46 protein-coding genes and 7 tRNA genes are annotated in these 49,533 nt (G+C 72.7%); 34 read left to right on the top strand and 19 right to left on the bottom strand.

What is annotated here, in order from left to right; translation table 11 throughout:
• Nucleotides 1-178 precede the first annotated feature (178 nt).
• Nucleotides 179-697: an HAD domain-containing protein gene (locus ACZ6JT_RS27045; RefSeq protein WP_469213618.1), complete on the bottom strand. Its 519-nt coding sequence runs from the start codon at nt 695-697 to the stop codon at nt 179-181.
• Nucleotides 698-786: 89 nt separating this feature from the next.
• Between ACZ6JT_RS27045 and ACZ6JT_RS27040 the strand changes: the two genes are divergently transcribed.
• The 3 genes from ACZ6JT_RS27040 (at nt 787) to ACZ6JT_RS27030 (ending at nt 4,424) form a co-directional block, all read left to right on the top strand.
• Nucleotides 787-1,338 carry a TetR/AcrR family transcriptional regulator gene (locus ACZ6JT_RS27040; RefSeq protein WP_469213617.1) on the top strand — a complete coding sequence of 184 codons (552 nt, stop codon included), beginning with the start codon at nt 787-789 and terminating at the stop codon, nt 1,336-1,338.
• Nucleotides 1,335-2,879 (top strand): MFS transporter, encoded by a 1,545-nt coding sequence (locus tag ACZ6JT_RS27035; protein WP_469213615.1) that lies wholly within the window; start codon nt 1,335-1,337, stop codon nt 2,877-2,879. The genes ACZ6JT_RS27040 and ACZ6JT_RS27035 overlap by 4 nt, the downstream gene beginning before the upstream one ends.
• A 69-nt stretch (nt 2,880-2,948) precedes the next feature.
• Nucleotides 2,949-4,424 carry a membrane-associated oxidoreductase gene (locus ACZ6JT_RS27030; RefSeq protein ID WP_469213614.1) on the top strand — a complete coding sequence of 492 codons (1,476 nt, stop codon included), beginning with the start codon at nt 2,949-2,951 and terminating at the stop codon, nt 4,422-4,424.
• 3 nt (nt 4,425-4,427) lie between these two features.
• Here ACZ6JT_RS27030 and ACZ6JT_RS27025 read toward each other — a convergent pair whose 3' ends face one another.
• A complete protein-coding gene (locus ACZ6JT_RS27025; RefSeq protein ID WP_037805411.1) occupies nt 4,428-5,057 on the bottom strand; it encodes a lysophospholipid acyltransferase family protein in 630 nt (209 codons plus the stop codon).
• Between the two features lie 326 nt (nt 5,058-5,383).
• Here ACZ6JT_RS27025 and ACZ6JT_RS27020 point away from each other — a divergent pair, with 326 nt between their 5' ends.
• The 3 genes from ACZ6JT_RS27020 (at nt 5,384) to ACZ6JT_RS27010 (ending at nt 7,755) form a co-directional block, all read left to right on the top strand.
• Complete coding sequence (locus tag ACZ6JT_RS27020; protein WP_469213612.1) at nt 5,384-6,547, top strand: glycerophosphodiester phosphodiesterase; 1,164 nt, start codon at nt 5,384-5,386, stop codon at nt 6,545-6,547.
• 73 nt (nt 6,548-6,620) lie between these two features.
• Nucleotides 6,621-7,211, top strand: coding sequence for an RNA polymerase sigma factor (locus tag ACZ6JT_RS27015; RefSeq protein WP_469213610.1), 591 nt, complete (start codon nt 6,621-6,623; stop codon nt 7,209-7,211).
• A 37-nt stretch (nt 7,212-7,248) separates the two neighbouring features.
• Complete coding sequence (locus tag ACZ6JT_RS27010; protein WP_469213608.1) at nt 7,249-7,755, top strand: GNAT family N-acetyltransferase; 507 nt, start codon at nt 7,249-7,251, stop codon at nt 7,753-7,755.
• Nucleotides 7,756-7,759: 4 nt separating this feature from the next.
• On the opposite strand, the gene ACZ6JT_RS27005 is transcribed toward ACZ6JT_RS27010, so the two are convergent.
• Both ACZ6JT_RS27005 and ACZ6JT_RS27000 read right to left on the bottom strand, forming a co-directional pair.
• Entirely contained in the window at nt 7,760-8,182 is a 423-nt protein-coding gene (locus ACZ6JT_RS27005) for a hypothetical protein (RefSeq protein WP_469213606.1), read from the bottom strand.
• Complete coding sequence (locus tag ACZ6JT_RS27000) at nt 8,175-8,543, bottom strand: hypothetical protein (RefSeq protein WP_362857958.1); 369 nt, start codon at nt 8,541-8,543, stop codon at nt 8,175-8,177. The genes ACZ6JT_RS27005 and ACZ6JT_RS27000 overlap by 8 nt, the downstream gene beginning before the upstream one ends.
• 577 nt (nt 8,544-9,120) lie before the next feature.
• Between ACZ6JT_RS27000 and ACZ6JT_RS26995 the strand changes: the two genes are divergently transcribed.
• The 8 genes from ACZ6JT_RS26995 (at nt 9,121) to ACZ6JT_RS26960 (ending at nt 20,768) form a co-directional block, all read left to right on the top strand.
• Nucleotides 9,121-10,185, top strand: a complete 1,065-nt coding sequence (locus tag ACZ6JT_RS26995) for a methionine ABC transporter ATP-binding protein (protein ID WP_469213604.1) — start codon at nt 9,121-9,123, stop codon at nt 10,183-10,185.
• Entirely contained in the window at nt 10,182-10,850 is a 669-nt protein-coding gene (locus ACZ6JT_RS26990; RefSeq protein WP_469213602.1) for a methionine ABC transporter permease, read from the top strand. The genes ACZ6JT_RS26995 and ACZ6JT_RS26990 overlap by 4 nt, the downstream gene beginning before the upstream one ends.
• A gap of 109 nt (nt 10,851-10,959) precedes the next feature.
• Nucleotides 10,960-11,823 (top strand): MetQ/NlpA family ABC transporter substrate-binding protein, encoded by an 864-nt coding sequence (locus ACZ6JT_RS26985; protein ID WP_469213600.1) that lies wholly within the window; start codon nt 10,960-10,962, stop codon nt 11,821-11,823.
• Nucleotides 11,824-12,064: 241 nt separating this feature from the next.
• Nucleotides 12,065-12,757 (top strand): GNAT family N-acetyltransferase, encoded by a 693-nt coding sequence (locus ACZ6JT_RS26980; RefSeq protein WP_469213598.1) that lies wholly within the window; start codon nt 12,065-12,067, stop codon nt 12,755-12,757.
• Nucleotides 12,758-12,835: 78 nt separating this feature from the next.
• Nucleotides 12,836-14,038 (top strand): precorrin-6y C5,15-methyltransferase (decarboxylating) subunit CbiE, encoded by a 1,203-nt coding sequence (cbiE, locus tag ACZ6JT_RS26975; RefSeq protein WP_469213596.1) that lies wholly within the window; start codon nt 12,836-12,838, stop codon nt 14,036-14,038.
• Between the two features lie 274 nt (nt 14,039-14,312).
• Nucleotides 14,313-17,489: a nicotinate-nucleotide--dimethylbenzimidazole phosphoribosyltransferase gene (gene cobT, locus ACZ6JT_RS26970; protein WP_469213594.1), complete on the top strand. Its 3,177-nt coding sequence runs from the start codon at nt 14,313-14,315 to the stop codon at nt 17,487-17,489.
• 1,155 nt (nt 17,490-18,644) lie between these two features.
• Nucleotides 18,645-19,907 carry a uroporphyrinogen-III C-methyltransferase gene (gene cobA, locus ACZ6JT_RS26965; RefSeq protein ID WP_469213592.1) on the top strand — a complete coding sequence of 421 codons (1,263 nt, stop codon included), beginning with the start codon at nt 18,645-18,647 and terminating at the stop codon, nt 19,905-19,907.
• A 42-nt stretch (nt 19,908-19,949) separates the two neighbouring features.
• Nucleotides 19,950-20,768 carry a TrmH family RNA methyltransferase gene (locus ACZ6JT_RS26960; protein ID WP_469213590.1) on the top strand — a complete coding sequence of 273 codons (819 nt, stop codon included), beginning with the start codon at nt 19,950-19,952 and terminating at the stop codon, nt 20,766-20,768.
• A gap of 90 nt (nt 20,769-20,858) precedes the next feature.
• Here the strand turns inward: ACZ6JT_RS26960 and ACZ6JT_RS26955 are convergent, their stop codons facing one another.
• Complete coding sequence (locus tag ACZ6JT_RS26955) at nt 20,859-22,049, bottom strand: serine/threonine-protein kinase (RefSeq protein WP_469213588.1); 1,191 nt, start codon at nt 22,047-22,049, stop codon at nt 20,859-20,861.
• Between the two features lie 551 nt (nt 22,050-22,600).
• On the opposite strand from ACZ6JT_RS26955, the gene ACZ6JT_RS26950 reads away from it, so the two are divergent.
• Nucleotides 22,601-22,786 carry a hypothetical protein gene (locus ACZ6JT_RS26950; RefSeq protein ID WP_327412946.1) on the top strand — a complete coding sequence of 62 codons (186 nt, stop codon included), beginning with the start codon at nt 22,601-22,603 and terminating at the stop codon, nt 22,784-22,786.
• A 238-nt stretch (nt 22,787-23,024) separates the two neighbouring features.
• Here the strand turns inward: ACZ6JT_RS26950 and ACZ6JT_RS26945 are convergent.
• The 5 genes from ACZ6JT_RS26945 to ACZ6JT_RS26925 all read right to left on the bottom strand — a co-directional run bounded on the left by ACZ6JT_RS26945 (nt 23,025) and on the right by ACZ6JT_RS26925 (nt 23,498).
• Nucleotides 23,025-23,096 (bottom strand) — tRNA-Val (locus ACZ6JT_RS26945).
• A 52-nt stretch (nt 23,097-23,148) separates the two neighbouring features.
• Nucleotides 23,149-23,220 (bottom strand) — tRNA-Val (locus ACZ6JT_RS26940).
• Between the two features lie 19 nt (nt 23,221-23,239).
• Nucleotides 23,240-23,311 (bottom strand) — tRNA-Val (locus tag ACZ6JT_RS26935).
• Nucleotide 23,312: 1 nt separating this feature from the next.
• A tRNA-Cys gene (locus ACZ6JT_RS26930) sits at nt 23,313-23,386 on the bottom strand.
• A 39-nt stretch (nt 23,387-23,425) separates the two neighbouring features.
• Nucleotides 23,426-23,498, bottom strand: a tRNA-Gly gene (locus tag ACZ6JT_RS26925).
• A 180-nt stretch (nt 23,499-23,678) separates the two neighbouring features.
• Here ACZ6JT_RS26925 and ACZ6JT_RS26920 point away from each other — a divergent pair.
• Genes ACZ6JT_RS26920 through ACZ6JT_RS26910 form a run of 3 tightly spaced genes read left to right on the top strand, consistent with a single transcriptional unit; the run spans nt 23,679 to nt 26,465 of the window.
• Nucleotides 23,679-24,761, top strand: coding sequence for a chorismate-binding protein (locus ACZ6JT_RS26920; RefSeq protein WP_469213586.1), 1,083 nt, complete (start codon nt 23,679-23,681; stop codon nt 24,759-24,761).
• Nucleotides 24,758-25,579: an aminotransferase class IV gene (locus ACZ6JT_RS26915; protein WP_469213584.1), complete on the top strand. Its 822-nt coding sequence runs from the start codon at nt 24,758-24,760 to the stop codon at nt 25,577-25,579. The genes ACZ6JT_RS26920 and ACZ6JT_RS26915 overlap by 4 nt, the downstream gene beginning before the upstream one ends.
• Before the next feature lie 43 nt (nt 25,580-25,622).
• Entirely contained in the window at nt 25,623-26,465 is an 843-nt protein-coding gene (locus ACZ6JT_RS26910; protein WP_469213582.1) for a GNAT family N-acetyltransferase, read from the top strand.
• Here the strand turns inward: ACZ6JT_RS26910 and ACZ6JT_RS26905 are convergent.
• Nucleotides 26,462-26,965, bottom strand: a complete 504-nt coding sequence (locus ACZ6JT_RS26905; RefSeq protein WP_469213580.1) for a DsbA family protein — start codon at nt 26,963-26,965, stop codon at nt 26,462-26,464. The genes ACZ6JT_RS26910 and ACZ6JT_RS26905 overlap by 4 nt on opposite strands.
• A 176-nt stretch (nt 26,966-27,141) precedes the next feature.
• Between ACZ6JT_RS26905 and ACZ6JT_RS26900 the strand changes: the two genes are divergently transcribed.
• Complete coding sequence (locus tag ACZ6JT_RS26900; RefSeq protein ID WP_469213578.1) at nt 27,142-27,603, top strand: hypothetical protein; 462 nt, start codon at nt 27,142-27,144, stop codon at nt 27,601-27,603.
• Nucleotides 27,604-27,748: 145 nt separating this feature from the next.
• On the top strand, nt 27,749-27,922 hold the full coding sequence (locus ACZ6JT_RS26895) for a hypothetical protein (RefSeq protein WP_365477588.1): 174 nt from the start codon (nt 27,749-27,751) through the stop codon (nt 27,920-27,922).
• On the opposite strand, the gene ACZ6JT_RS26890 is transcribed toward ACZ6JT_RS26895, so the two are convergent.
• Complete coding sequence (locus tag ACZ6JT_RS26890) at nt 27,863-28,483, bottom strand: CGNR zinc finger domain-containing protein (RefSeq protein ID WP_469213576.1); 621 nt, start codon at nt 28,481-28,483, stop codon at nt 27,863-27,865. The genes ACZ6JT_RS26895 and ACZ6JT_RS26890 overlap by 60 nt on opposite strands.
• Before the next feature lie 199 nt (nt 28,484-28,682).
• Nucleotides 28,683-29,096, bottom strand: coding sequence for an SsgA family sporulation/cell division regulator (locus ACZ6JT_RS26885; protein WP_030011909.1), 414 nt, complete (start codon nt 29,094-29,096; stop codon nt 28,683-28,685).
• A gap of 177 nt (nt 29,097-29,273) precedes the next feature.
• Between ACZ6JT_RS26885 and ACZ6JT_RS26880 the strand changes: the two genes are divergently transcribed.
• Together ACZ6JT_RS26880 and ACZ6JT_RS26875 are read left to right on the top strand one after the other, a co-directional pair.
• The gene (locus tag ACZ6JT_RS26880; RefSeq protein ID WP_469213574.1) at nt 29,274-29,801 is read left to right on the top strand and encodes a TIGR02611 family protein; all 528 of its coding nucleotides are present in this window, start codon (nt 29,274-29,276) and stop codon (nt 29,799-29,801) included.
• 46 nt (nt 29,802-29,847) lie between these two features.
• Nucleotides 29,848-29,919 (top strand) — tRNA-Val (locus ACZ6JT_RS26875).
• A gap of 47 nt (nt 29,920-29,966) precedes the next feature.
• On the opposite strand, the gene ACZ6JT_RS26870 is transcribed toward ACZ6JT_RS26875, so the two are convergent.
• Nucleotides 29,967-32,303, bottom strand: a complete 2,337-nt coding sequence (locus ACZ6JT_RS26870; protein WP_469213572.1) for an SCO7613 C-terminal domain-containing membrane protein — start codon at nt 32,301-32,303, stop codon at nt 29,967-29,969.
• A gap of 128 nt (nt 32,304-32,431) precedes the next feature.
• On the opposite strand from ACZ6JT_RS26870, the gene ACZ6JT_RS26865 reads away from it, so the two are divergent.
• Nucleotides 32,432-32,503 (top strand) — tRNA-Val (locus tag ACZ6JT_RS26865).
• 64 nt (nt 32,504-32,567) lie between these two features.
• Here the strand turns inward: ACZ6JT_RS26865 and ACZ6JT_RS26860 are convergent.
• Nucleotides 32,568-33,293: an exonuclease domain-containing protein gene (locus ACZ6JT_RS26860; protein WP_469213570.1), complete on the bottom strand. Its 726-nt coding sequence runs from the start codon at nt 33,291-33,293 to the stop codon at nt 32,568-32,570.
• Nucleotides 33,294-33,502: 209 nt separating this feature from the next.
• Between ACZ6JT_RS26860 and ACZ6JT_RS26855 the strand changes: the two genes are divergently transcribed.
• Together ACZ6JT_RS26855 and ACZ6JT_RS26850 are read left to right on the top strand one after the other, a co-directional pair.
• Nucleotides 33,503-34,105, top strand: a complete 603-nt coding sequence (locus ACZ6JT_RS26855; RefSeq protein ID WP_469213568.1) for a DUF4365 domain-containing protein — start codon at nt 33,503-33,505, stop codon at nt 34,103-34,105.
• Entirely contained in the window at nt 34,105-35,346 is a 1,242-nt protein-coding gene (locus ACZ6JT_RS26850) for a hypothetical protein (RefSeq protein ID WP_469213567.1), read from the top strand. Before ACZ6JT_RS26855 ends, ACZ6JT_RS26850 begins: the two co-directional genes overlap by 1 nt.
• 64 nt (nt 35,347-35,410) lie before the next feature.
• Here the strand turns inward: ACZ6JT_RS26850 and ACZ6JT_RS26845 are convergent, their stop codons facing one another.
• Nucleotides 35,411-35,887: a GNAT family N-acetyltransferase gene (locus ACZ6JT_RS26845; protein WP_469213565.1), complete on the bottom strand. Its 477-nt coding sequence runs from the start codon at nt 35,885-35,887 to the stop codon at nt 35,411-35,413.
• Between the two features lie 132 nt (nt 35,888-36,019).
• Between ACZ6JT_RS26845 and thrS the strand changes: the two genes are divergently transcribed.
• Both thrS and ACZ6JT_RS26835 read left to right on the top strand, forming a co-directional pair.
• The gene (gene thrS, locus ACZ6JT_RS26840; protein ID WP_469213563.1) at nt 36,020-37,996 is read left to right on the top strand and encodes a threonine--tRNA ligase; all 1,977 of its coding nucleotides are present in this window, start codon (nt 36,020-36,022) and stop codon (nt 37,994-37,996) included.
• A gap of 83 nt (nt 37,997-38,079) precedes the next feature.
• Entirely contained in the window at nt 38,080-38,640 is a 561-nt protein-coding gene (locus ACZ6JT_RS26835) for an HIT family protein (RefSeq protein ID WP_469213562.1), read from the top strand.
• Nucleotides 38,641-38,649: 9 nt separating this feature from the next.
• Here ACZ6JT_RS26835 and ACZ6JT_RS26830 read toward each other — a convergent pair whose 3' ends face one another.
• From ACZ6JT_RS26830 to ACZ6JT_RS26820, 3 genes are all read right to left on the bottom strand, one after another.
• Nucleotides 38,650-39,081 carry a DnaJ family domain-containing protein gene (locus ACZ6JT_RS26830; RefSeq protein ID WP_469213561.1) on the bottom strand — a complete coding sequence of 144 codons (432 nt, stop codon included), beginning with the start codon at nt 39,079-39,081 and terminating at the stop codon, nt 38,650-38,652.
• 41 nt (nt 39,082-39,122) lie between these two features.
• Nucleotides 39,123-40,784 carry a hypothetical protein gene (locus ACZ6JT_RS26825; protein WP_469213559.1) on the bottom strand — a complete coding sequence of 554 codons (1,662 nt, stop codon included), beginning with the start codon at nt 40,782-40,784 and terminating at the stop codon, nt 39,123-39,125.
• A 141-nt stretch (nt 40,785-40,925) separates the two neighbouring features.
• A complete protein-coding gene (locus tag ACZ6JT_RS26820; RefSeq protein WP_469213558.1) occupies nt 40,926-43,121 on the bottom strand; it encodes an elongation factor G-like protein EF-G2 in 2,196 nt (731 codons plus the stop codon).
• A 357-nt stretch (nt 43,122-43,478) separates the two neighbouring features.
• Between ACZ6JT_RS26820 and pgsA the strand changes: the two genes are divergently transcribed.
• From pgsA to ACZ6JT_RS26785, 7 genes are all read left to right on the top strand, one after another.
• Entirely contained in the window at nt 43,479-44,144 is a 666-nt protein-coding gene (gene pgsA, locus ACZ6JT_RS26815) for a phosphatidylinositol phosphate synthase (protein ID WP_376615485.1), read from the top strand.
• Nucleotides 44,144-45,046, top strand: coding sequence for a phosphatidylinositol mannoside acyltransferase (locus tag ACZ6JT_RS26810; protein WP_469213556.1), 903 nt, complete (start codon nt 44,144-44,146; stop codon nt 45,044-45,046). The genes pgsA and ACZ6JT_RS26810 overlap by 1 nt, the downstream gene beginning before the upstream one ends.
• Nucleotides 45,046-46,221: a glycosyltransferase family 4 protein gene (locus ACZ6JT_RS26805; protein WP_469213554.1), complete on the top strand. Its 1,176-nt coding sequence runs from the start codon at nt 45,046-45,048 to the stop codon at nt 46,219-46,221. Before ACZ6JT_RS26810 ends, ACZ6JT_RS26805 begins: the two co-directional genes overlap by 1 nt.
• A gap of 167 nt (nt 46,222-46,388) precedes the next feature.
• A complete protein-coding gene (locus ACZ6JT_RS26800; RefSeq protein ID WP_365477560.1) occupies nt 46,389-46,931 on the top strand; it encodes a LemA family protein in 543 nt (180 codons plus the stop codon).
• 128 nt (nt 46,932-47,059) lie between these two features.
• Nucleotides 47,060-47,977 carry a pyridoxal 5'-phosphate synthase lyase subunit PdxS gene (pdxS, locus tag ACZ6JT_RS26795; protein WP_030706266.1) on the top strand — a complete coding sequence of 306 codons (918 nt, stop codon included), beginning with the start codon at nt 47,060-47,062 and terminating at the stop codon, nt 47,975-47,977.
• Between the two features lie 8 nt (nt 47,978-47,985).
• Entirely contained in the window at nt 47,986-48,576 is a 591-nt protein-coding gene (gene pdxT / locus ACZ6JT_RS26790; RefSeq protein ID WP_351289659.1) for a pyridoxal 5'-phosphate synthase glutaminase subunit PdxT, read from the top strand.
• A gap of 57 nt (nt 48,577-48,633) precedes the next feature.
• A complete protein-coding gene (locus ACZ6JT_RS26785) occupies nt 48,634-49,386 on the top strand; it encodes a YebC/PmpR family DNA-binding transcriptional regulator (protein WP_469213552.1) in 753 nt (250 codons plus the stop codon).
• The last annotated feature ends 147 nt before the right edge of the window (nt 49,387-49,533 follow it).

Raw genomic sequence — 49,533 nt, 5'->3', positions numbered from 1 at the left:
TCTCTCCCCCCAAAAAACGCAAGCGGAGGTACCCCCCCCTAGAAGCGCACGCCCGAACGAACAAAAAGAAGACACAACCGTGCCCCAAAAAACGGGGGGGGGGCCCCCCCCCCCCCCCCCCCCCTCCGGCATGCCGGGGTGGCAGCGGATGGCGTCGATCGAGAACGGCCCGTCGCTGTCACGGCCGCGATGCCGCCCACGCGGCCAGAGTGCCGAAGTCCGCACGGACCAGGCCGATCTGCTCGTCGATCCGCAGCAGCAGCGCGTGCGCCGGATGGCGCTGCTCGACGTACTCCCGGTCCATCGCCGTGATGTCGTCGTCGACCCACGCGAAGGGCCGCCCGCCCGCGTATGCGAGGACGTACTGCGTCTTCCAGAAGGTGCCGCGCGGCGCCCGGCCGTGCATCGACGGCCAGTCGATGAACGGCAGCCGGGGCAGGCCGAGGCGGGGGCCTATCCAGTCGTTCGCCTCGTCCTTCCAGGTCGTGGCCCACACCAGCTCGTACGCGTCCGCCAGCGCGAGCAGCTCCTCCCCGTGGGCGGGATTGAGCCAGACCCGCAACGGCTTCGCGCTCTCCGCCTCCCGCCAGCCCGTCGGCCGCATCCGGTGGGTGGTGTAGCCCTCCGGGCGGCGATGGGCCTTGGCCGCGTAGGGGTTCAGCGGTCCGTCGACGTCGATCAGCAGCAGTGGCTTCATCAAGGCAGGATTCCGTTCCGGCCGCCCTCGGGCAGCTCATTTTCGAGCCGAATGAGACAGTGGCGTCTCATTCGGGGTATGCTTGTCTCATGGCCATGGATCGTGACCAGGTGCTCCGCGACGCGGCCGCCCTGCTCTCCCGCAAATCGACCGCCACGATGGACGAGGTCGCCCGCGCCGCCGGAATCGGGCGCGCGACCCTCCACCGGCACTTCGCCGGGCGGGACGCCCTCGTACGAGCCCTCGAAGAGCTCGGCATCCGGGAGTTCGAGGTGGCGTTCGACCGCGCCCGCCTCGACGAGGGCACCGCCGTGGAGGCGCTCAGACGCCTCGTCGCCGAGACCGAGCCCAATGCCGAACTGCTGGCCTTCCTCGTCACCGAGAACCAGCTCTTCGAAGGCGACCAGATCAACGAGGGATGGTCCCGGCTCGACGCCCGCGTCACCGCCCTGTTCCGGCGCGGCCAGGAAGAGGGCGACATCCGGATCGACCTGAGCCCCGCATGGCTCACCGAGGCCCTCTACGGCCTCATCGGCAGCTGCGCCTGGGCCGTCATGGACGGCCGGGTCGCCGCCAAGGACTTTCAGTACATGATCACCGAGCTGCTGCTCGGTGGCGCCCGACGGAGTGTGGAGAAATGAGCCGTACCGAACAGCTGAGCAGGCAGACGGGAACGGAGGGGAAGAGCAGGGGGCGCTGGCTCGCGCTCTCCGTGCTCGTCCTTGCCGTGCTGCTGGTCGCGGTGGACGCCACCGTACTCGGCCTCGCCACCCCCTCCCTCAGCGAGGACCTCAAGCCGTCCGGCACCCAGCTGCTGTGGATCGGCGACATCTACTCCTTCGTCATCGCCGGACTGCTGGTGTCGATGGGCAGCCTCGGCGACCGCATCGGCCGAAAGAAGCTGCTCCTCGTCGGCGCCACCGCCTTCGGCGCCGTCTCGGTCCTGGGCGCCTACGCCACCAGCCCCGAGATGATGATCGTCGCCCGGGCCCTGCTCGGCGTGGCCGGCGCCACCCTGATGCCGTCCACCCTCGCGCTGATCCGCAACATCTTCCACGATCCCAAGGAGCGCAGCCTCGCCATCGGCATCTGGGGGGCCACCGCCTCGGCCGGCGCGGCCGTCGGCCCCGTCGTCGGCGGAGCCCTGCTCCAGCACTTCTGGTGGGGCTCGGTCTTCCTCATCAACCTGCCCGTGATGCTCGCCCTGGTCCTCGTCGGCATCAAGCTGCTGCCCGAGTCCAAGAACCCGGTCGCCGGCCCCTGGGACCTCGTCAGCGTCGCTCTCTCCCTCGTCGGCGTCATCAGCGTGGTCTACGCCGTCAAGGAAGTCGCCACCCACGGCCTGACCTGGGAGGTCGCGGCCACCGCCGGGCTCGGCGCGGGCGCCCTGTACGCCTTCGTCCGCCGCCAGTTCACCCTGCCGTCCCCGCTGCTCGACATGCGGCTCTTCCAGCACCGCGGCTTCTCCGGCGCGGTCCTCGCCGACCTGCTCACCGTCTTCGGCCTCTCCGGACTGGTCTTCTTCCTCTCGCAATTCCTCCAGCTCGTACAGGGCCGCGGCCCGCTGGAGGCAGGCCTCGCCGAACTGCCCGCCGCCGTCGGCGCGGTGGTCACCGGCCTGATCGCGGGCAGGTACGCCCGCAGGTACTCCGTACGGTCCATCGTGACCGGCGGCCTCGCCGCCATCGGCCTGGCCCTGGCCGTCCTGACCGTGATCCACAAGGAGAGCGGCTACCCGGTGCTCGGCGCCGCCCTGCTCGTCGTCGGCCTCGGCGCGGGCTTCTCCTTCACCGTCACCGCCGACGTCATCCTCTCCAGCGTGCCCAAGGAGCAGGCCGGTTCGGCCTCCGCCGTCTCCGAGACCGCGTACGAACTCGGCGCCGCCCTCGGCATCGCCCTGCTCGGCTCCGTCGTCACCGGCGTCTACCAGGGCTTCACCGCCCCGGCCGGCGCCGCGGGGCCGGTGGCCGACGCCGCGCACGCATCCCTCGGCGGGGCCGTCGAAGCCGCCAGGTCACTGGACCCGGCCACCGCCACGCAGATGGTGGACGCCGCCCAGGACGCCTTCGTCGACGGCCTGCGCCTCGCCTCCGGCGTCGGTGCCGCCGTCCTGCTGGCCACCGCCGCGGCCGCCTGGTTCCTGCTGAAGGGCCAGCGGCTCCAGGACGGCATCGAGCACTGACGCTCCGCCACCGGGTGGTGGCCCGGCCGAAGTTGACAGCCCGTCGAACCTCGGGACACCATCCCGCCGATGGAGATCAACGACCTGACCCCGGCCGAGCGCCGCATATGGGACGCCTTCCCGCGCGGCGAGGGCGTCGACTTCCGCGCACAGCCCGACGACAGCTCCGTGGACGGAGCCGGCTGGGGGCCGGACCGGACCGTCCGCGCCGAGGTGCTGCGCGCCCTGCTGCTGGGCGCCGGCCGCGCCGAGGAGGGCCGGGTCGCCGGCCTCAAGGTCAAGGGCGCGAAGATCGTCGGGAAGCTCGACCTCCGGTACGCCGTCGTCGACCATCCCATCCGGTTGCGCGACTGCTGGTTCGAGCGCAAACCCCTGCTGTACGGGGCCCAGTTGCGCGCCCTCGTGCTCGGCTACTCCACCCTCCCCGGCCTCACCGCGGCCACCCTGCGCGTCGACGTGGTCCTGCGGCTCTCCTGCTGCCGGATCACGGGCCCCGTCCGCCTGCAGGGTGCCAGGATCACCGGCGGACTGTTCCTCCAGGGGGCCGTGATCGGCCCCTCGGCCGGTGAGGAGGCGGACGAGCCGGCGCTCCAGCTCAACCACGTCGACATCGGCACCGACATCATCGCCAATGACCTCACCGTCCACGGCCAGACGCGCATGAACGGCGCCACCGTCGGCGGCCAGGTCAACCTCAACGAGTCCCGCCTGCTCGCCCCCGGCGGCACCGCCCTGCACGCCGAGAACCTCAGCGTCGGCGGCGACCTGCGGGGCCACGGGCTGGAGGCCCACGGCCTGGTCAACCTCACGGGCTCGCGGATACCGGGCCAGCTCAACCTCAGCCGTGCCGTCCTCGACAACCCCGACGGGTTCGCCCTGCGCGCCTCCAGCTGTGCCGTCGGCGAGGTGTGGCTGAGGCACTGCGAGACCCTTCGGGGCGGGGTCAACCTGCGGCGCTCCCAGTTCGACATGCTGCACATCCCGCCCGAAACCTGGCCGGAAACGATCCGCATCGACGGGCTCACCTACCGCACGCTCGCCCCGCACCTGCCCGCGGAGGAGCGGCTGCCCGCACTGGAGCGCGAGGAGTCGGGGTACGTCCCGTACGCCTACGAACAGCTCGCCGCGGCCTACCGGACGGCGGGCGACGAGCCGGCCGCCCGCACGGTGCTGCTCGCCAAGCTGCGCCGGCACCGCCGCACCCTGCCCCGGCCCGCCCAGCTGTGGGGCCTGCTCCAGGACGTCACCGTCGGCTACGGCTTCCGGCCGCTGCGCGCGGCGGGCTGGCTGCTGGCGCTGCTGCTGACCGGGACGATCGCCTACTGGCTCACCCCGCCCCGCCCGCTCAAGCAGGGCGAGGCGCCGGACTTCAACGCGGTCTTCTACACGATCGACCTGATGCTGCCGATCATCGGCTTCGGGCAGGAGTCCGCCTACGCGCCGAGCGGCTGGTACCAGTGGTTGTCGTACCTGCTGATCGTGACCGGCTGGGTCCTCGCCACCACCACGGCGGCGGGCGTCAGCCGGTCCCTGCGCAGGCAGTGACCGCTACGCGGCCTTCGCCTTCGTCGCGTACATGTCCACGTACTCCTGGCCCGAGAGCCGCATCACCTCGGCCATTACCGAGTCGGTGACGGCGCGCAGCACGTAGCGGTCGCGGTCCATGCCCTCGTAGCGGGAGAACTCCATCGGCTCGCCGAAGCGGACGGTCACCCGGCCCGGGCGCGGCATGCCGGCGCCGCCGGGCTGGAGCTTGTCGGTGCCGATCATCGCGAACGGCACCACGGGGGCCCCGGTCATCAGGGTCAGGCGGGCGATGCCGGTGCGGCCGCGGTAGAGCCGGCCGTCGGGGGAGCGGGTGCCCTCCGGGTAGATGCCGAAGATCTTGCCCTCTTCGAGGATCCGGCGGCCGGTCATCAGGGCCGCGACCCCGCCGTTGGCGCCGTCACGGTCGACGGGGATCATGCCGGAGCCGGTGAAGAACCAGGCCATGGCGCGACCCTTGATGCCCTTGCCCGTCACGTACTCGTCCTTGCCGATGAAGTGGACCGTACGGTCGCACACCAGCGGAAGGATCATGGAGTCGATGAAGGTGAGGTGGTTGCCCGCCAGGATCACCGGGCCGTCGCCGGGGATGTTCTCGATGCCCTCCACACGGGTGCGGAACATCATGCGCATGACGGGTCCGACAGTGGCTTTGATGAGGCGCGTACGGAACAACGTGGGCCCTCCGGCATCGAAAAGCGGTTCTGGCACCCACCACACGTCGGTGGTGCAGGTGAGGACGATACTCGCGGGTCATGTCCTCGCGCACATCGGGTTCACGTGTCGGATACGGAGTGTTGACACACGTTTCCGCCAAGTTCCCCGGATGTGCCGTCGCCGCACCCCCTCCGGCCACCGCGTTTTGCCTACCATCGGCACGCCGATCACGGGCCGCGAAAGGCCGAGACACCGGAGATCCCGGGAGCGCGGGCCCGTCACGACGACGAGGAGTGGCACTCATGACACAGGGTGGGGCAGCGCGGCGCACGGTTCTGGGGGCGGCCGTCCTGGCGGCCGGGGGCGGCATGACCGGACTCGCGGCGGGACCCGCGTCCGCCACGAGCGGCGGGCACGGCGACGGAGGGTACCGGGACCTCCCCTACCCCACGGTCATCGGCCACCGCGGTGCCAGCGGCTACCGGCCGGAGCACACGCTCGGCTCCTACCAGCTGGCACTCGACCTGGGCGCCGACGTCGTGGAGCAGGACCTGGTCCCGACGAAGGACGGGCACCTGGTGTGCCGGCACGAGAACGAGATCGGCGGCACCACCGACGTCGCCGACCACCCCGGGTTCGCCGCCCGGCGCACCACCAAGTCGGTCGACGGGGTCTCGGTCACCGGCTGGTTCACCGAGGACTTCACCCTCGCCGAGCTGAAGACCCTGCGCGCGAAGGAACGCATCCCCGCCGTCCGCCAGCGCAACACCCTCTACGACGGCCAGTGGGCCGTGCCCACCTTCGAGGAGGTGCTGCGCTGGGCCGACCGCGAGGGCAAGCGGCGCGGCAGGCGGGTCTGGCTGCACGTCGAGACCAAGCACCCCAGCTACTTCCGCGGCCTCGGCCTCGGCCTGGAGGAGCCGCTCGCCAAGCTGCTGCGCCGCTACGGGCGCGACGGGCGGGGCGCGGCCCTCTTCCTCCAGTCCTTCGAGCCCTCCAGCATCCAGCGGCTCTCCCGGCTGGTCTCCGCACCCCGCGTGGTGCTGCTCTCCGCGGCGAACACCCGTCCCTGGGACTTCGAACAGGCCGAGGACCCGCGGACGGTCGCCGACCTGGTCAAGCCCGAGGGCCTGAAGTGGATCTCCGGCTTCGCCCAGGGCATCGGGCCCACCATGGACCTGATCCTGCCGCGCACGGCGGACGGCCGGCTCGGGACCCCGACCACCCTGGTGAGGGACGCGCACGCCCACGGGCTGGTGCTGCACCCCTACACCGCGCGCAACGAGAACAGCTTCCTGCCGGCCGAGTACCGCAAGGGCGCGGATCCGGCCGCCTACGGCGATGCCCTCGCCGCCCTCCGGACCTACTTCGAACAGGGCATCGACGGGATCTTCACCGACAACCCGGACACCGGACTGCTCGCGGCGGAGGCCTTCCGCCCCGGCCGACGCCCCGTCAACCGCTGAGCGGGGCTTCCCGAACGAGTGGGCCGGGCCCGGTGCGGAAACCGCCGGACCCGGCCCACTCGTCCCGCCCGGCATGGACCTGCTGAAGGCTGACCTCTTTGAGAAGCTCGGCCCGCTGCTCTCCGCGGAGGCGGCGGCGGAGGCCGCGGGCACCGGGGTGGACGCGGCCGACCTGGAACAAGCCGTCTGGGTCAGGCTGCTGGAGAGCGGCCGGCGCGCCCCCGATCCGGCCGAGCCGGCGGAGCCGGCGCGCTGGCTGCGCCGCGCGGTACGGGCGGAGGCCCGCCTGGCCCGGCGCCGGGCCAGGCGGGAGATCCCGTACGACGGGCCGCCGGCGGGCGACAGCGCGGGAGGCGAACCGGCCGCCGGGCGCGAACCGGCGGTCGGGCGCGAACCGGCCGCCGGGGCCGAACCGGAAGAGGCCCTTCTGGACCGGGAGGTGAACCGCGCACTCCGATCGGCGGTCGCCCGGTTGCCCGGACGCTGTCCCGAGCTGATGAAGGCACTTCTTTCGCCCAGAGACCTCACCTACCGTGAAATCGCAGGAGAGTTGGGTATCTCACAAGGAAGTTTGGGGCCCGTCCGTTCCCGTTGCCTGGGATGTCTGCGCAGAATGCTGGCTGCAGAGGTTGCGGCTCCTGGCCTTCGGGGAAAGGAGCGGTAGACCAACGGGCTACCAGGTGAGCTGGAGGCATGCGCACATGGGCATGAGCGTGACCATTTCGGCGGCGGCTGCCGAGGACGCTGAGCAGATCTTCAAACTGCAGTACCTGGCCTTCCAGCGCGAGGCCGAGCTGTACGGCAACTACCTCATCCAGCCGCTCACCCAGTCCCTGGACTCCCTCAAGGGGGAGCTCGCCACGGACACCGTCCTGGTGGCCCGGCTCGGCGACGAGATCGTCGGCACCGTGCGCGGCAGCGTGGACGAGGACGGCACCGGCAAGATCGCCAAGCTGTGCGTCCACCCGCGCCTGCAGGGCCACGGCCTCGGCGCGCGCCTGCTGCGCGCGGTGGAGGAGGCCCTCGCGAGCCCCGGCACCACCACCCGCTTCCGTCTGCACACCGGCCACAAGAGCGAGTCCAACCTGCGCCTCTACCGCAAGGCCGGCTACGTGAAGGTCGGCGGCCGCACGGCTTCCGACGGGGTCCAGCTGGTGATCCTGGAGAAGGAGGCCAAGGACCCGACCGACTTCGCGGTCAGCGCGTAGCCGTTCAGCGCTTGGTGCGCAGCCAGAGCATCCCGGTGACCGGCAGGATCACCGGGATGAACAGGTAGCCCATCCCGAAGGCCGACCACACGGTCGTGTCGGGGAAGGCGTCGGGGTTCACCAGGGTCCAGGTGCCCACGGCCAGTACGCCGGCGAGCTCGGCGGCGCAGCAGACCAGCGCCGCCCTGCGGGCCGTCTCCCCGCCGCGCACCAGCGAGTACGTGATGAAGGCGTAGGCCAGCGCCGCCACCGCGGACAGCGAGTAGGCGAGCGGTGCCTTGTCGAACTCGGTGGAGATCTGGAAGGCCGAGCGCGAGACCGCGCCCACCACCATCACCCCGTAGAGCCACACCAGCAGCAGTCCGGGCCCGGACACCAGCCGCTTGCGCCCGGCGGGAGTGACGTTCTTCGTCTCAGCGTCAGGCACCGGTGGTTCCCCAGATGTCGTAGAGCCGTACTTCGAGGACGGCGAGGACGACCGCGCCCGCGGCCACCGTCACCGATCCCCACCTGGTCCGCTCGGTCAGCGAGAGCATGCCGGCCGCCGGCACCGCCGCGAAGGCGCCCAGCAGGTACGACACGAAGATCACCGTGCCCTCGTCGGGCTTCTCGCCCTGCGCCAGCTTGACCAGGCCGATCACCAGCTGGGCCAGGACCAGCACGGTCACGACGGCCATGCCGATGAAATGCCAGTCCTTGGTCGGCTGGTCCCGCCATGCGGCGTGGCCGCACCAGGCGGCGAGGGCGAGTGCGGCCACGCCGATGGCGACCGTCAGGGCGTCGAGCATGCAGCGAGGGTATTACGGGCCGAAAGATCCGATGCGCGCGCCCCTTCCGGCCGGCCCCGCGCTCCAGCGTGCGTGCGGTGCGCGGACCGTGGTCTTGACCACAACGCCCGCGCTCGCCGGATCGCGGACCGGTGCTCCCTCGCGTGGTCCGGGGGCTGTGTCGACGCAGGTCAGGGGGGCCGCGCCGGGGGCGGGCAGGGTCCGAAGCCGTCCGGTATGCGGGCGGAAGTCGTCCGCTATCCGGACAGCGTTGATCGGTCAGGGGAGACGTCTGCTTTACTTGGGCCCATGACCACGACGAGCAACCGCACCCCTGCGACCGAGGCGACGATGACGCCCGGTGCTCGTTGTATGTGTCGAATGTGCGCCTTCTGAGGGCCCCTTCCTGAGCCTCGCGCCCCGAAGCGAGACCAGCCGCGCCACCGCGTCACCCGCTGACGAACAGCACGGCTCACTCCTGCCCCGCGCATACGCCCAAGCCACCGTTTTCTGACGGTTCGTCCCGTATCGCGTCCCCAGATGTTCGCCCCGTGCCGGCACCCCGCTGCGCCGTGCACACGACAGCGACGGAAATCCTGTGATCACCACATCGGGCCTCACGAAGGTCTACCAGTCCCGTGGCCGTGAGGTCACCGCCCTGGACGGCGTCGATCTCCACGTCCGCGAGGGCGAGGTCTACGGAGTCATCGGCCAGAGCGGCGCCGGCAAGTCCTCCCTGATCCGCTGCGTGAACCTGCTGGAGCGCCCCACCACCGGCACCGTGAGCGTCGACGGAGTCGACCTCACCGCGCTCGCCGGCCGCGGCCGCCGCGCCGGCAAGGAGCTCCGCGAGGCCCGCAGCCGCATCGGCATGGTCTTCCAGCACTTCAACCTGCTGTCCTCGCGCACCGTCCAGGGCAACATCGAACTGCCCCTGGAGATCCTCGGCGTCTCCGGCCGCGAACGCTCCCGCAAGGCCCTCGAACTCCTCGACCTGGTCGGCCTCGCCGACAAGGCCAAGGCCTACCCCACCCAGCTCTCCGGCGGCCAGAAGCAGCGCGTCGGCATCGCCCGCGCCCTGGCCGGCGACCCCAAGGTGCTGCTCTCCGACGAGGCCACCAGCGCCCTGGACCCCGAGACCACCCGCTCCATCCTGGGGCTGCTGCGCGACCTCAACCGCCAACTCGGCCTCACCGTGCTGCTCATCACGCACGAGATGGACGTCGTCAAGACCGTCTGCGACTCGGCCGCCCTGATGAAGAACGGCCGCGTCGTCGAATCCGGCACGGTCGCCGAACTGCTCGCCACCCCCGGCTCCGAGCTCGCCGGCGAGCTCTTCCCGGTCACCGGCGCCGCCAGCGGCCCCGACCGCACGGTCGTCGACGTCACCTTCCACGGCGAGGCCGCCGCCCAGCCGGTCATCTCGCAGCTCTCGCGCACCTACAACATCGACATCTCGATCCTCGGCGCCGCGATGGACACCGTCGCCGGCCGCCTGATCGGCCGCATGCGCATCGAACTGCCCGGCCGCTACGAGGACAACGTCGTCCCGGTGGGCTTCCTGCGCGAGCAGGGCCTCCAGGTCGACGTGATCGACGAGGCCCGGCAGACCGACGAGATCGACGACGAACTGGCCGCGCTGGTCAAGGATGGTGCGAAGTGACCTGGTCCGAGATGCAGCCCCTGCTCGCCCAGGGCACCTACGACACCCTCTACATGGTGCTGTGGTCCACCCTGGTGACCGTGCTCGGCGGACTGCCCATCGGCATCCTGCTGGTGCTCACCGACAAGGGCGGCCTGCTGCAGAACCAGCCGCTCAACAAGGTCCTCGGCGTGATCGTGAACATAGGCCGCTCGCTGCCGTTCATCATCCTGCTGATCTTCCTGATCCCGGTCACCACCGCGGTCGTCGGCACCTTCATCGGCCCCACCGCCATGATCGTCCCGCTCGCCATCGGCGCCGTCCCCTTCTTCGCCCGGCTCGTCGAGACGGCCGTCCGCGAGGTGGACCACGGCCTGATCGAGGCCGTCGAGTCCATGGGCGGCGGAGTCCCCACCCTCGTCGGCAAGGTGCTCCTGCCGCAGGCCCTGCCCTCGCTGGTCGCCGCCGTCACCACCACCGTCATCACCCTCGTCGGCTACTCCGCCATGGCGGGAGCCGTCGGCGGCGAAGGACTCGGCTCCAAGGCCATCACGTACGGCTTCCAGCGCTTCGAGACCGGCTTCATGTTCGCCACCGTCGCGGTCCTGATCGTCCTCGTCACGGTGATCCAGCTGATCGGCGACGGCGTGGTCCGCCTCCTGGCCCGCCGCGGCCGCACCGCCTGACCGGCCCCCGGGCCGCCCCGAGTTTCCCACCCCACAGAGCCCGCACTTGTCGTGCTTGGGCCACCACCAGCAAGTCCTCGGTACTTGTTCAGCAAGAAAGGCACTCTTCGTGCGCAAGAACATCAAGCTCACCGCCCTCGCCGCCACGGCCACCGCGCTCACCCTCGGCCTCACCGCCTGCGGCAGCTCCTCGGACCCGTCCTCCACCAAGGCCGACGGCGGCAAGGTCGACGAGAGCAAGCCGCTCGTCATCGCGGCCTCCCCGAGCCCGCACGCCGACATCCTGAACTTCGTCAAGGACAACCTCGCGGCGAAGGAAGGCCTGAAGCTCGACGTCAAGGAGTTCACGGACTACGTCCTGCCGAACACCGCGACCGAGCAGGGCCAGGTCAACGGCAACTTCTTCCAGCACAAGCCGTACCTCGACGACTTCAACAAGAAGAACGGCACGCACATCGTGCCCGTCGTGAACGTGCACCTGGAGCCCCTCGGCCTCTACTCCAAGAAGGCCAAGGCGATCTCCGACATCAAGGCCGGCCAGACCATAGCCGTCCCCAACGACACCACCAACGAGGGCCGCGCGCTCCAGCTGCTCGCCGCGAACAACCTGATCACCCTCAAGGAGGGCGTCGGCACCAGCGCCAAGCTGTCCGACATCACCGACAAGAAGGGCCTGGAGTTCAAGGAGCTGGAGGCCGCCACGGTCCCGCGCGCCCTGAACGACGTGGACGCCGCCGTCATCAACGGCAACTACGCCCTCGAGGCCAAGCTGTCGCCCGCCAAGGACGCGCTGATCCTGGAGAAGGCCGAGAACAACCCCTACGCCAACTTCCTCGCGGTCAAGGACGGCAACCAGAACGACCCGCGGATCCAGAAGCTCGCCAAGCTCCTGAACTCCGACGAGGTCAAGAAGTTCATCGAGGAGAAGTACCAGGGCTCGGTCATCCCGGCCTTCGGCACCCCGGCCTCCTGAGCCGGCGGCCCGGCAGCCCCCGGGCCGCCGGCCCCACGGTCAGGAATCTCGGCCCCGCACGCCCCTGACGGCGCGCGGGGCCGAGCTCTGCCCGCTTCCGGGCAACCCGGCCCTGCACATCCCCCGGTCGATGCTGCATGCTGTGGCCTACGACCCGTAGAGGCGGTCCCGCATGAACGGTCCCTCACCACGGTCGCATCGCACCACGGTCGCACCACGTTTCTCAGGCATGGAGCTGCGCATGACTACCACCTTCCCGGACGTCACCATCAGCACGGACCGGCTGGTGCTGCGCCCCTTCGAGGAAGAGGACGTCACCGCGCTCACCGAGATGATGAACGACGAGCAGGTCACCGCCTGGACCACCGCGGCCCACCCCTACACCCGCGCCGACGCGCACCGCTGGGCCACCCGGGACTCCCACGCCGAACGCACCGAGGGCCGCGGCATCGTCTTCGCCGTCACCGAGTTCCTCACCCAGCGCCTCGTCGGCGTCGTCCACCTCCAGAACACCAACTGGCGGACCCGCGCCACCGAGGCCGGTTACGTCACCGCCCCCTGGGCCCGCGGAGAGGGCTACGCCAGCGAGTCCGTCCTGGCCGTCGCCCAATGGCTCTTCCGCGACCAGGGGTTCGAGCGCCTCGAACTGCGCACCCCCGCCGACAACACCGCCTCCCAGCAGGTGGCCCAGAAGATCGGCTGCATCAGCGAAGGCGTCCTGCGCAACGCGTGGATAGTGCGCACGCAGACCCCCGACGGCGACTGGACCGACACCCGCACCGACCTCATCGTCTGGAGCCTCGTCCCCGAGGACCTCGACGACGACGGCGACGGCTACGAGGGCTACGACTCCTACGACGGGTACGCGGGCAGCACCGCCTTCGGGCAGCGGGCCGACGCGCACGGCCGCACCGTCGGCGCCGACTGGAAATGACCCTATGACCGGGTAGTCTCACCGTGCCCGCCCCCCCCGACGAAGCTTCGCCCCACCCCCACCAGGAGACTGACGACGATGGCCGACCGGGTCACGGTGATCGGCTGGGACGGTTCGCCCCTGACCGCGGCCGCCCGGTCCGCGCTCTCCGCCGCCACCCTCGTGGCCGGCGCCGCGCACCACCTCGCGCTCCCCGAGGTCCCGCCCACCGCCGAACGCATCCGCCTCGGCAGCCTCGGCCTCGCCGCCGGCCGCATCGCCGGCCACCGCGGCACCGTGGTCGTCCTCGCCGACGGGGACCCCGGTTTCTTCGGCGTCGTACGCACCCTGCGCGCCCCGGAGCACGGCCTGGAGGTCGAGGTGGTCCCCGCCGTCTCCTCCGTCGCCGCCGCCTTCGCCCGCGCCGGCATGCCCTGGGACGACGCCCAGGTCGTCGTCGCCCACCCGCGCACCCTGCGCCGAGCCGTCAACGTGTGCCGCGCCCACGCCAAGGTCGCCGTCCTCACCTCGCCGGGCGCCGGCCCCGCCGAACTCGCACTGCTCCTCGACGGAGTCCACCGCACCTTCGTCGTCTGCGAGGAACTCGGCACGGACCGGGAGCAGGTGAGCGTCCTCACCTCCGACAAGGCCGCCGACCACAGCTGGCGCGACCCGAACGTCGTCATCGTCATCGGCGGCGCGGGACAGGCCCCGGCCGCCGAACCGGGCTGGCTGCTCGGCCAGGGCGCCGCCCACTCCGCCGACCGCGGCTGGGCCCGCCCGCAGCCCGGCACGGGGGAAGGGGAGTCGGCGCAGCTCCGCGCCGCCCAGCTCGCCCGGCTCGGCCCGCGCACCGGCGACCTCGTCTGGGACATCGGCGCCGGCTCCGGCGGCGTGGCCGTGGACGCCGCCGCCCTCGGCGCCGCCGTCATCGCCGTCGACGCCGACCCGCGCGCCTGCGAACGCACAACTGCCGCCGCCCGCAAGCGCGGAGTGCAGCTCCAGGTCGTCGCCGGGCGCGCACCGCACGCACTGGAGAGCCTGCCCGAGCCCGACGTCGTCCGCGTCGGCGGCGGCGGGGCCGAGGTCGTCGCGGCCGTCGCCGACCGCCGCCCCGAACGGATCGTCAGCCACGCCTCCACTCGCGACGAGGCGGAGGCCATCGGCCGCAGCCTCACCGAACACGGGTACGCCGTCGAGTGCGCGCTGCTCCAGTCCGTCGCCCTGGACCCCCGCACCTGGGCCGAACAGGACCGTTCCGTGGTCTTCCTCCTGTCGGCAGAACGCCCTGTGACCCGCTGAGACGAGGGCCGGGGTAGGCTGGCCGATCGTCGTACTGCCCCGACGTTTCGGGCATCGCGACACCGCCGGAACGCGCGACGTGGCGCAGTCCACAGAGGACCACGGCGGTTATGGCCGTCACGATGGCTAACGGGCGCGACAATGCTTAGTGGTTGTCGTGCAGGCGGATGTGAGACGGACCCGTCGCACGCCGGCCCCGCACGGCAACTCCGCACGGAGGCCTCGTGGGCGACCGGGCGACCGACGAGGCAGAACCGATGGGCGAGGGGTAAGCATGACTGACACCGGCCAGGTACCGGGCGAGGGTCTCCCGGACAGCGCGGGCATGGTGGATCAGCAGGGCGTCCCCGCTCCGGTCCGGACCCCGGCGCCGATCCCCGGCGGCTACGCCTTCCAGGACCTCATGGACAACCCGGCCGAGCCGGAGGACGAGGAACTGCTGCTGATGCCGAGCGGCCAGGGCGCGTGGAGCGACCCGCAGGTCGTCCCGCCGGCCCCCGTCTTCCCCGTGGACCCCGAGCTCCCCGAGCCGCCGGTGTACACCGACGCCTCCCACGGCGCCGGCCCCGGCTACCCCGAGGCCCCGGCGTACACCGAGCAGGCCGGGTACCCCGAGCCCGCCGCGTACCCCGGCTTCCCCCAGTCCTCCTTCCCCGACACCGGCTACAGCGCGGGCGCGCACGAGGCGGGCGGCCGTGACTCCGGCGCGCTCGACCTCGGCGGCCTCGTCGTCCCGCCGCCCGCGGCCCCCGCCGCTCCGGTGGCCCCCGCGGCCCCCGCCCGGCGCCCGCTGCACATGGGCCCGCCCGTGCCCGAGGCCACCGGCGGAGTCGTACGTTCCCTCGCGGACCGCGGCCCGGCCGCGGCGCCCGCTCCGGCCCCCACGGCCACCGTGCCGAGCGGCCCGGCGGTCCCCGCGCCGATCCGCCAGGCGGGGCCCCCGACCACGGGCCCCGAATACCTCGACGTCCCGCGCGCGGAGTCCGTCGCGTCCCCCGCCCCGCAGCCGGGCGAGATCCCGCCGCAGGCCGGGGCCCCCTGGGCCGCGGAGCCGGTGGTCGCGCCGGAGCCGGTCGAGGCCGCGCCCGAGCCGGAGCCGCAGGCCGCGCCCGTACAGGCCGTCGAGCCGGCGCAGTCGCCCGTCGAGCCCGAGCCGCTCGCGGGACCCGCAGAAACGGTGGTTCAGCCCGAGCAGCAGCCCGAGGCCGTCGTGGCCGTGGCGGCGCCCGCGGCAGCCGAGCCCGGCCGGCCGGAGCCCGTCGTGGCCGACGAGCCCGTCGTGCCCGTCGCGACGCCGGAGTCGGCCGAGGCCGCGCCGGAGCCCGCCGCCCCGGCCGAGTTCGTCGCCCCGGCCGAGGCCGTCGTCGCGGAGCCGGGCCGGCCGGAGCCCGCCGAGGCCCAGCCCGAGCCGGGCGCCCCGGCCGAGGTCGTCCCGGCCGAGCCCGTCGAGGCCGCCGAGCCGGTCGCGCCGGAGCCGGTCGAGGTCGGGCCGGAGCCCGTCGCCCCCGCCCTGGCCGTCGTCGCCGAGCCGGTCCAGCCGGAGCCCGTCGCCCCGGCCGAGCCCGCGGAGCCGGAGCTGATCGAGGTCGCGCCGGCCGAGGCCGTCGCCCCCGAACCGGTCCGGCCGGAGCCCGCCGAGGCCCAGCCCGAGCCGGTCGCCCCCGCCGGGGCCCAGCCCGAAGCCCAGCCCGAGGCAGTCGCCCCGGCCGAGCACGCGGGCGATCCGGCGCCCCCCTACGACGACGCCGAGCGCGAGGCCGTCCTGCGCGTCATGCGCGAGCGCCGCGACATCCGCAAGGGCTTCCGTACCGACCCGATCCCGCACGAGGTGCTGCTCCGCGTTCTGGAAGCGGCCCACACCGCGCCCAGCGTCGGCCACTCCCAGCCCTGGGACTTCGTCGTCATCAAGTCCGCCGAGACCCGCCGGACGATGCACGAGCTCGCCCAGCGCCAGCGCGAGGCCTACGCGAAGTCGCTGCCCAAGGGCCGGGCCAAGCAGTTCAAGGAACTCAAGATCGAGGCCATCCTCGACACCCCGGTGAACATCGTCGTCACCGCCGACCCCACCCGCGGCGGCCGCCACACCCTCGGCCGGCACACCCAGCCGCAGATGGCCCCGTACTCCTCGGCCCTCGCCGTCGAGAACCTCTGGCTCGCCGCGCGCGCCGAGGGCCTCGGCGTCGGCTGGGTCAGCTTCTTCGACGAGCGCGAGATGGTCCGCGAGCTCGGCCTGCCGGAGCACCTGGAGGTCGTCGCCTACCTGTGCGTCGGGTACGTCGACGAGTTCCCGGAGGAGCCCGAGCTGGCCCAGGCCGGCTGGTCCCGGCGCCGGCCCCTCTCGTGGGTCGTCCACGAGGAGACGTACGGGCGCCGCGCGCTGCCCGGCGAGGAGCCGCACGACCTGCTCTCGGAGACGGTCGCCAGCATCCGCCCGCTCGACGCGAAGGCGCTCGGCGAGGCCTGGGAGCGGCAGAAGCGCATGACGAAGCCCGCCGGGGCCCTGGGCATGCTGGAGATCATCTCCGCGCAGCTGGCCGGCCTCTCCCGGGTCTGCCCGCCGCCGATCCCGGAGCCGGCCGCCGTGGCGATCTTCGCCGGCGACCACGGCGTGCACGCCCAGGGCGTCACGCCCTGGCCCCAGGAGGTCACCACGCAGATGGTGGCCAACTTCCTGGGCGGCGGCGCGGTGTGCAACGCGTTCGCGAACCAGGTGGGCGCCGAGGTGTGCGTGATCGACGTCGGCGTCGCCGGAGACCTCCCGGCCACGCCGGGCCTGCTCCCGCGCAAGGTCCGTCCGGGCACGGCCGACCTCTCGGTCGGCCCGGCGATGACCCGCGAGGAGGCCGTCGCGGCCATCGAGGTGGGCATCGAGACGGCCCGCGACCTGGTGGCGGCGGGCAACAAGGCCCTCCTCACCGGCGAGATGGGCATCGCGAACACCACGGTCTCCGCCGCCCTCATCTCGGTCTTCACGGGCGTCGACCCGGCGGAGGTCACCGGCCGCGGCACCGGCATCAACGACGAGACGCACGCCCGCAAGGTCGACGTCGTGCGCCGCGCCCTGGAACTCCACCAGCCGGACCCGGCGGACCCGATCGGCGTCCTGGCGGCCATCGGCGGCCTGGAGCACGCGGCGATCGTCGGCCTGCTCCTGGGCGGAGCCTCCCTGCGCACCCCGGTCATCCTGGACGGCGTCAGCGCCGGCGCGGCCGCCCTGGTGGCCCGGGCCATCGCCCCGGAGTCCCTCTCGGCGTGCATCGCGGGCCACCGCAGCGCGGAGCCGGGGCACGTGGCGGCCCTGAACAAGCTCGGCCTGCGCCCCCTGGTCGACCTGGACCTCCGCCTCGGCGAGGGCACGGGCGCGCTGCTGGCCCTCCCGCTGGTCCAGAGCGCGGCTCGCGCGATGCACGAGGTGGCCACCTTCGACTCGGCGGGCGTCACAGAAAAGTAACCCCCGCCGCCGACGCCCCCCCTGGCTCCGCTTCAGCCCCCCCGCCTCAATCGCCGGCGGGGCTGGATTGGTCGGGCGGGGCGTCTGTGGGATGTGCGGGTGCAGCTCACGAACCGGGGCTCCGCCCCGACCCCCGCGCCTCAATCGCCGGCGGGGCTGGATTGGTCGGGCGGGGCGGTTGTGGGATGGGCGGGTGCGGCTCACTAACCGGGGCTCCGCCCCGACCCCCGCGCCTCAATCGCCGGCGGGGCTGGATTGGTCGGGCGGGGCGGCTGTGGGATGGGCGGGTGCGGCTCACTAACCGGGGCTCCGCCCCGGACCCCGCGCCTCAAACGCCGGCGAGGCTGGATTGGCCGCCCCCCTGCACTGTGCGCGGCGGCACCGTTCCGGGAGCGGCAGTCCGGATGGTGCCTGGAGGGTGCGCAGCGCGGAACCCAGGATGGTGGCGAGTGGGTTGGCCGTGGGGTGGGGACACGCAGGGGCGTCCCCGCAGGTCGAGCGAACCCAACGCCGGGCAACGGGCCGGTCAGGCTCAGGGTTCGCGAGCCGAGGAGACGTCCCGGAGGGGCACCGCCCCACCTCGAAGCCGCCCCCCTGGCTCCGGCTTCAGGGCCGAGACCCCGATCAAGGCGCAGAACCGCCCCGGGCCAAGGCATCACCCCCCGAGGCCAGGCCCGTACCCCCTCGGAGCCGCCCCCTGGCCCGGGCTCCCGCCCGAGCTCCCGGGTCAGCTGCGCAGCCCGGCCGGAGGCTCGCCCCCGCGGCCAGGCCCGTACGCCGCCCCCTGGCCCGGGCTCACGGCCGAGCCCCCGCGGGCCGCCGAGGCCCGGCAAGGTGTCGGGCAGGGGTGCCGCCCCCGCGTGGAGCCGCCCATGGCGCCGCAGGCCCGCGGCGAGGCCCCGGGTGAGGTGCCGAACCGGCCGGGTCGACCCCGGCAGGGGGGCGGCGTGCGTGACCCGGCCCCGTCGGCGGTTGGGGCGCGGGTGTTGGGCATGTCCCCGAGGGGGTTTGGCGTGGGACCCGTCCGCGCTGCGGGACGGGCCGCGCCGTATGGTGGACCAGCACCGCATCACCGCACGTCAGTACCCCGCCGCTCCAGCGCCGCAGCGGCACGCAAGAGCACCGCACCGCCGCCCCCCAGGAGCCGCAACCGCCATGGCCGACACCCCCGCCTACCCCGTAGGACTCCGACTCGCCGGCCGCCGCGTCGTCGTCATCGGCGGCGGCCAGGTCGCCCAGCGCCGCCTCCCCGCGCTCGTCGCGGCCGGCGCCGACGTCCTGCTCGTCTCGCCCTCCGCCACCCCCTCCGTGGACGCCATGGCCGAGACCGGTGAGATCCGCTGGGAGCGCCGCCGCTACGAGGAGGGCGACCTGGCCGGTGCCTGGTACGCCCTCATCGCCACCCGGGACCGGGCCGCGAACGACGCCGCCTCCGCCGAGGCCGAGCGCGAGCGGGTCTGGTGCGTGCGCGCCGACGACGCCGAGGCCGCCACCGCCTGGACCCCGGCCACCGGCCGCGTGGAGGGCGTCACCGTCGCCGTGCTGAGCGGCAACGACCCCCGCCGCTCCGCCGCCGTCCGGGACGCCGTCGTCGAGGGGCTGCGCGACGGCACCCTCACCGCCGCCCGCCCCCGCACCCCCGGCGTCTCCCTCGTCGGCGGCGGCCCCGGTGACCCCGACCTCATCACCGTGCGCGGCCGCCGGCTCCTCGCCGAGGCCGACGTGGTCATCGCCGACCGGCTCGGCCCCCGTGACCTGCTCGACGAGCTCCCCCCGCACGTCGAGGTCATCGACGCCGCGAAGATCCCGTACGGCCGTTTCATGGCCCAGGAGGCCATCAACAACGCGCTGATCGAGCACGCCAAGGCCGGCAAGGCCGTGGTGCGGCTCAAGGGCGGGGACCCGTACGTCTTCGGCCGTGGCATGGAGGAGCTCCAGGCCCTCGCCGAACAGGGCATCCCCTGCACCGTCGTGCCCGGCATCTCCAGCTCCATCTCAGTGCCCGGCGCCGTCGGCATTCCGGTCACCCACCGCGGTGTGGCCCACGAGTTCACCGTGGTCAGCGGGCACGTCGGGCCCGACGACCCGCGCTCCCTCGTGGACTGGGCCGCGCTCGCGAAGCTCACCGGCACCCTGGTGATCCTCATGGGCGTCGACAAGATCGGCCTGATCGCGGAGGCGCTCGTCCGGCACGGCCGCGCGGCCGACACCCCCGTCGCGGTCGTCCAGGAGGGCACCACCGCCACCCAGCGGCGGGTGGACGCCACCCTCGCCACGGTCGGCGAGCGGGTCCGCACCGAGGAGGTCCGCCCGCCGGCCGTCATCGTCATCGGCGAGGTCGTCCGCGTCAACGCCCCCGCTACCGGCGCCCCCGACACCAACGCCCCCGGTACCGGCGCCCCCAGCACCAGCGCCTGACAGGCCGTTGGCACCGCACCCAGGACAAGGCAGTATCACCCTGTGGCTGATCTCATCACCATCGAGGACCCCGACGACCCGCGCCTGCGCGACTACACGGGTCTGACCGACGTCGAACTGCGGCGCAGGCGTGAGCCCGCCGAAGGACTCTTCATCGCCGAGGGCGAGAAGGTCATCAGACGCGCCAAGGACGCCGGCTACGAGATGCGCTCGATGCTGCTCTCGGCCAAGTGGGTCGACGTCATGCGCGACGTCATCGACGAACTCCCGGCTCCCGTGTACGCCGTCAGCCCCGAGCTCGCCGAACGCGTCACCGGCTACCACGTGCACCGCGGCGCCCTCGCCTCCATGCAGCGCAAGCCGCTGCCCACGGCCGGGGAACTCCTCGCCACGACCCGCCGCGTGGTCGTCATGGAAGCGGTCAACGACCACACCAACATCGGGGCCATCTTCCGCAGCGCCGCCGCCCTCGGCATGGACGCGGTGCTGCTGTCCCCCGACTGCGCGGACCCGCTCTACCGCCGCTCGGTGAAGGTCTCCATGGGCGCCGTGTTCTCCGTCCCGTACGCCCGCCTGGAGGCCTGGCCCAAGAGCCTGGACTCGGTGCGGGAGGCGGGCTTCAAGCTGCTCGCCCTCACCCCGCACGAGAAGGCCTCGCCGATCGACGTGGCCGCGCCGCAGTCCCTGGACCGGGTCGCGCTGATGCTCGGCGCGGAGGGAGACGGCCTGTCCACGCAGGCGCTGGTCGCCGCCGACGAGTGGGTACGGATCCCGATGGCGCACGGAGTGGACTCGCTGAACGTGGGCGCGGCCGCCGCCGTCGCCTTCTACGCGGTGGCCCAGGGCCGCGAGACGGCGTAGCCGCGCCTCGCCGCGTCGTCGGGGCGCCCGAGTACGTCCGTACCCGGGCGCCCCACACCTAGCGCCGGAAAGGTTTGCCGGGCCACAGCACTAGAGCTTCTGGGCCGCGGCGATGCCCAGCGCCACGATCAGCGTCACCAGCACGAACACGATCAGCCGCTGCCGCATCAGCCGGGGGTCCGGCCGTGACGGGCGCCGCCCGGTCCCCGTCGTCCGGGGCGCCGGGCGGCCGCCCGTACGGCCCGAGGTCGGCCGGGAGGACGGGCCGCCGGCGTTGCGGGCATTGCGGGAGGACGAGGGGCGCGAGTGCGGCCCGCCGGGGGATCCGCCCTGGGCCCGGGGCGTGGTGGAGCCGCCGGTACGACGCTCCGTGCGCTGCTCGGCGTAGTCCTCGGGGAGCCGGCCCGTCGGCCGCTCGGTGCGGGCCCGCTGCGCCGGCGGGCGGCTCTCCGACAGCCCCTGTGCCTCGCGGGCCGCGATCTCCTTGAGCCGCATCGACAGCTGGAGCGTGCTGGGCCGCTCCTCGGGATCCTTGGCCAGGCAGGCCCGTACGAGGGGTGCCAGCGCGTCCGGGACCCCCTGGAGGTGCGGCTCCTCGTGTACGACGCGGTAGAGCATGACCTCGGAACTGCCGTGCCCGAAGGGCGAGTCGGCGGTCGCCGCGTAGGCGAGGGTGGCGCCGAGGGCGAAGACGTCGGTGGCGGGAGTGACGGCCGCGCCCCGCACCTGCTCGGGCGCGAGGAAGCCGGGGGAGCCGACGGCCGTACCCACGTGGGTGAGCGTGCTCGCCCCGGTGGCCCAGGCGATCCCGAAGTCGATGATCCGCGGGCCCTTGGGGGAGAGCAGGATGTTCGAGGGCTTGAGGTCCCGGTGGACGACCCCGGCCTCGTGCACGGCGACCAGTCCCTCGGAGAGCGCGGCGCCGACGGCGGCGATCTGCGCGGCCGTCAGCGGGCCCTCCTCGGCCACTTTGTCGTGCAGTGAGGGCCCGGGCACGTACTGGGTGGCGAACCACGGCCGCTCGGCCTCCAGGTCCGCCGCCACCAGCCGCGCCGTGCAGCCGCCCCGGATCCGCCGGGCGGCGGACACCTCGCGGGCGAACCGCGAGCGGAACTCCTGGTCCTCGGCCAGGTCCGGCCGGATGACCTTGAGGGCGACCCGCTGCCCGCGCCGGTCCGATCCCAGGTAGACCACGCCCATGCCGCCGGCACCGAGCCGCCGGTGCAGTCTGAACGAGCCGACGACACGCGGGTCCTCGCGCCGGAGCCGCATCATCGCCATGTCCACCCCGCTGACCGGTCGTCCTGTTGACGTGGCACAGCTTACGGACCATCCGGCATGCGTGCTCAGAGGCCGCGCCCTCGCCGTGGGATTCGATTGTCAGTGCGGCACAGCACACTTGAGGGAGCATCAGGGGTTCCGGGCGGCAGCGCGGAGCGGGTGTGCCGCGCGCCCAAGCGGCCCTTGGATCAAGGGGATTGAGGCCCGGGGGCGAGGGTACAAGCGCCCGGGTACACCCGTATGCCGCCCACGCGCGAGTGGATCTTGCCGAGGGTCGGTGGGCGGACACGCATCAACAGGGAGTGACGGAAGTGAGAGAAGTCACTACCCTCCGGTCATCCCCTCCGGGAAGACCCCGACTGCGGGGGAGCGGCCTCCACCCAGGGGAGTACACGGACGAGGCCCCGTCATCCTCCTGGAGGCCCGGCAATGGGTACGAAGGCATGAGGCCAGGGGCCGTCCGCCCGCCTAGTGTTGAAGTCAAGCGGCGGGTGGCGCACTCGTCCCCCGAGGTCACAAGCCCGCCGCTGCCAAACGACAGGGAGAGGGCCATGGCGGACATCGCACGGCAGGGACGCAAGGCATTCGCGTTCAACGGCCACGAGTCCGGCACCCGCCACCCACTGGTGGCCGCGGCCATGGTGCTCCCCCTGGCCGCCCTGCTGCTCTTCCTCTTCGGAGGCTTCGATCAGCTGGTGGCGCAGGCGTCGTCCGTGGGTCTGATGCCGGGGCGCTGAGCGGCGCCCCGGGTCCGGAAGAGCGGTCCGGGCCGGGACATCGGTCGTCGAACCCCGTGGGGACGGGGGAGCGGCGGACGGACGGCAGGTGAAGGGTGCTGCCCGTACGACTGGGGAGTCGGACGGGCAGCACCCTTTTTCATGCCCCGCCCCGCCCCGCCGTGCCTTGCCCTTGCCCGCAGCGAGTAACGGAAACGCGAAAGCCCCGGCCGATGAGACGGCCGGGGCTTTCGTTCGGTGCGCGATACTGGGATTGAACCAGTGACCTCTTCCGTGTCAGGGAAGCGCTCTCCCGCTGAGCTAATCGCGCGGGAACCACGGCTCGGAAGCCGCAGGTCAGGCATGTGCTGCCAGGTACTGCGTGCGCGATACTGGGATTGAACCAGTGACCTCTTCCGTGTCAGGGAAGCGCTCTCCCGCTGAGCTAATCGCGCGGGGATCCTTGCGGATCAGTGGACGATACTGGGATTGAACCAGTGACCTCTTCCGTGTCAGGGAAGCGCTCTCCCGCTGAGCTAATCGTCCTTGGAGGTGGAGACGGGATTTGAACCCGTGTAGACGGCTTTGCAGGCCGTTGCCTCGCCTCTCGGCCACTCCACCATGGAGCTGCAGGGGTTCTCGGGAAGATCCCCCACTTCGAGCGGACGACGAGACTCGAACTCGCGACATCCACCTTGGCAAGGTGGTGCTCTACCAACTGAGCTACGTCCGCAGGTCACCGTGTTCACTCCGGGGTTTTCCCCCTTCGCTCCCTGGCGACGAGTTGAACTCTAGCGGATTCCCGGGCCAGCTCAAAAACGCGTTTCCGCAGCGTGCTGCCGCTCGATCACCACAGGTCACCCCGCCGTCACCCCACCGGCGCCGCGTCCTCACCGGTCATAGACTCGCAGCCGTGCACGACCTGCCCCCCATGGCCCGCTTCGGCGGCCTCCTCGCGACCGACCTCCGGGACGTCACCAGCGATCCCGCAGCCCTCGACTCCTCCGGCTTCTGGGCGGTGGCCGCCGGCTTCGAAGGGCGCCTCGTCTGCGCGCGCTTCGGCGACGTGCGCCCCGACCCGGTCCCCGCGCCGGTCCCGGGCGCCTGGCGCGGCCCCGACGCCGACCAGTGGACCTCCTCGCTCGACCGGACCGCGTACGTCGACGGCGTACGCCGCATCCGCGAGCACATCGCCGCCGGCGAGGTCTACCAGGCCAATCTCTGCCGGGTGATGTCCGCGCCGCTGCCCCACCCGGACCGCGCCGACGTCGACGCCCTCACGGCGCTCCTCGCCCGCGGCAACCCCGCACCCTTTGCAGGAACGATTCGGCTGGCCGCGCACGGCGTGGAGATCGCCACCGCCTCCCCGGAGCTCTTCCTGCGCCGGCGCGGCCGCCGCATCGAGTCCGGACCCATCAAGGGCACCGGCCGCACCGCCGCCGACCTCCTCCCCAAGGACCACGCCGAGAACGTGATGATCGTGGACCTCGTACGCAACGACCTCGGCCGGGTCTGCGCCACGGGCTCCGTCACCGTCCCCGAACTGTGCGCCGTCGAGGAGCACCCGGGCCTGGTCCACCTCGTCTCCACCGTGAGCGGCGAGCTCGCCGACGGCGCCGGCTGGCCCGAGCTGCTCGCCGCCACCTTCCCGCCCGGCTCCGTCACCGGTGCGCCCAAGTCCTCCGCCCTGCGGATCATCGAGGCCCTGGAGACCGCCCCGCGCGGTCCCTACTGCGGAGGCATCGGCTGGGTCGACGCCGACCGGGGGACCGCAGAGCTCGCCGTCGGCATCCGCACCTTCTGGATCGACCGCGAGACGCCCGGCGGCCCCAGCCTGCTCTTCGGCACCGGCGCCGGCATCACCTGGGGCTCCGACCCGGACCGCGAGTGGGCGGAGACCGAACTGAAGGCCGCCCGGCTGTTGCGGGTCGCGGCGGGCCACGAGACCACCGGCACCCAGGGGGCGAACGGGACGATCGGAAGGACCGCACCATGAGAATCTGGCTCGACGGAGCGCTGAAGGACGTCGACGACGCCCGTGTGTCCGTCCTCGACCACGGGCTGACCGTCGGCGACGGCGTCTTCGAGACGCTGAAGGCGGAGCGCGGCCGGGCCTTCGCCCTCACCCGCCACCTGGAACGGCTCACCCGCTCCGCCCGGGGGCTCGGCCTGCCCGACCCCGACCTCGACGAGGTCCGCCGGGCCTGCGCCGCCGTACTGGAGGCCAACCCGGTGGAGCAGGGGCGGCTGCGCCTCACCTACACCGGCGGAGTCGCCCCGCTCGGCTCCGACCGCGGCGACGCCGGCACCACCCTGATCGCCGCCGTCGCGCCGTCCGCCCGCCGGCCGGACGCCACCGCCGTCGTCACCGTCCCCTGGGTGCGCAACGAGCGTTCCGCCGTGGCCGGCCTGAAGACCACCTCGTACGCCGAGAACGTGGTCGCGCTCGCCGCCGCCCACCGGGCCGGGGCCTCCGAGGCCCTCCTCGCCAACACCGTCGGCCGGCTCTGCGAGGGCACCGGCTCCAACGTCTTCGTCGTCATCGACGGGGAACTGCACACCCCGCCCCTGAGCTCCGGCTGCCTGGCGGGCATCACCCGGGCCCTCATCGTCGACTGGGCCGGCGCCAAGGAGACCGACCTGCCCTTCGAGGCACTGGAACAGGCCGAGGAGATCTTCGTGACCTCCTCCCTGCGCGACGCCCAGGCGGTCGTCCGGATCGACGACCGCGAGCTGGGGACGGGCCCCGGGCCGGTCACGGCCGAGGTGATGCGGATCTTCGAGGTGAAGGCCGGATCGGACATCGATCCGTGAACCCTGGTGACGCGGAGCCTCGGGACAGGTAGAACTCGAGGTGATGACCACCACCCTGCGGCCCGCGCAGCCGCTCCAGCAGAACACCGACGGCACCCGCTCGCGGACCTACGAGGTGCGGGTCAACAGCCGCCGCGTCGGCACCCTGGAACTGGCCACCAGGTCGGCCGCCCAGCCGACGACCGGCGTGATCCGCGACCTGTGGATCGACGAACCGGACCGCCGGCGCGGGCGCGGCACGGTCGCCGCGCTCGCCGCCGAGGAGGTGCTGCGCTCCTGGCGCTGCACCGGCGTCGCCGTGTCCGTGCCCGCCGACGCCGGGCCGGCGCTGCGGCTGGCCACCGCCCTCGGCTACCGGGAGACGGGCCGGATCATGGTCAAGGAACTGCCGGCCGAACCGCCCGCGCTCCCGGCGGGAAGCAGGGGCCGCCCGATGACCCGGGACGAGTTCGACGCCTGGCTGGAGGTGGAGATCCTGGACTACGCCCCCCGCCTCGTCTCCCCGGGCATGACCGAGGAAGAGGGCGTCGCCGCGTCCCGCGCCGAGCACGCCCGGATGCTGCCGGCCGGGCGGGAGACCCCCGGCACGGCCTTCCACGTGGTGGAGGGCCCGCAGGGCGAGATCCTGGGCAGCGTGTGGGTGGGGGAGCGCGAACTGCCCGGCCTCGGCACCGTCCCCTACGTGTACGACGTCCGGGTCGAGCCCGGACACCGCGGCCGGGGCCACGGCCGGACCCTCATGCTGATCGCCGAGCACAGCGCCCTGGCCGCCGGTGCCCGGCACCTGGGGCTGTACGTGGTCGAGGGCAACACCCCGGCCCGGCGGCTGTACGAGTCCCTCGGCTACCGGGACACCACCGTGAACGCCGTCAAAGAACTGATCTAGTCGCCAGAGGTACCGAGCAGGCGGTCGGCGATCTCCTCGATGCGGGCGCGCAGGCCGTCCTGGCTCTTGCCGCCGTCGAGGCGCTCGCCGTCGATGACGTACGTCGGGGTGCCGGTCACGCCGATCGCCTTGCCCTCGGCCTGGTCGGCGTCGACGATCAGGATGTGCCGCCCGTCGATCAGGGCGGTGTCGAACTCCTCTACGTCCAGACCCAGTTCGCGCGCCACGTCCAGCAGCACCGGCTCGCCGCGTTCGGCCAGCTCGGCGGTGCGCGCCAGGACGGCCTCCGCGTAGGGCCAGCCCTGCCCCTGCTCGACGGCCTCCTCGGCGGCCTGCGCCGCGGCGAAGGCGTGCTTGTGCTTCTCCAGGGGGAAGTGGCGCAGCCGGACGTCCAGCCGGTCGCCGTAGCGGGCCCGCAGGGCGCGTACGTCGTCCAGGGCGCGGTGACAGTCCGGGCACTGCAGTTCGCACCAGACGTCGAGGATCACGGAATCGGTCATACGGACAGTCTCCCAGCCCCCGGCCGGCCCACCCAACGGGACCTGGGGAGGAGGCGCGACCCGGAGATGTCCCGGAGATCGGCCCGGGGGCGGCCGTGGACCTGGCCGCCGTGGTGACGGGCGGTGCAGGATGGACAGGGACAGATCGCCTCGTCGCCGACAGTCCGGAGGACCGCATGCTTGCAGAGACCATTTGCTCCGCGGTGTCCGCGGCGGGCCTGGGCATCGCCGCGCTGACCGCCTACCGTAAGCGCTTCGTGGCCGCCGCGCGGATCACCGCGTACGCGCTCGTCCCCATAGGCCTGGTCCTGACCGGCGTCGTGGAGTGGCTGACCGGCATCGTCTTCAATCCGACCGTGTGGATCGGCTTCGGGCTGCTGGCGCTGTCCTGGGCGCTGTTCGCCACCACGCGGGCCGTCGAGCGCCGCCGCCTCGGCACGTCCGGCGAGCCCGCGAAGAAGAAGGCCAAGGGGGGCCGGAGCCCGGAGGCCGTGGCCCCGGCCGCCTCCGCGCCGTCGCTCGGCGCCGCCGCGGCAGGCGCGCAGCGCGAGCCGGCGCCGGGCCGCAAGCCGGCCGCCGCCGCTCCCGCGGACGACTTCTCCGACATCGAGGCCATCCTCAAAAAGCACGGCATCTGACCCGCGTCCGACGGGCAGGGCCCGGTACGGACGGCCGCCCCGGGCCGGGGCCGGGCGCCCGGTCCACGAGATCGGGCGAACTCCCGCACGCCTGTTGGCGTGTTGAGGGGCGCAGGGCCGTTCGCTGCGCCATCATCGCCCCGACATGCTCGAGACATCGCAGAGTGAGCCCTCGGTGCCCGTGCCGGTACCCGCCCCCGCCGCGGAGGAGCCGCGAGGCTGCCTCTTCGCGCTCTCCCAGCCGCCCCTGATGATCTTCCTAGCGGTGATCGGCATCCTGCTGCTGCTCGCCGCCGTGCACGACCTCTTCGTGCTCTGACAGCCCCGCGTCGGCCTCCTTGCGCCGGGCCCGGTACGCCGCGACGTGCAGCCGGTTCCCGCAGGTCCGGCTGTCGCAGTAGCGGCGGGAGCGGTTGCGGGACAGGTCCACGAAGGCGCGCCGGCAATCCGGGGCCTCGCAGCGGCGCAGCCGTTCGTGCTCGCCGGAGACCACGATGAAGGCCAGGGCCATGCCGCCGTCGGCCGCCAGGTGGTCGTCCACCGACGCGCCCGGCGCGAAGTAGTGGACGTGCCAGTCGTAACCGTCGTGGTCGGTCAGCTGGGGCGTGGTGCCCGCGGAGGCCACGAGCTCGTTGACGAGTGCGGCGGCCGCCCGCGGGTTCGGTGCGGCGAAGACCTGGGCGAACTTGGCGCGCACGGTCCGTACGCCGGCCAGGTCGCGGGCGCCGAGCTCACCGACGTCACTGATCGCGTACTCCTGGACGAAGGCGCGCAGCGCGCCGACGTCCGAGAGTCCGTCGGGCTGGTCGGCCTCGGCCGCGGTGTTCACCAGCGCGACGACGACGTCGAGCGCGCGACGGGTGTCGTGGGGGATCTGCACGGGGTCTCCCTGGGGGGCCGGGCCTGCGGCGACGAGAGGCGCCGCCGCTGCCGCCCGACTCTAGCGGGTCCCCCGGCAGCACACCGGCGCCGTCCTCGCGGGTGGATCCCGCGGGAACAGCGCCGGCACTGCCGTATGTGGTTGTCCGACCCGCACCGTCGCCCCGAGTCGGACGGTGTCGAGCGGCTGTAGGCCTGGCTCAGCTTTCGGCCAGGATGTGGGAGAGCTCCTTGTCGAGGTCGAAGTGCCGGTGCTCGGTCCCGGGTGGAACCGCGGCGTCCGTCCGCTTGAGGAACGACTCGAGTGCTCGGGCGGGTGCTTCGAGCAGCGCTTCTCCCTCCGGTGAGCTCAGGGCGATGCAGACGACGCCCTGACCGTGGCTGCGGGACGGCCAGACGCGGACGTCGCCGGTACCGGTGGGCCGGTGGAGGCCCTCAGCGAGGAGGTCGCGGGCGAATACCCATTCGACCGTCTCCTCGGCACCGGTGTGGAAGGTGGCGTGCACGGCGTAGGGGTCGGCCGTGTCATACCGCAGGCCCGCGGGAACAGGCAGTGAGGACTCGCTCGACACAACGAGGCGCAGGTGCAGCTCGCAGCTGACCGTGGTGTTCATAAGCGCCAGGGCCTTTCGCTCAGTGTGCGCTCGGGGATTCGCACGTCGGCGAAATCGACATGCCACCTACGGTGCCGTTGTAAACCCCTCTGACCGTTTTGCGGACCTCTGGGTCCCTCGGACGGCGGATCCAAACCACGATTCACGTGTGCTTCCGGCTCCGGTAGATTCGACCTCATGAATACGGGGAGTGACCGCGGAACCAACGAGTCCGCCGCCGACGAATCCGCCGTGCGTGCCACCGGAGCCGGCGAGGGCCCGGAGTCCACCACGGGCACGGAGGCCACCGAGGGCACGGAAGCGACGGCCGAGACGGCCGAGACGCCCGAGACGCCGCACGTGTCGAAGGCGCCCGCCTTCATCAAGGCCCGCAGGAGCCTGCACCTCAGCTGGCAGGTCGGCGTCTTCGTCGTCGGCCTCGCCGTGATCGCCGGCGGTGTGGCCATGCTCGTCCTGCCCGGCCCCGGCTGGGTCGCGATCTTCGCGGGCCTGGCGATCTGGGCCACCGAGTTCGCCTGGGCCCACCTCGTGCTGCGCTGGACCAAGCGCAAGGTGACCGAGGCGGCGCAGAAGGCGCTCGACCCGAAGGTCCGCCGCCGCAACATCATCCTGACCAGCGTGGGCCTCGTCATCGCGGGCGCGCTGATCGGCTTCTACCTGTGGAAGTACGGGCTCGTCCTGCCCTGGAACCTCAAGGACCAGTGATGGTCAAAGAGCACCGCTGACATGCGGTAATGTTTGCGGTGCGTCCGGGCGATTAGCTCAGTGGGAGAGCACTTCGTTCACACCGAAGGGGTCACTGGTTCGAACCCAGTATCGCCCACCCGGACCAGAGGCCCGGAGACTTTCACCGTCTCCGGGCCTCTGGCGTTACCGCAGCCGTCCGATCGCCTCCCGCAGCCGCCGGGCGTCGCGCAGCCGCTTCTCGTACGTCGCCCCCACCGCCAGCAGCAGCAGGCCCGCCAGGGCCGGCGGCACCCAGCGCGGCAGCGCCCCCGCGACCTGCACCGCGTACGGGGCCAGCTCGTGCACCGCGACCACCGCCAGCACCGCCCCGCCCAGCAGCAGCGGGGCCTGGAGCCGCCGCCGGGCCCCGATCAGGGTCAGCGCCAGCGCGGCCGACCCGAGCAGCAGCGGACGCACCCAGTGCGAGTCGCCCAGGACCGCCAGCACGCTCGGCACCAGGGTCGCCGCCAGACCCGGACCGTACGCCGTCCACGACGAGGCCTGCGCGTCCCCGCGGCGCCGCAGGAAGCCCACCGCCAGGGCCGGCAGCGTCACCGGCAGCGTGTAGGCCTCCGGCGTCGTGACCCCGGCGTCGGCCAGCCGAACCCAGGTGGCCGCCACGAACAGCGCCCCCGCCGCCCAGCCCACCGCACGCCGCTCCGGGCGCACCGCGGCCCCGGCGCAGACCACCCCGGCCAGGGCCAGGACCAGCGCCAGCGTCCCCGTGCGCCCGGCCGACAGGGCCACCGCCAAGGCGCCCGCCACGGCCGCCGCGATCTCCACGGGCACCCGTACGCCGCCCAGCCGCGGCCCGAGCGCCGCCGCCAGCGCCGGGACCGTGAGCACCGGCAGCGCCCACCAGGCCACCGCCAGGTCCGTCACCGCGGCCGCCGCCACCAGCAGCCCGGTGGCGTACCCGACGGCGCACACCGCGGCCCCCGCGCGGACCCGGCGCGGAGCGGGCCCGTACGCCGCTCCCACGGCGCAGGCCGAGCCCAGCAGCCCCCACACCGCGAAGGTCGCCACCCGGCCGTCCAGCGCGCCCACGGACACGTTCGCGGCGCCGACCAGCGCGCACACGGCCGCCGCGATCCCGGCGCCGCGCGCGGGGGAGCGCAGGGCGAGCACCCCGGCCGCGCCCGTGACCGCCAGCTGGGCCGCGAACACCGCCGCCGCCGGGAAGCCGAGCAGCACCGGAGCCGGGAACAGACCGGCCCAGGCCAAGGCCACCGCCACCACGCCGGGCTCCGGCCGAGCCAGCACCCGCGACAGCCACCAGGCCGCGCCCGCCGACGTCAGCAGCACCAGCACGCCCGCGGCGCCCGGGGCGTACGCCGTCGGGGCCGGAGCGGTCACCGCCCAGACCTCCTCCAGCACCCGGAGCCGCGCCAGCAGGGTCGGAACCACCGCGGCGCCGGCCGACAGTGCCGCCAGGGCCGCCACCGCCACGCCGGCCCGCGCCAGGCCGCGCCGTACCGCCGCCGGCAGCGCGCTGACGCGTACCGCCGCCAGCAGCGGGAGCGCCACCAGCAGGTGCACCAGGACCACCCACGCACCGTCGCCGACCGAATCCGTCAGGCCCGGCCGTGCCACGCCGCCGAGGGCCACCACCGCGGCCAGACCGCCCACCAGCGCGGCGACCCAGGCGCGCGGCTCCCGCCAGGCCGCCGCGACGCCCAGGGCCGCGCCCGCCAGCAGCAGCGCCGCCGGAGCCAGGGCCTGCCCGGCCGACCCGGCCGACCAGGACTCGGCCACACCGATCAGCAGCGCCACCGCGGTCAGCGCGGCCGCCGGGGCCGCCGCCGCACGCACCCGCAGGGCGAGCGCGGCGTCCAGCGCCGCCGTCACCAGCAGCGCCCAGCCGAGCTCCAGCGGGCCCGCCTGCGCGGCCAGCGCCGCCAGCGGCAGCGGGAACTGCGCCGCCAGCACCGCCGCCGGCAGCGGGAGCCGCAGCTTGCGCAGGGCGCAGCCGTACCCGGCCCACGCCGCCGCCAACACCGCGGCCGCCCCCGCCGCGTACCCGAAGCCGTTCGCGTCCGGCGCGCCGACCGCGTACAGCGCGTACGCGTCCAGCACCGTCAGCAGCAGCCCCACCGCGGCGACCGACTCCGCCGTCGAACCGAGCCCCCGGCGCAGCAGCGGCACGGGCGCGAGCAGCGCCGCCGCCGTCACCGCGGCCAGCACCGCCGAACGCCCGCCGATCCCCATGGACCCCCAGCTGACCAGCGTGAAGGCCAGCGCGGCCACGGCCAGCAGCACGGCGCCCAGGGTGAGCAGCACGTTCTGCGCGCTCGGGCCGGAGGTCTCCTTCGGCGGTCCGGCGGGCACCGGGCCCCAGCCGGCGGGAGCGGGTCCGGACTGCCGCAGGACGTGCAGCAGCCAGTCCCGGCGGCCCAGCAAATGGACCCGCCGGGCATCGAGTTGTGCCAGCTCACGGTCGATGAGCGCCAGCTCTTCGGCCGGCGGCAGAGGGGTGTTCATACCGGGAGTGTGGCGCCGGTCACGCTGTCAGGACATGGGCGTGCGTACTCAGATCCGCACTGAGTACGCACAGGGAGGGAAGCGGTTTGAACCCGCCGCGAGCCTTCTGTATTGTTCAGTGCGTTCCCGGGCGATTAGCTCAGCGGGAGAGCACTTCGTTCACACCGAAGGGGTCACTGGTTCGATCCCAGTATCGCCCACCGGGACAGGCCGGTCCGTCGCAAGACGGACCGGCCTTCCGCATGTACGGGGCCGTGCGCGCCCCTACGCCGCCGTCGACAGGTCCGGGCGCAGCGGCCAGTGCGGATCGACCGGCTCCGGCGTCCCCTGCCGCGCGAACCACGCCTGCAGGCCCCGCGCCTGCGCCGCGTGCCACACCGCCTGCAGCGTGTGCAGCTCCGCCGGCGACAGCCGCTCCAGCCGGGCCGCGAACCGGCGCCCCACCGCCCGCACGAGCTCCAACGACGCCATCGCGTCCGCCGCCGCGTCGTGCGCGCCCTCCAGCTCGATCCCGTAGTGCGCGCACAGGTCCGTCAGGGTCCGCCGCCCCTTGCGGTAGCGGTCCAGGTGCTTGTCCAGCACCCGCGGATCCAGCACCGTCAGCGGACGGTCGTTCAGGTACCGGGCCAGCGAGGAGGCCCGGTGCCGGCGCAACTCCCGGTCCAGCAGCGTCAGATCGAACGGCGCGTTCATCACCACCACCGGCCGGCCGGCCACCTGCTGCTCCCCGAGCGCACGGGCTATCTCCTCCACCACCGGCGCCGGCCAGCGTCCGTGACGCTGCAGGTGCTCGTCGGTGAGCCCGTGCACTTCCGTCGCCGCCGGGGGCACCGGAACGCCGGGATTGACCAGCCAGCGAGTGGTGCGGACCCGGCCCCCCGCACACTCCTGCACGATGAGCGCGGCGGACACGATCCGGTCCTGCTCGACGTCCACCCCGGTGGTCTCCGTGTCGAATGCGGCCAGCGGCCCCTCGTACCAGCGTGTCATGGCGAACTCCTCGTCCCCGGTCGGCAGATGGGGCGCACCCGGATCACGCCACACCTTCGCCCGCATCGGTGATACCCGGGCTGTTTGCCCCGTACGCCGTTTGCGGTGACCCGGGTGCGGCAACAACACCGGTGGGGGACCGCACACATGACCGGTCGTCACCCCACCCACCACCCACGGCAGAGCCCGGAAGGCATGGGGAGCCGGCCATGGCGCTCGCGCAGCCCGAACCGGGCGGGGTGCTGGCGGGGCAGATCGATCCGCGCACCGGAACACCGGAGGACGCGCGGACCGGACCGCTGCGCGGCACACTCGCCACCACCGCCTGCATGGAGACCCTTCAGGTGGGATACCTGCACGCCGTCGCCGCCGCCGCCGGCTGCTCGCTGTCCCAGCCCTTTCCGGACAACGGCATCGACTGGCACGTCAGCCACGGCGCCCCCGAGCACGTCGTCGACGACGAGGTCACCATCAAGGTGCAGTTGAAGGCGACCTACCAGACACCGCCCCGGCCGGCCGGGCCCACCTTCGCCTTCACCCTCGACAACGACCACCTGGTGAAACTGGCCCGCACCCCGGTCGCCGTCCACAAGATCCTCGTCGTGATGCTCGTCCCGCGGGAGCGCGACCAGTGGCTCACCGCCGGGCACGACCGGCTCGACCTGCGGCACTGCTGCTACTGGACCAATCTCGCCGGACACCCGGTGACCGGCCGGCGCCGGACCACCGTACGGATCCCGACCACGCGGATCTTCGACGACCGGGCGCTGTGCGAGATCATGACCCGGGTCGGGTCGGGAGGGACACCCTGATGCACCGGCACTCACCGAACCTGGAACCGCTGCCGTCCCCGGACTACGGCGGGTTCGCGGACTCCGCGCACCCCGCCGCCCCCGATCCCGCCCAGGTCGATCCGGCCGTGCTCGGCGCGCTGCTGCACCGGCACGGCTGGCTGCGCCGGGGCGGGGCCGCCGGACGCTACGGCCGCTGGACCCCGCCCGCCACGCATCCGACGGCCCGCGCCGCCACCAGCCTGCTCGTCCCCGAGAGCCGCACCTTCCCCGACTGCGCCGACCTGCTCGAAGAGGCGATCACCGCGCTCACCCGCAGCGGCCTGCCCTCCGCGCGGGAGGTGCTCTACGGGCTGAGCGTGCCCAGCGACGAGGTCCGCTGGGACCGGGAGATACCGCAGGGCGCGTACGGGCTCCGGGGCGAGGCCGCGTGGACCGCGCAGGAGCAGCTGCGCTCGGCCGCCCGGCAGCTGCTGCTCGCCGGAGCCCTGGCCGCACGGGCCCGCGCCGGGTACTACGGGGCCCGGCACCGGGCCCAGGCCGAACGGGCCCTGGACGGGGTCCTGGTGGGCCCGCACCCGGGGGGCCGGCGGCTGACCGCGTACGTTCCGGTCGACGGCGGCCGGGGCACCGTGACCCGGCTCCACCACGCTCTGCACGCGGCCCGCGAGGCCGTGGACTACCGGCGGGCCACCGGCGGCATGGAGGCCTTCGACGCGGCCGTGCGGGCCGGGGTCAGCCGGGAACTCGCCGAGGCGCTGATCGCGCTGGTCCGCGGCACGGAGGGAGCCCGGATCTCCCTGGCCTGGGCGCCGGCGGCGGGGGTCCCCGCGGGCTGCGCGGCCCGCCCGGAGCCGGTGGAGTTCTCCCCGGGCGACCTGCCGGTGCTGCGGGACGCGGCGGCGCGGTACACCCGGGACGAGCCGGCCGTCCAGGTCCGCATCGCGGGGGCGGTGGTACGGATGCGGCGCTCGGCCCCGGGGGGCGGGGGCACGGTCCGGCTGCGGGTCCTGGCGGGGGCGGAGGTCCCGTACGTGCGGGTCGCGCTGGACGAGGAGGCGTACCGGGTGGCGGGGCACGCCCACCTGGAGGGCCTGCCGATCCGGGTGGGCGGGCGGCTGCAGCGGCGGGGCGGCTTCCGTCGGCTGACGGACGCGACGGGGGTGGCGCCGGTGCCGCTGGACGAGGTCGAGCGGGATCGGCTGATGAAGTCGCTGGACGAGGCGTTCGATCCTGCGGACGTGCTCGCCGCGGACGAATAGGCGCGGCGCCGCCGCCGGGGTCCGCCCCGGGCCCCGCGCCTCGAACGCCGGCGGGGCCGGAGGGTCAGGCGGGGGTGAGACGGAACGACGCCATGACCAGGCCCGGGGCGGGGGAGAAGTCCGGGCCTCGGGTGAAGCCCAGGTGTCCGTAGAGGGAGACCGCTGGGGTGTTGGCCGCGCCCGTGGTGACCTTGACGGGGCGGCCCGGGAAGAGGTCGGTCAGGGCGTGGCGCAGGAGCAGGGAGGCGACGCCGCGGCGGAACCAGGCCGGGGACACGCAGACACGGTCGAGGCAGACGTCCCCGCCCGGCTCTTCCTCCCAGGCCAGGAAGCCGGCGAGCTCCCCGCCCCCGTCGGATACGGCGCCGATCCACTCCAGCTCCTGCGCGCGCATCTGTGCGAGGCTCTCGCCCAGCGCCGGGATGCCGTCGAAGCCGATCAGCTCCGCCTCCACCGCGTACGCCGCCCGCCCGATCCGGTGCACGGCCGTCGCGGTGGCGTCGTCGGTCAGGTCCAGTCGGCGTATCCGTGGGCTCGGCATGCCGCCCAGGCTACTTCGGCAGGGGCGCCGCCCCGGCCCGCGCGGTAACCGTTTAGCGGCGCGGCCACTCCGCTCGGTACGATTCACGCGCGCAGTGTTCGCTCGCGCACCCCCAGAGTTCAGGAGAGACCGGTGTCAGACGTCCGTGTGATCATCCAACGCGATTCCGAGCGGGACGAGCGCGTGGTGGCCACGGGCACTACGGCGGCCGAGCTCTTCGCCGGCGAGCGCACCATCGTCGCCGCGCGCGTCGCGGGCGAGCTGAAGGACCTCGCGTACGAGGTGAAGGACGGCGAGACCGTCGAGCCGGTGGAGATCTCCTCCGAGGACGGCCTGAACATCCTGCGCCACTCGACCGCGCACGTCATGGCCCAGGCCGTGCAGGAGCTCTTCCCCGAGGCCAAGCTGGGCATCGGCCCGCCGGTCCGGGACGGCTTCTACTACGACTTCGACGTGGCCCGGCCCTTCACCCCGGAGGACCTGAAGGCCGTCGAGAAGAAGATGCAGGAGATCCAGAAGCGCGGCCAGCGCTTCTCCCGCCGCGTCGTCACCGACGAGGCGGCCCGCGAGGAGCTGGCGGACGAGCCGTACAAGCTGGAGCTCATCGGCATCAAGGGTTCCGCGTCGACCGACGACGGGGCGAACGTCGAGGTGGGCGGCGGCGAGCTGACCATCTACGACAACCTCGACGCGAAGACCGGCGAGCTGTGCTGGAAGGACCTCTGCCGCGGTCCCCACCTGCCCACCACCCGCAACATCCCGGCCTTCAAGCTCATGCGCAACGCCGCCGCCTACTGGCGCGGCAGCGAGAAGAACCCGATGCTCCAGCGCATCTACGGCACCGCGTGGCCGTCGAAGGAGGAGCTGAAGGCCCACCTCGACTTCCTCGCCGAGGCCGAGAAGCGCGACCACCGCAAGCTCGGCAACGAGCTGGACCTCTTCTCGATCCCGGACGAGATCGGCTCCGGCCTCGCCGTCTTCCACCCGCGCGGCGGCATCATCCGCCGGACCATGGAGGACTACTCGCGCCGCCGGCACGAGGAGGAGGGCTACGAGTTCGTCTACTCCCCGCACGCCACCAAGGGCGCCCTCTTCGAGAAGAGCGGGCACCTGGACTGGTACGCGGAGGGCATGTACCCCCCCATGCAGCTCGACGGTGGTACCGACTACTACCTGAAGCCCATGAACTGCCCGATGCACAACCTGATCTTCGACGCGCGCGGCCGCTCCTACCGCGAACTGCCGCTGCGCCTGTTCGAGTTCGGCACCGTGTACCGGTACGAGAAGTCCGGCGTGGTGCACGGCCTGACCCGTGCCCGCGGCTTCACCCAGGACGACGCGCACATCTACTGCACCCGTGAGCAGATGGCGGAGGAGCTCGACCGCACGCTCACCTTCGTGCTGAACCTGCTGCGCGACTACGGTCTGACCGACTTCTACCTGGAGCTGTCGACCAAGGACCCGGAGAAGTTCGTCGGCTCGGACGAGGTCTGGGAGGAGGCCACGGCCGTCCTCCAGCAGGTGGCCGAGAAGCAGGGCCTCCCGCTGACCCCCGACCCGGGCGGCGCGGCCTTCTACGGCCCGAAGATCTCCGTGCAGGCGCGCGACGCCATCGGCCGCACCTGGCAGATGTCGACCGTGCAGCTCGACTTCAACCTGCCGGAGCGCTTCAACCTCGAGTACACCGCCCCGGACGGCTCCCGCCAGCGCCCGGTCATGATCCACCGTGCGCTGTTCGGTTCGATCGAGCGGTTCTTCGCCGTGCTGCTGGAGCACTACGCGGGCGCCATGCCGCCGTGGCTGGCCCCGGTCCAGGCGGTCGGCATCCCGATCGGCGACGGGCACGTCGAGTACCTGCAGGAGTTCGCCGCGGCGGCGAAGAAGCAGGGTCTGCGGGTCGAGGTGGACGCCTCCTCCGACCGCATGCAGAAGAAGATCCGCAACCACCAGAAGCTCAAGGTCCCCTTCATGATCATCGTCGGCGACGAGGACATGGCGGCGGGCACGGTCTCCTTCCGCTACCGCGACGGTTCGCAGGAGAACGGCATCGCCAAGGACGAGGCCCTGGCCAAGCTGGCCAAGGTCGTCGCGGACCGCGTCCAGGTCTGACCCGCGCGCCGGTCCCCGTGCGCGAGGCCCCCGGGAAGTGATCACTTCCCGGGGGCCTTCCTCGTACGCGAAGGCGAGGTCATATGCTTGCCGCCATGACGATTGAGCCGGAGCAGCAGATCGGTGTGGGCACGCAGGACGCGTTCCAGCGTCTGTGGACGCCCCACCGGATGGCCTACATCCAGGGGGAGAACAAGCCGACCGGCCCGGAGGCCGGGGACGGCTGTCCCTTCTGCGGGATTCCGGAGATGTCCGACGAGGACGGCCTCGTCGTGGCCCGCGGCCGGCACGTCTACGCCGTGCTGAACCTCTACCCGTACAACGGCGGCCACCTCATGGTCGTCCCGTACCGGCACGTCGCCGACTACACCGAGCTCGACGACCTGGAGACGGCCGAACTCGCGGACCTCACGAAGCGGGCGATGGTCGCGCTGCGCAAGGCCTCGGGTGCGCACGGTTTCAACATCGGCATGAACCAGGGCGCCGCCGCCGGGGCCGGCATCGCCGCGCACCTGCACCAGCACATCGTGCCCCGCTGGGGCGGGGACACGAACTTCATGCCGGTCGTCGGCCACACCAAGGTGCTGCCGCAACTGCTCGCGGACACCCGCCAGATGCTCGCCGACGCCTGGCCCGTCGGCTGATCGGCGACTTCAGCCAGGCGGCCGCTCCCCGCGGCTCGTGCGGTGCCCGCGGCCCTCGCGCCACGTCCGCACCACGGCCTCGACGTCGAACTCGGTCAGGCCCAGGGGCGGTCCCGGAGGGGGCCGGCGCAGGGCGGCGCGGATCTTCTCGTTGACCGCCGTGAGGACGTCCCGTACCTGACGCTCGGAGCGGGCCGCGAGGGCGGCTTCCCGGGCGTCCTGCGCCTCCTTGCGCAGCGCGAGCGCCGGAGGCAGGACGGCGAACCCCTCGCGGTGCAGCTTGCCCTTGATCCACCACAGCTCGTCGTACGGCGCGTCGAGGGAGGCCAGCGGCTTGCCGTAGCCGGGCAGATTCTCGAATTCGCCCCGCTCGGCGGCCTGCCGGATCTGCCGGTCCACGAAGGACTCGAAGCCGACGCCGGGCGGTTTGCGCTCGGTCATGGTCCCTCCTCCGGATGGCCCTCCGCCTGGACCCAGGCTACCTACGCGTCGTAGACGTCGGCCTTGCGCGGCGACGGCTCCTGGATGAGGCCGCTCATGATCGAGGAGCGGTTGGTGAAGCGTTCGGTGTCGACGCCGTTCTCCTCCAGCACCCTGAAGGTGGCGGCGTGGATCGCGCGCAGGACCGGAGCCACCGTGCGCAGGGCGTCGTCGGCCATGAACCGGTGGCGCCACATCGAGCTCGCCCAGACGTGCCGCAGGCCGAAGGGCTCGGGCAGGACCAGCTTGCCGCCGAAGAAGTCCAGGATCGGCGGGTACCAGGTCAGCGGGGCCCGGACGGCCAGCCGTACCACCTCCTGGGCGTCCACCAGCGGCAGCGGGCGCTCCACGGTCTCCCAGAAGCGGATGCTCTTGGGCACCTCCACCACCGGGGCCGCGGACTTCGTCGTGAACAGACCGTGTACGGGGCCCAGGGCGTGCGCGGTGACGTCCACGCGCAGGGTCTTGTAGAGCACGGTGACCGTGACCAGCATGTTGATGACCAGCTGGCCGTCCCAGAGCGGGTACTGGATGCCCAGGTAGTGCCGGTTCCCGGCGTTGAACTGCTGTTCGTTGCAGATCCGGGTGATCTCGTGCGGCTTGACGAGGAAGGCGTCGACGTTCTCGCCGGTGGGGCGGGCCACCTCGGCGGCGCCCTCGCCGACCGGGGTGACGATCCAGTGCTGGATCGCGGCGGGTGGGAAGCCGCCGGTGTGCAGGGGGCCCCGCTCGAGTTTGCGGAGCTCGGCGTCGATCCCGCGTATGACGTCCCAGCTGCGGAAGGGGTGCATCTCCATCCCCTCGGTCCTCGGGGCGAGCTCCTCGGCCATCTGCCAGCTGCCCCAGCGGGTGCCCATGCCGAGGATGCCCTTGGGGCCCGCGTAGAAGACCTGGTTGCTGCGGTCCTCGGCGGTGAGCTTGGCGAGCTGGTGGCGCAGGTCCTCGCGCGCCTTCTCGTCGGGGTTGCCCGGCACGGCCTCGGGGATCTTGGCGCCGATCCCGTCGCCGGAGAGCAGTCCGTCCCAGCGGGCGCGCAGGTCCCTGGCGGTGGCCTCGCAGGTCCGGCGGGCGAGCAGCCAGCCCAGGGCCGGGGCGATGATCATGCCGCGTGCGTAGAGCCCGAGGAAGCCGGTGAGCGGCAGCCGGAACATCAGGATCGCCACCACGACGCCCACGCCGACCAGGAGGGCGGTGCCGATCCAGGAGCCGCGCCCCTTGCCGGCCAGGCTCTTGCGGAGCTGGAACAGGCCCAGCCACAGCAGCAGACCGGGCAGGAACAGCACTCCGCAGACCAGAGTGATCAGCCGGAGCCGGCGGTCGCGCTCCTTGCGGATGCGGGAGGCGGCCAGGCAGTGCTCCACGACCGTCTGCGGATCGGCCCCGAAGGACTGGATCAGCGGCTTGCGACCCGGGCCGAGGGTGCGGACCTCGACGGCCCGGCAGAAGGCCTCGCCGAGGCTGGGCTCGAAGAGGGAGATCTTCGGGGGCTTGACGGTGGCCGGGTGGAGCTCGCTGTTCGCGGTGAGTATCTTCTCCAGCCTGCTGTCCTTGCCGCCGTCGCGGTACGCGGCCGAGGCGAGGGCGTTGGTCGCCGCCGTCTGCCCACCGCCACCCTGGAGAGGAATCTGCGCTCCGGGCCTGAAGTCGAATCCGTCGTCCGCCACCGCTGCCCCCATCGCTGTGCGTTCGTGCTCTTTTGGTGCGCCGATGAGCCTATCGGCGGATCTCGCCCCATGGTCATGGGACAGGGAAATGCCGCCCACCGCAAGCTGGTTGGGTGGGCGGCCATCCCGGCGCTATGTCAACTAGCTTCCCTTCTCAGCCTGTTCGCGCACCTTTTCCGCGATCTGGGGTGGCATGGGTTCGTGGCGGGCGTAGGCCCGGGCGAAGCGGCCCGTGCCGTGCGAGACGGAGCGCAGCTCGACGGCGTAGCGGCCGATCTCGATCTCGGGGATCTCGGCGCGGACCCGGGTGCGCCCCGGGCCGGCCTGGTCGGTGCCGACGACGCGGCCGCGGCGGCCCGCGAGGTCGCTCATGACCGGGCCCACGTACTCGTCGGGGATGAGGACGGCGAGCTCGGCGACCGGTTCGAGCAGGTCGATGCGGGCCTCGGCGGCGGCCTCGCGCAGGGCGAGGGCGCCCGCCGTCTGGAAGGCGGCGTCGGAGGAGTCCACCGAGTGGGCCTTGCCGTCGAGGAGGGTGACGCGGACGTCGACCAGCGGGTAGCCGGCCGCGACCCCGCGGGCGGCCTGGCCCCGTACGCCCTTCTCCACGGACGGGATGAACTGGCGGGGCACGGCGCCGCCCACCACCTTGTCGACGAACTCGATGCCGCTGCCCGGCGGGAGCGGCTCCACCTCGATCTCGCAGATGGCGAACTGGCCGTGGCCGCCGGACTGCTTGACGTGCCGACCGCGGCCGGCGGCCTTGACGCCGAAGGTCTCGCGCAGGCTCACCTTGTGCGGGACGGGGTCGACCTGGACGCCGTAGCGGGTGCGCAGCCGCTCCAGGGCGACGTCCTGGTGGGCCTCGCCGAGGCACCACAGGACGACCTGGTGGGTGTGCGGGTTCTGCTCCAGCCGCATGGTGGGGTCCTCGGCGACGAGCCGGGCCAGGCCCTGGGAGAGCTTGTCCTCGTCGGCCTTGCTGTGGGCCTCGATGGCGAGGGGGAGCAGCGGGTCGGGCATGGTCCAGGGCTCCATGAGGAGCGGGTCGTCCTTGGCGGAAAGGGTGTCGCCCGTCTCCGCGCGGGTGAGTTTGGCCACGCAGGCCAGGTCGCCGGCGATGCACCGGGTGAGGGCGCGCTGCTGTTTGCCGAAGGGGGCGGTGAGGGTGCCGATCCGCTCGTCGACGTCGTGGTCCTCGTGGCCGCGGTCGGCGAGTCCGTGCCCGCTGACGTGGACGGTCTCCTCGGGGGTCAGGGTGCCGGAGAAGACGCGGACGAGGGAGACGCGGCCGACGTACGGGTCGGAGGAGGTCTTGACGACCTCGGCGACGAGGGGGCCGGCGGGATCGCAGGTGACCTCGCGACGGGCGGAGCCGTCGGGCCGGGTGACGGTGACGGCGGCGTGTTCCAGCGGGGTGGGGAAGCCGCCGGTTACCAGCTCGAGGAGTTCCACCGTGCCGAGCCCCTGGCGGGCGCCGTCGCCGGCGGGCGCGGCCATCAGGACGGGGTGGAAGGTGCCGCGGGCGACGGCCCGCTCCAGGTCGTCCACGAGGGTCTTGACGTCGATGTCCTCGCCGCCGAGGTAGCGGTCCATGAGGCTCTCGTCCTCGCTCTCGGCGATGATCCCCTCGATGAGGCGGGAGCGGGCGTCGGCGATCAGCGCGAGCTCGGCGGGGTCCGGGTCGCGCTCCACGCGCTCGCCGGAGGCGTAGTCGTAGACGCGCTGGGAGAGCAGGCCGAGGAGACCGGTGACGGGGGCGTGGCCGTCGGGGCCGGCGGGGCCGTGCAGGGGCAGGTAGAGGGGGATGACCGCGTCGGGGTCCTCGCCGCCGAAGATCTCGCCGCAGACGGTGGTCATCTGCGCGTAGTCGGAGCGGGCGGCCTCCAGGTGGGTCACGACGATGGCGCGGGGCATGCCGACGGCCTCGCACTCGTCCCAGACCATGCGGGTGGCCCCGTCGATGCCGTCCGAGGCCGAGACGACGAAAAGGGCCGCGTCCGCGGCGCGCAGACCGGCCCTGAGTTCCCCGACGAAGTCGGCGTATCCGGGGGTGTCCAGAATGTTGATCTTGATCCCGCCCCATTCGACGGGGACGAGGGAGAGCTGTACGGAGCGTTGCCGGCGGTGCTCGATCTCGTCGTAGTCGGAGATCGTGGCACCGTCCTCGACGCGGCCGGCCCGGTTGACCGCTCCGGCGGTCAGGGCGAGGGCTTCGACCAGCGTGGTCTTGCCCGATCCGCTGTGGCCGACCAGCACGACGTTCCGGATGGAGGAGGGGCGGTCGGCCGTCAGTGCCCTGCCGGCGGCTCCGGCTTGGTGTGATGTGGCTCCCATGGTGCTCGTACCTCCCGGTGGTGACGGTGAGGAGGGTGGGTTCCTTGATCGGTTTCCCGAGGGGGTCCGCGATCGGTCGGGTGATCGGTTTCGTGATCGGATCCGGTGATCGGTTCCTCGCGCGCTTCCTCGGATGAGGAACACGGGGTTCTTCGAGCTTTGCACTGGTGTCACACCGCGTCCATACGTCGTACCGGGCGCGTACGCGGGGCGCACCGGAGGGGGTCCGTGACGTGAAGTACGTCTTACACGGCACGAACCGGTGGGTGCGCGGCGTTCGGGCGGCGGCGTGCTGGCTACGATGGGCCAGCCGGTGGCCGTGGTGGCCGTGCGGCCCAGCGACCCTCCGGGAAGGCCATGCTGAACAAGTACGCGCGTGCATTCTTCACGCGTGTTCTCACGCCATTCGCCGCTTTTCTGCTCCGGCGGGGGGTGAGCCCGGACGCGGTCACCCTGATCGGCACGGCCGGAGTGGTGGCGGGAGCGCTGTTCTTCTTCCCCCGGGGCGAGTTCTTCTGGGGCACGATCACCATCACCCTCTTCGTCTTCTCCGACCTGGTGGACGGGAACATGGCCCGCCAGGCCGGGATCTCCAGCCGCTGGGGAGCCTTCCTCGACTCCACCCTCGACAGGGTGGCGGACGCGGCGATCTTCGGCGGTCTCGCGCTCTGGTACGCGGGATCCGGGAACGACAACGTGCTCTGCGCGGTGGCGATCTTCTGCCTGGCCAGCGGCCAGGTGGTGTCGTACACCAAGGCGCGCGGCGAGTCGATCGGGCTGCCGGTGGCCGTCAACGGGCTCATCGAACGGGCCGAACGCCTGGTGATCTCGCTGGTCGCGGCCGGCCTGTCGGGCCTCCAGACCTTCGGCGTGCCGTCCTGGATCGGGGTGCTGCTGCCGATCGCGCTGTGGATCGTGGCCGTGGGCTCGCTCGTCACGCTGATCCAGCGGGTGGTCACCGTACGCCGCGAGTCGGCCGAGGCCGACGCCGAGGCTGCCGCCGCCGACGGTGGCGCGGCCTGATGGGCAGCGCACAGGACAAGCTGGTCAGCGGGCTGTACGGGCTCGGCTGGGCCGGGGTCAAGAAGCTGCCCGAACCGGCCGCGGTGGCCCTCGGCCGCCGGATCGCGGACTTCGCGTGGAAGCGCCGCGGCAAGAGCGTGCTGCGGCTGGAGTCGAACCTGGCCCGGGTGGTGCCCGACGCAGGTCCGGAGCGGCTGCGGGAGCTGTCGCAGGCGGGCATGCGCTCGTACATGCGGTACTGGATGGAGTCCTTCCGGCTGCCGACCATGGACCCGGCGCGGTTCGGCACGGACGTCCGGTTCCAGGACGAGCAGATCCTGCGCGACGCCCTCGCCTCCGGGCGCGGCGTCGTCGTCGCGCTCCCGCACCTCGCCAACTGGGACCTCGCCGGGGCCTGGGCCATCGGCCACATCGGGGTGCCGTTCACCACGGTCGCCGAGCGGCTCAAGCCCGAGAGCCTCTACGACCGCTTCGTGGCCTACCGGGAGAGCCTGGGCATGGAGGTCCTGCCGCACAGCGGCGGCGCCGCCTTCGGCACGCTGGCCCGCCGACTGCGCTCCGGCGGCCTGGTCTGCCTGGTCGCGGACCGGGACCTGTCGGCCTCCGGGGTCGAGGTGGACTTCTTCGGCTCCACGGCGAGGATGCCGGCCGGGCCGGCGCTGCTGGCCCAGCAGACCGGTGCGGTCCTGCTCCCGGCCACCCTGCACTACGGCGACACGCCGACGATGTACGGCCGGATCCACCCCGAGGTGGAGGTGCCGAAGACGGGCACGCGGACCGAGAAGACCGCCGTCATGACGCAGGCGGTGGCGGACGCCTTCGCCTGGGGGATCGCCGAGCACCCGGAGGACTGGCACATGCTGCAGCGACTGTGGCTGGACGACCTGGAGGAGCGCGCGTAGTGAAGATCGGCATCGTGTGCCCGTACTCGTGGGACGTGCCCGGTGGCGTCCAGTTCCACATCCGGGATCTGGCCGAGCACCTGATCCGGCTCGGCCACGAGGTGTCGGTCCTGGCCCCGGCGGACGACGAGACCCCGCTGCCGCCCTACGTGGTCTCGGCCGGGCGGGCGGTGCCGGTGCCCTACAACGGCTCGGTGGCCCGCCTGAACTTCGGGTTCCTCTCCGCCGCGCGGGTCCGGCGCTGGCTGCACGACGGCACCTTCGACGTGATCCACATCCACGAGCCGGCCTCGCCCTCGCTGGGGCTGCTGTCCTGCTGGGCGGCGCAGGGCCCGATCGTGGCCACCTTCCACACCTCGAACCCGCGCTCGCGCGCCATGATCGCGGCGTACCCGATCCTCCAGCCGGCCCTGGAGAAGATCAGCGCGCGGATCGCGGTGAGCGAGTACGCGCGGCGCACGCTGGTCGAGCACCTCGGCGGCGACGCGGTCGTCATCCCCAACGGCGTCGACGTGGACTTCTTCGCCAAGGCCGACCCGAACCCCGACTGGTCCGGACAGACCCTGGGCTTCATCGGCCGCATCGACGAACCGCGCAAGGGCCTGCCGGTGCTGATGGCGGCCTTCCCGAAGATCGTGGAGGCCTGTCCGGACGTACGGCTGCTGGTCGCGGGCCGCGGCGACGAGGAGGAGGCCGTGGCCTCGCTGCCGGCGGAACTGCGCCCGCGGGTCGAATTCCTCGGCATGGTCTCGGACGAGGACAAGGCCCGGCTGCTGCGCAGCGTCGACGTGTACGTCGCCCCGAACACGGGCGGCGAGAGCTTCGGCATCATCCTGGTCGAGGCCCTGTCGGCGGGCGCCGCGGTCCTGGCCTCGGACCTGGACGCCTTCGCGCAGGTCCTGGACCAGGGCAGGGCCGGCGACCTCTTCGCCAACGAGAACGCCGACGCCCTGGCGACGGCGGCGATCGCCCTCCTGCGCGACCCGGCCCGCCGGGAGCGGCTCAGCGCCAGCGGCTCGGCGCACGTCCGCCGCTTCGACTGGTCCACGGTCGGCGCGGACATCCTGGCGGTCTACGAAACGGTCACCGACGGCGCCGCGGCGGTGGCCGAGGACGACCGCGGCACCGGCCTGCGCACCCGCCTGGGCTTCTCGAAGGACACCTCGCCCTCCTGAGGCTTCACCCCCCGGCGCAGACGACCCGCTCGGGCCGGCCGCCGGGGGCGAGGCTCACCTCGTGGACCACGCACTCCCGGGTGGTCATGCGGATCCGGTCGGGGAGCCCGGACCGGGGCGAGGGGCGATGAACGCCCGGCCCACGTGGAGCGGTAGGGTCGCGCAGCGTGATCGAAACCCTTGTCTGGATCGCCCTGGCTCTCGGAGTCATCGGGGTCTACCTCAGCTGGACCGCCGGCCGGCTGGACCGGCTGCACTCGCGGATGGACGCCTCGCGGGCCGCGCTCGACGCGCAGCTCGTACGGCGGGCCTCCGTGGTGCTGGAGGTGGCCACCTCCGGGGTGCTCGACCCCGCCTCCTCGCTGGTGCTGTACGAGGCCGCGCACGCCGCCCGGCAGGCCGAGGAGGAGCACCGGGAGGTCGCCGAGAGCGAGCTCAGCCAGGCGCTGCGGGCGGTCTTCGCCGACGCCGACCAGGTCGAGGTGCTCAAGGCGGCGCCCGGCGGGGCGCAGGCCACCGAGGAGCTGGCCGCGGCCGTCCGCCGGGTGCCCATGGCCCGCCGCTTCCACAACGACGCCGTACGGGCCGCCCGCGCGCTGCGCCGCCACCGCAAGGTCCGCTGGTTCAGACTGGCCGGGCACGCCCCGTTCCCGCTGGCCTTCGAAATGGACGACGAGCCCCCGGTGGATCTTGCCGATCGGCCCACCTAGGGCCGTGAGGGACAAATGAAGGAGCCACAGGCTCCACATTGGCCCTTGTAGTGGACTGACCCCGTGCGGTTTCCTCGGGCAGGTAGTACCCGTCTCCCTTTCGAGTTCCCTTCGAGTGAGGTCAATCCGTGAGCACGCTTCCCACCTCCCCCCAGTCCGCCGAGTCGGCGATCGGCACCTCGCGCGTCAAGCGCGGCATGGCCGAGCAGCTGAAGGGCGGCGTGATCATGGACGTGGTCAACGCCGAGCAGGCGAAGATCGCCGAGGACGCGGGCGCCGTCGCCGTCATGGCCCTCGAGCGGGTCCCGGCCGACATCCGCAAGGACGGCGGGGTCGCCCGCATGTCCGACCCCAACATGATCGAAGAGATCATCGAGGCCGTCTCCATCCCGGTCATGGCCAAGTCCCGCATCGGCCACTTCGTCGAGGCCCAGGTCCTGCAGTCCCTCGGCGTCGACTACATCGACGAGTCCGAGGTCCTGACCCCGGCCGACGAGGTCAACCACTCCGACAAGTGGGCGTTCACCACCCCCTTCGTCTGCGGTGCCACCAACCTGGGCGAGGCCCTGCGCCGCATCGCCGAGGGCGCGGCCATGATCCGCTCGAAGGGCGAGGCCGGCACGGGCAACGTCGTCGAGGCCGTCCGCCACCTGCGCCAGATCAAGAACGAGATCGCCCGCCTGCGCGGCTACGACAACAACGAGCTGTTCGCCGCCGCCAAGGAGCTGCGCGCCCCGTACGAGCTCGTCAAGGAGGTCGCCGAGCTCGGCAAGCTCCCGGTCGTGCTGTTCTCCGCCGGTGGCGTCGCCACCCCCGCCGACGCCGCGCTGATGCGCCAGCTCGGTGCCGAGGGCGTCTTCGTGGGCTCCGGCATCTTCAAGTCCGGCGACCCGGCCAAGCGTGCCGCTGCCATCGTGAAGGCCACCACCTTCTACGACGACCCGAAGATCATCGCGGACGCCTCCCGCAACCTGGGCGAGGCCATGGTCGGCATCAACTGCGACACCCTGCCCGAGGCCGAGCGCTACGCCAACCGCGGCTGGTAGTCACTGTCATGACCACCCCCGTGATTGGTGTCCTGGCCCTCCAGGGCGACGTACGGGAGCACCTGATCGCCCTGGCCGCGGCGGACGCCGTGGCCAGGCCGGTCCGGCGTCCCGAGGAGCTCGCCGAGATCGACGCCCTGGTGATCCCCGGCGGCGAGTCCACGACCATGTCGAAGCTGGCCGTGCTCTTCGGCATGCTGGAGCCGCTGCGCGAGCGCGTGGCCGCCGGCATGCCCGTGTACGGCACCTGCGCCGGCATGATCATGCTGGCCGACAAGCTCCTGGACGGCCGTGAGGACCAGGAGACCCTGGGCGGCATCGACATGATCGTCCGCCGCAACGCCTTCGGCCGCCAGAACGAGTCCTTCGAGGCGAAGATCGACTTCGCGGGCATCGAGGGCGGCCCGGTGGAGGGCGTCTTCATCCGCGCCCCCTGGGTCGAGTCCGTCGGCGGCGCCGCCGAGGTGCTCGCCACGTACGACGGCCACACGGTCGCCGTGCGCCAGGGCAACGTCCTCGCGACCTCGTTCCACCCCGAGCTGACCGGAGACGACCGAGTTCACGCGTACTTCGTCGACATGGTGCGCGCGGGGCTGTAACGGCGTCCCGGTAGGATCTGAGGCGAACATTGTTGGTGACGCGAAGGAGACAGGCAGATGTCCGGCCACTCTAAATGGGCTACGACGAAGCACAAGAAGGCCGTGGTTGACGCCAAGCGCGGCAAGCTCTTCGCGAAGCTGATCAAGAACATCGAGGTCGCGGCCCGTATGGGCGGTGCCGACATCGACGGCAACCCGACCCTCTTCGACGCCATCCAGAAGGCCAAGAAGAGCTCGGTCCCGAACAAGAACATCGACTCCGCGGTCAAGCGCGGCGGTGGCCTCGAGGCCGGCGGCGCCGACTACGAGACGATCATGTACGAGGGCTACGGCCCGAACGGCGTCGCGGTGCTCATCGAGTGCCTCACCGACAACCGCAACCGCGCCGCGTCCGACGTCCGCGTCGCCATGACCCGCAACGGCGGCTCGATGGCCGACCCGGGTTCGGTCTCGTACCTGTTCAACCGCAAGGGTGTCGTGCTCCTGCCCAAGGGCGACCTCTCCGAGGACGACGTCCTGGAGACGGTGCTCGAGGCCGGCGCCGAAGAGGTCAACGACCTCGGCGAGAGCTTCGAGATCATCAGCGAGGCCACCGACATGGTCGCGGTCCGCACCGCGCTCCAGGAGGCGGGCATCGACTACGACTCGGCCGACTCCAACTTCCTGCCGACCATGCAGGTCGAGCTGGACGAAGAGGGCGCGCGCAAGATCTTCAAGCTGATCGACGCGCTGGAGGACAGCGACGACGTGCAGAACGTCTTCGCCAACTTCGACGTCTCGGACGAGGTCATGGAGAAGGTCGACGCCTGACCGGCAGACCGTGCAGCAGCGGGGGGGGGGGGGGGGGAGCACCCCCCACCCCCCCCCCCCCCCCCCCTTTTTCCCCCCCCCCCCCCCCCACCCAACCCCAAACAAAAAACAAGAGAGAAGGAAACAGCATCCCCGCGACAAAAAAAA

The organism is Streptomyces sp. NPDC046308, assembly GCF_055588065.1.
This window is presented reverse-complemented; position numbering and strand designations above follow the sequence as displayed.

Bases quoted from the DNA above. Each gene is read 5' to 3' on its own strand.
- ACZ6JT_RS27025 (WP_037805411.1), bottom strand. From the start codon at position 5,057: ATGCGCATGATGTTCCGCACCCGTGTGGAGGGCATCGAGAACATCCCC.
- ACZ6JT_RS26955 (WP_469213588.1), bottom strand. From the start codon at position 22,049: ATGGCGATGATGCGGCTCCGGCGCGAGGACCCGCGTGTCGTCGGCTCG.
- ACZ6JT_RS27020 (WP_469213612.1), top strand. From the start codon at position 5,384: ATGACACAGGGTGGGGCAGCGCGGCGCACGGTTCTGGGGGCGGCCGTC.
- ACZ6JT_RS26845 (WP_469213565.1), bottom strand. From the start codon at position 35,887: ATGCCGAGCCCACGGATACGCCGACTGGACCTGACCGACGACGCCACC.
- ACZ6JT_RS27045 (WP_469213618.1), bottom strand. From the start codon at position 697: ATGAAGCCACTGCTGCTGATCGACGTCGACGGACCGCTGAACCCCTAC.
- ACZ6JT_RS27035 (WP_469213615.1), top strand. From the start codon at position 1,335: ATGAGCCGTACCGAACAGCTGAGCAGGCAGACGGGAACGGAGGGGAAG.
- cobT (WP_469213594.1), top strand. From the start codon at position 14,313: ATGACTGACACCGGCCAGGTACCGGGCGAGGGTCTCCCGGACAGCGCG.
- ACZ6JT_RS27030 (WP_469213614.1), top strand. From the start codon at position 2,949: ATGGAGATCAACGACCTGACCCCGGCCGAGCGCCGCATATGGGACGCC.
- ACZ6JT_RS26980 (WP_469213598.1), top strand. From the start codon at position 12,065: ATGACTACCACCTTCCCGGACGTCACCATCAGCACGGACCGGCTGGTG.
- ACZ6JT_RS26810 (WP_469213556.1), top strand. From the start codon at position 44,144: ATGGGCAGCGCACAGGACAAGCTGGTCAGCGGGCTGTACGGGCTCGGC.
- ACZ6JT_RS26950 (WP_327412946.1), top strand. From the start codon at position 22,601: ATGGCGGACATCGCACGGCAGGGACGCAAGGCATTCGCGTTCAACGGC.
- ACZ6JT_RS26860 (WP_469213570.1), bottom strand. From the start codon at position 33,293: ATGACACGCTGGTACGAGGGGCCGCTGGCCGCATTCGACACGGAGACC.
- ACZ6JT_RS26915 (WP_469213584.1), top strand. From the start codon at position 24,758: ATGAGAATCTGGCTCGACGGAGCGCTGAAGGACGTCGACGACGCCCGT.
- ACZ6JT_RS26870 (WP_469213572.1), bottom strand. From the start codon at position 32,303: ATGAACACCCCTCTGCCGCCGGCCGAAGAGCTGGCGCTCATCGACCGT.
- cobA (WP_469213592.1), top strand. From the start codon at position 18,645: ATGGCCGACACCCCCGCCTACCCCGTAGGACTCCGACTCGCCGGCCGC.
- ACZ6JT_RS27015 (WP_469213610.1), top strand. From the start codon at position 6,621: ATGGACCTGCTGAAGGCTGACCTCTTTGAGAAGCTCGGCCCGCTGCTC.
- ACZ6JT_RS26905 (WP_469213580.1), bottom strand. From the start codon at position 26,965: ATGACCGATTCCGTGATCCTCGACGTCTGGTGCGAACTGCAGTGCCCG.
- ACZ6JT_RS26785 (WP_469213552.1), top strand. From the start codon at position 48,634: ATGTCCGGCCACTCTAAATGGGCTACGACGAAGCACAAGAAGGCCGTG.
- ACZ6JT_RS27040 (WP_469213617.1), top strand. From the start codon at position 787: ATGGCCATGGATCGTGACCAGGTGCTCCGCGACGCGGCCGCCCTGCTC.
- ACZ6JT_RS26830 (WP_469213561.1), bottom strand. From the start codon at position 39,081: ATGACCGAGCGCAAACCGCCCGGCGTCGGCTTCGAGTCCTTCGTGGAC.
- ACZ6JT_RS26880 (WP_469213574.1), top strand. From the start codon at position 29,274: ATGAATACGGGGAGTGACCGCGGAACCAACGAGTCCGCCGCCGACGAA.
- cbiE (WP_469213596.1), top strand. From the start codon at position 12,836: ATGGCCGACCGGGTCACGGTGATCGGCTGGGACGGTTCGCCCCTGACC.
- ACZ6JT_RS26855 (WP_469213568.1), top strand. From the start codon at position 33,503: ATGGCGCTCGCGCAGCCCGAACCGGGCGGGGTGCTGGCGGGGCAGATC.
- ACZ6JT_RS26885 (WP_030011909.1), bottom strand. From the start codon at position 29,096: ATGAACACCACGGTCAGCTGCGAGCTGCACCTGCGCCTCGTTGTGTCG.
- ACZ6JT_RS27010 (WP_469213608.1), top strand. From the start codon at position 7,249: ATGGGCATGAGCGTGACCATTTCGGCGGCGGCTGCCGAGGACGCTGAG.
- pgsA (WP_376615485.1), top strand. From the start codon at position 43,479: ATGCTGAACAAGTACGCGCGTGCATTCTTCACGCGTGTTCTCACGCCA.
- ACZ6JT_RS27000 (WP_362857958.1), bottom strand. From the start codon at position 8,543: ATGCTCGACGCCCTGACGGTCGCCATCGGCGTGGCCGCACTCGCCCTC.
- ACZ6JT_RS26910 (WP_469213582.1), top strand. From the start codon at position 25,623: ATGACCACCACCCTGCGGCCCGCGCAGCCGCTCCAGCAGAACACCGAC.
- ACZ6JT_RS26900 (WP_469213578.1), top strand. From the start codon at position 27,142: ATGCTTGCAGAGACCATTTGCTCCGCGGTGTCCGCGGCGGGCCTGGGC.
- ACZ6JT_RS26820 (WP_469213558.1), bottom strand. From the start codon at position 43,121: ATGGGAGCCACATCACACCAAGCCGGAGCCGCCGGCAGGGCACTGACG.
- ACZ6JT_RS26850 (WP_469213567.1), top strand. From the start codon at position 34,105: ATGCACCGGCACTCACCGAACCTGGAACCGCTGCCGTCCCCGGACTAC.
- ACZ6JT_RS26895 (WP_365477588.1), top strand. From the start codon at position 27,749: ATGCTCGAGACATCGCAGAGTGAGCCCTCGGTGCCCGTGCCGGTACCC.
- ACZ6JT_RS26835 (WP_469213562.1), top strand. From the start codon at position 38,080: ATGCTTGCCGCCATGACGATTGAGCCGGAGCAGCAGATCGGTGTGGGC.
- pdxT (WP_351289659.1), top strand. From the start codon at position 47,986: ATGACCACCCCCGTGATTGGTGTCCTGGCCCTCCAGGGCGACGTACGG.